Here is a 54,713-nt window from a genome sequence, read left to right as displayed (position 1 = left end):
GGCAGGGGGGGGGGGGGGGGCCCCGGGCGGGGGCCGCGGTGCGGGCGGGGGGGGGGGGGCGGGTCCCGCCGGTGGACCGGGTGTACTGCCCGGACCGGGCGGTCGCCGAGCTCGGCTGGACCCCGGTCTGGGACGTCGACGCCGTCGTCGCGCGGGTGCGTGACGGCGGGCCGCCGCGCAGCCCGCTGGCCGACGCCGTCGGGGCGAAGGGGTACCACGATTCCCCGACCGGGGTGTACACCCGGTGATTTCACCTCGCCGGACCGGGTGACTGTAGGTCGTCAGGGCTAACGCCGTGGGTACGACCGGCGGTAGAGGTGACACAGCACGTGTCGCCGACCGTGACGCCGTACCCCGGAGGTCCTGCCATGACCGGCCCGCAGCACCGACCCAGCCCCGGCCCGCGCGGTGCCGACGCCGACCGCGCACGGCCGTCGCCGCGACCGCGGCACGGGTTCGACGACCACGAGTTCCCCGAGGACTCCTACCAGGGCGGCTACCCGGACCTGCGGTCGTCGCGGCCGGTGGAGCGGGCGACGCCCACCGACCCGGAGGGATTCGGCGAGCTGTACGGCGGGACCGGTCCGCAGCCGACCGTCGGGCGGGCCGGGTACGCCGCACCGATGCGCTACGAGGGCTACGGCGCCCCCGTGCCGGCGGGCGGGTCGCAGCCGGGCGGCGACGACCCCGACGACGGCGGGTACGGCCCGTACGGCCGGGCCGCGCACCGCCAGCCCGAGGAGCCGGTCACCCCGACCCGGGCCGCCTACGGCGAGTACGGCGACCCCGGGTCCCGCGGCGGGACCGCGATCGACGGCGGCCCGCCCTACCCCGGCCCCACCGGCTCCGGGTACGGGCGCGCGCGGACCCCGGAGGAGGACGAGCCGGTCCGCCCGGCCGTCCCGTACGACGACCCGGACCACGTCGCGGACCACGAGGACCTGCCCCGGGACGAGGTCGTCGGGGACGGGCCGCTCGCCGCCGCCACGTCCGGCCGCGACTCCGGCGACGACCGGGCCGGGTACGACCGCGCCGGGCACGGACGGCCCGGGTACGGCGAGAGCGGCGGGACCGCGGTCGTCGAGCGCTCCGCCGTCGGGACCGGCGCCGGGGCGGTGCCCGCGCCGCGTCCGCCGTCGGAGTCCGGCGGCCGTCGCCCGGCGACGGTGGCCGAGGCCGCCGCGGCCCGGTTCGGCGCGACCGGACGGTCCGCCGACACGGCGGCGGCCGCACCGGCCGTCGAGGCGACCGGGCCGGTGACCACGACGCCCCGCGCGGCCGCGGCGGCCCCGGCCGCCCCCGCCACGGCCGCCGCGCCGGTGCGGGTCGCGAAGGACCCGACCGCGCTGACCGTGCTGCGGGTCCTCACCTACGTGCTGGTGTCGCTGTCCTGCCTGGTCTTCCTGGCCGGGGTGGTCTACGGGCTCGTGGTGTACCTGGAGCTCCGGTCGGCGCTGGGCACGTCACCGCTGTTCGGGGGCGGCACGCCGTTCGGGAGCTACTGAGGGCGCCGGGCGTGGCTCACGGCTCCGCGAGCCACGCCCAGGACAGCGGCGGGAGGTGGGCCCGCCCGCCCTCGGTGCGGACCGGCCCGTCGGAGGACAGCACCGTGTCCAGGCCGGTGACCAGGGCGGCGTCGACCGAGGCGGGCCGCTCGGACACGTTGACCAGCCCGACGAAGCGGCCGCCGCGCGGGTGCCGCCGCGTCCACCCGAGCACCGCCGGGTCGTCGAGCACGGGCACCTCCACCGGCGCCGACGCGTGCAGCGCGGGCAGCTCGGCCCGCACCGCGGCGAACCCGGTCAGCGCACCGAACACCCGCCCCTCGACGGTGTCCGGGTCGTAGCGGCGGGCGAACGCGGCCTCGTCCATCGGGGGCCGGTGCATCCACCGGTTGTCCGCGGCGCGCTCGGGGTCGGCGCGGTAGCCGGTGTCGTTGGCCAGGGCCAGCTCGTCGCCCATGTAGAGCAGGGGGATGCCGCCCCAGCCGTAGACGACGGCGTGCGCGAGCAGCAGGCGTCGCACACCCGCGTCGAGGGCGGCGGGGTCGTGGCGGGCGCGGGCGTCGTCGATGCCGCAGAGCGCGGCGGCGCTGCCGGAGATGCGGGCGTCCCCGGTGTCCGGGTCCTCCTGGAACAGGGCGCCGCGGGCGAAGCTGCCCGGGAAGCGTCCGGCGAAGAAGTCGTTGAGGAACCGCCGGTGCGACGGGCCGTCCCAGCCGACGGCGGCGGCGTCGACGTCGGAGACGGCCCAGCCGATGTCGTCGTGGCAGCGGACGTAGGTCGCCCACGCCGTCGTCGACGGGGCGGGGGTCATGCGGCGCAGCGCGTGCGCGGCGAGGCGGGCGTCGCGGGTGGCCAGGCTCGACCACAGCATCACCATGAGCTGGTTGTGGTAAGCCAGCTCGCACTCGGGGCGGTAGCGGTCGTGCGCGCCGAGGTAGCCGACGAGGTCGTCGGGCGCGACGATCGCCTCCGCCTTGAAGACCACCGCCGGGGCCGCGATCCGGGTGAGCGCGTGCAGCGCCTGCAGCACGTCGTGGGCCTCGGGCTGGTTCTGGCAGTTCGTGCCGAGCCGCTTGCCGAGGAACGGCGCCGCGTCCATGCGCAGGACCTCGACCCCGCGTCCGGCCAGGGTGAACACGGTGCCGAGCATCGCGGCGAACACCTCGGGGCAGGTCCAGTCGAGGTCCCACTGGTAGTCCCAGAACGTCGTCCACACCCAGCCGCCGTCGCCGCCGCCCGCCCCGGGCACCCAGCTGAACGATCCGGGCGCGCGGTCGGGGAAGACGTCGGGGATCGTCGCCTCCCAGGCGTCGGGCATCTCCCGGTCCGGGTAGGCGGTGTAGAAGCCGGCGTAGCGCGGGTCGCCGGCGAGCCAGCCGCGCGCCCACGGGTGCTCGGCGGCGGTGTGGTTGAGGACGAGGTCCACGCACAGGCTCATCCCGCGCTCGCGCAGCGCCCCGGCGAGGGACTCCAGGTCGTCCATCGTGCCCAGCCGCGGGTCGACGGCGGTGTAGTCGGCGACGGCGTACCCGCCGTCGTTCTCGCCGTCGCGCGGCTTGAGCAGCGGCATCAGGTGCAGGTACCGCACGCCCAGGTCGGACAGGTGGTCCAGGCGGGTGCGGATGCCGCGCAGGGTGCCCGCGAAGCGGTCGGTGTAGGCGACGTAGCCGACGGTGCGGGGGTCCTGGAACCAGTCGCCGTCGACCTCGCGGCGGCGGTCGAGCTCGCGCAGCGCCTGCGGGCGGGCGGCCGCGGCGGCCAGCGCGGCGCGCACCAGCCGGGCGGTCAGCCCGCCCGGGTCGGCGACGGCGCCGTAGAGGGCGTCCAGCGGCAGGTGCGCGTCGGCGTACCAGCGTTCGGTGCGGGCGAGGAACCCCGCCGCCTCGACCGCGCCCAGCGCGGCGACCGCCTCCCGGGACAGCTGCGGGAGCAGGTCGTGCAGGGCGGCCCGGGCCCGGCGGCGACGCTCGGAGTCGGGCCGGGCGCGGACGGCGTCACCCGCAGCGGTCGTGCTGATCACCGCGCCATCCTGCCACCGCGCGGCCGCTGTCAGGTGCGCGCCAGCACCTCCCGCAGCCGGGCGACGAAACCGGCGGGGTCCTCCAGCCACCCGACGTGCCCGCCGGGGAACGGCTCCGGGTCCCGGCCCAGCTCCGCGGCCAGCGCCCGGGAGGTCCGGTCGCAGATCTGCCCGGCCGAGGCGGACCCGACGCCGACGACGACCCGCCGCCCGCGCAGCCGCTGCGGGTCCGGACGCCACCGGACCGTCTCGCGCATCTCGTGCAGGAAGAAGTGCCGTTCGTCGGCGGCCTGCTGCGCGGTCGCGGCGCCGTCGGTCGCGGGGAGCCCGGCGTCGTCGGCCGCGCTCGCCGCGGCGTCGCCGGGTGCCGCGCCCGCCAGCCCGGCCGACGCCAGGAACAGCGCCCAGGCCGCGGCGGCGCCCTGCTCCCGGTAGGTGCCGATGATCTGCTCGGTCGCCGCGCGGTGCTCCGCCGCGTCGGGCAGCAGCTCCTCCAGCGGCGGTTCGTGCGCGACGACGACCCCCACCAGCTCGGGGCGCGCCTGTGCCAGCGCCAGCGACACCACAGCCCCGCCGCTGGAGCCGAACAGGGTGGCGGGGGCGCCGCCGACGCGCTCGAGGAGCGCGGCGAGGTCGGCCGCCCGCAGCGCGACGGTGGAGTCGGTGTCCGGGTCGTCGGCGGGGCTGCGGCCGGTGCCGCGCGGGTCGAACGTGACGACGGTGTGGTCGTCGGCCATCGCGTCGGCGAGCGGGCCGAAGCCCTCGGCACCCATCGGCGAGCCGACGAGCACCAGCAGCGGGCCGGTGCCGCGGACGTCGAAGGTGATGCGGGCGTCCGGGCGGTCGAGCAGATCCGTGGTCACGACGGTCATGGGTGCCTCCTCGCGGGCGGTGTCGTGGTGTCGACCGTCGGCGGGCACCGGACTCATCGCCGTACCGTGGGAGGCACTCCGACAGAACGGACGAAGCCCCCGTGAAGACCCGCGTCGCCCCGGTGCTGGGCGTGCTCCTCGTGCTGGCCCTGCTCGTCGGCGGTCTGGCCTGGTTCGCCGGAAGCCGCGGGTTCACCCCCGACGACCTGCGCGACCTGGTCGACCCGCCCCCGCCGGAGCAGTGCGACCAGCCGGACCCGACGACGTCGGGCTGCCTCACCCCGTCCGCGCTGCGCCTGCACGACGCCCTCGTCGGGCGGTTCGGCGAGCCGGGCCCGGGGGCGCCGGTGCGGGCGATCACGTGCTGGTCGGAGCACGCGTGGAACCCGTCGAGCGACCACCCCGCGGGCCGGGCGTGCGACGCGTTCCCCGCCCGCTACGGCGAGTTCCCCGCCGGGCAGGACCTGGAGGACGGCTGGGCGGTCGCGAACTGGGCGCGCGACAACGCCTCCGAGCTGCGGGTCCGCTACGTGATCTGGCAGGGCCGGATCTGGTACCGCGGCACCGGGGACTCCGGGGAGGGCCGGGAGAACTGGGGCCGGCCCTACAACGGCGGCGGCGTCTACGACCCCGAGGACGCCACCGGCGGGCACTTCGACCACGTCCACGTCAGCGTCCGCCGGTGAACACCCCGCTCACAGCACGTGCTGGCCGTACATCTCCCCCAGCGGGTCGGCGATGAGCTCGATGCGGGCGCCGTCGGGGTCGCGGAAGTAGACCGAGACACCGGAGTGCACCTCGTGCTCCACCCCGGCCTCGGTGAGCCGCGCGACGAGCTCGTCCCACCGCTGCGGCTCGACGCTGATCGCCATGTGGTGCAGCCCGCCGAGGACCTCGGCGTAGGGGCCGACGTCGAGGCCCGGGAAGTCGAAGAACGCGAGCAGGTTCCCGTTGCCGATGTCGAAGAAGAAGTGCGAGGACCCCGGGTAGTCCCGGTTCTCGATCAGCTCGGTGAGCGGGAAGCCCAGCACGTCCTGGTAGAAGCGCACGGTCCGCTCGACGTCCGAGCTCACCAGGGCGGTGTGGTGCAGGCCGCGGGCGGTCGAGGCCGGCCGCTCCCCCGCCGGCTTCAGGTGGGTGGACCGGATCCGGTCGCGGGCGGCGTCGAGCGCGGCGGTGTCGGTGGGGGTGCCGGTGTCGGTCATGGTGGTCAGCCCTTCAGCAGTGCGGTGAAGTCGGGGACGTCGGCGAACAGGTCGGTGCGGGTGGCCGGCGGCCGGGCGGCGACGGCGTCGGCCAGCTCGCCCGCGGCGCGCCCGACACGGCCCTCCAGTGTGGTGCCCACCTCGGTCGCGCCCCAGTCCTCGGGCGCGGCGAACACCGCGGTCGGGACCGTCGCGGCCCGCAGGTACGCGAACAGCGGGCGCATCGCGTGCTCCAGGGCCAGCGAGTGGCGCGCCGTGCCGCCGGTCGCGGCGAGCAGCACCGGGGTGCCGGTCAGCGCGTCGCGGGCCAGGACGTCGACGAAGGTCTTGAACAGCCCGCTGTAGGACGCCGAGAAGATCGGCGTCACGGCGACGACGGCGTCCGCGGCGGCCACCGACTCCAGCACCGGCGCCAGCGCCGTGTTCGGGAAGCCGGCGACCAGGTGGTCGGCCAGGTCGCGGGCGTGCTCGCGCAGCTCCACGACCTGCACCTCGGCCCGCTCACCGCGCTCGGCCAGCGCGGCCGTGACCGCGGCGGCGAGGCGGTCGGCCAGCAGCCGGGTCGACGACGGCGTCGACAGCCCGGCGCTGAGCACGACGATCCTGCGGGTGGTCATCACGCGACCTCCTTCTCCTGCGTCCCGGTGCTGTCGGCGCTGTCGGTGCTGCCGGTGACCGCGGCGTCGCGGGCGGCGACCAGCGAGGCGTGGGTCGGTGCGTCCGGCACACCCGGCGCGCGCAGCGCGGCGAACTCGCGGCGCAGCACCGGCACGACCTCCTCGCCCAGCAGGTCGAGCTGCTCCAGCACGGTCTTCAGCGGCAGGCCCGCGTGGTCGATGAGGAACAGCTGGCGCTGGTAGTCACCGACGTAGTCGCGGAAGCCGAGCGTCCGCTCGATGACCTGCTGCGGGCTGCCGACGGTCAGCGGGGTCTCGCGGGTGAAGTCCTCCAGCGAGGGCCCGTGCCCGTAGACCGGGGCGTTGTCGAAGTACGGCCGGAACTCGCGCACCGCGTCCTGGCTGTTGCGACGCATGAACACCTGCCCACCGAGGCCGACGATCGCGCGGTCGGCCGGTCCGTGACCGTGGTGCTCCCAGCGCGTGCGGTAGAACTCGACCATCCGCTTCGTGTGCGACGCCGGCCAGAAGATGTGGTTGTGGAAGAAGCCGTCGCCGTAGTAGGCGGCCTGCTCGGCGATCTCGGGGCTGCGGATCGAGCCGTGCCACACGAACGGCGCGACGCCGTCGAGCGGGCGCGGGGTCGAGGTGAAGCCCTGCAGCGGGGTGCGGAAGTGCCCCTCCCAGTCGACGACCTCGGTGTCCCAGAGCTTGCGCAGCAGCGCGTAGTTCTCGACCGCCAGGTTCAGGCCCTGGCGGATGTCCTGGCCGAACCACGGGTAGACCGGGCCGGTGTTGCCGCGGCCGAGCATGAGGTCGACGCGGCCGCCCGCCACGTGCTGCAGCATCGCGAAGTCCTCGGCGATCTTCACCGGGTCGTTCGTGGTGATCAGCGTGGTCGAGGTGGACAGCTGCAGGGTCTCGGTGACGCCGGCGAGGTAGCCGAGCGTGGTGGTCGGCGACGAGGAGAAGAACGGCGGGTTGTGGTGCTCGCCGATCGCGAAGACGTCGAGCCCGACCTGCTCCGCGTGCTTCGCGATGGTCAGGACGTCCTGGATCCGCTGGGCCTCGGTCGGCGTGCGGCCGGTCGTCGGGTCCGGCGTGACGTCGCTGACCGTGAAGACTCCGAACTGCACGGCTTCCTCCTCTGCTCGTCGACGGACCATTGGTTGATCCGTCATCTACATCCTGCAGCAACATAGGTGATGCGTCAACTATTCCGCTACGATGGTGCCGTGACACGGTGGCTGGACGAGCGCGAGCAGGTGGCCTGGCGAGGGCTGCTCCGGATGCAGGCACGCCTGCAGGGCGAGCTGCACCGGCGGCTGCAGGCCGGGTCGGGGCTCTCGCTCACCGACTTCGACGTGCTGGTGGCCCTGACCGACCGGCCCGACGAGCGGTGCCGGGTGCTGGAGCTGGCGACGCTGCTGGAGTGGGAGAAGAGCAGGCTCTCCCACCACCTGGCCCGGATGCAGAAACGCGGCCTCATCGCCCGCGAGGAGTGCGACGACGACGGCCGCGGCAACTACGTCGTGCTCACCGCGGCGGGCCGGGCGGCGATCGAGGCCGCGGCGCCGGGGCACGTGGAGACCGTGCGGGAGCTGGTCTTCGACGCCCTCTCCGACGACGACGTGGCCGCGCTGACCCGGATCACCGCCGCCGTGCAGGCCCGGCTCGACGGCCGCGGCCCCCGCTGACCGCGTTCCGCGGAACGCGCGACGGCCCGCACCGGGCGTCGCCGGTACGGGCCGTCGTGAGCGGGACCGCGATCGGAACAGCAGGTCAGGGCACCAGGATGGCGCGGCCCCTGACCTTCCCGGCGTCGAGGTCGTCGAGCGCGGACTGGAAGTCGTCCAGGGCGTAGGTGCTGGTGTGCAGGGTGACCCGGCCGCGGGCGGCCAGCTCCATCAGGTCGCAGAGGTCGTTGTAGGACCCGACCAGGTTGCCGACCACGTTCACCTCGGCCGAGATCAGGTCGATCGTCGGGACGTCGACGTTCTCCCCGTAGCCGACGACGTGGTAGTCCCCCGCGCGCCGGGTCATCGCCAGGCCCTGCGCGGTGGAGCCGCCCTCGCCGACGAAGTCGATCACGGCCTCGGCGCCGTTCCCGCCGGTGAGCGACAGGACCTCGTCGACCTGCCCGCCGTCGGCGACGATCCCGTCGTCGGCGCCGATCTCCAGCGCCAGCTTCACCGCGTCCGGGTTGCGGTCGAGCACGACCAGCCGGGCCGGGGTCAGCGCCTTCAGCACCTGGATGCCGATGTGGCCGAGCCCGCCCGCCCCGATGACGACGCAGGTGTCGCGCGGTCCCAGCCGGCGGGAGGCCTTGGCCGCGGCGTGGTAGGCGGTGAGGCCGGCGTCGGCGAGGGCGGCGACGTCGGCGGGCTGCAGCGACGGGTCCAGCTTGACGACGCTGCGCGCCGAGGTGCGCAGGTACTCGGCGTAGCCGCCGTGGGTGTCGATGCCCGGGAACGCCGAAGCGGTGCAGTGCACGTCGTCGCCGGAGCGGCAGGCGCGGCACAGGCCGCAGGTGGCGAGCGGGTGCAGGATGACGCCGTCGCCCTCGGCCACGTGCGTCACCGCGGACCCGACGGACTCGACCCAGCCCGCGTTCTCGTGGCCGATCGTGTACGGCAGCGTCACCTGGGACTTCTCCGCCCACTGTCCTTCGAGGACGTGCAGGTCGGTGCGGCACACGCCGGCCCCGCCGATCCGGACGACGACGTCGAACGGGTCGACGACCTCCGGCTTCGGGACCTCGGTCAGCTCCATCGGCCGGTGGTAGCCGACCACCTGTACTGCTCTCACGACACGGATCCCTTCACGGACTCGGGGTAGCGGGTCTTCAGGAGCCCGCGGCAGAAGTGGGCGTTGCCCTCGATGGAGATCCGCACCGAGCGGGCCATCCGCAGCTTCAGCGGGACCTGCTCGGCCGGGTACGGGACGCCGTCGTGGCCGACCAGGACCGGCCGGTCGCCGCCGGTGGGCAGGCCGATCGCCGCGCGGCGGCGCAGCAGGGCGTCGGTGGCCGGACCCGCGGGCAGGTCGGCCAGCGTGACGCCGTGCAGCGACTCGGGCGTCCGGTCCGGGTCGACCCGCAGCAGCCCGGTGAGCGAGCGCTCCATCGCCGCGGTGTGCGCCTTGCGCCGGAAGGTCTCGCGCAGCTCGTCGAGGTCGGACTCGGCCTCGTGCCGGAAGGTGCCCTTGTAGCCGGCGTCGGCGGCCAGCCCGGCGTTGATGAGGTCGGAGTCGTGGTGGTCGTCGAGCTCGACCACCACCTCGCCGGTCCAGTCCAGCGCGGAGAGCACGTCCTTCGCGTCCGAGCACATCAGGTAGGCGAAGTTCGGCGCGCAGAACGCGGTGGGCAGGCGCAGGTGCACGGTGACCCGGTCGCCGTCGACGTCGAGGGAACGGACGAACTCCAGGTCGGTGATCGGCTCGTCCAGCTCGGGGTCGACGACGGCGTCGAGCGCCCGGAACGCCTGGTCGGTGCGCGAGGTGCGGGCGAGGGCGGGGGCGCTCACGACGCCACCGGGACCTCGGTCGGGGTCTCGTCGCGCAGCTGCAGCTCGGCGGGGACCTCGATGTCGTACATCGCCGCGGCGTTGAGACCCAGGATCTTCTTCTTCTGGGCGGTGGTCAGCGGCGCGTACTCGGACAGCTCGTCCGGGATCTCGAAGTCCACGAAGCGCTCGACCAGCCAGCGCGGGGTCCAGATCGCGTAGTCGCTCGAGAACTGGATGCGGTCCTCGCCCAGCCAGTACAGGAGCTCGCCGATGATCTGTCCGAAGTACTTGGGCCGGGTGTGGATGAACGGCATCGCGACGGCCAGGCCGGCATGCACGTTCGGCTCCTGGGTGGCGATCCAGCAGAAGTCCTCGAGACGCGGCAGGCCGCAGTGCTCGACGACGAAGTTCAGATCGGTGAAGTCGGTGGCGACCTTGTCCACGTCGGCGACGTCGAACGCGTCGCGGTCCAGCGGGCGGATGGTGGGGCCCTTGTGGATGTGGATGTTGCGGATGCCCAGCTCCTGGGCCGCCTCGAGGTACTTGTAGGACCAGTGGTCGTCGAGCTTCCAGCCGCGGGACTCGCCGTGCCACTCCGCGGTGTAGAGCTTCGCGCCCTTCAGGCCGAAGCGCTTCGCGTCCTCGCGCAGCTGCCGCAGGCCCTGCTCCCCGTTGCGGGGGTCCCAGTGGTGGTTGTAGGTCAGCTTGTCCGGGTGGGCCTGGGCGAGGGCGAAGGCCTCCTCGGTCTGGCCGAACCCGTTGTCGTAGAACTCGCCCAGGTAGGCGGGCTGGAACACCGCGTGGTCGACGTGACCGTCGGTGAACAGGTCCTTCATCAGCCGCTCGCCGCCCTGGTAGAGGTAGTCCTCGTAGGGCCAGACCTCGGACTCGGGGCTCAGGTTGCGGTGGTAGTCGTAGAAGCAGTCGATGAACTGCTTGCCGTGGATGTTGCGCTGGTTCTCCGGGCGTGCGTCCCAGAGCGCCACGTGGGCGTCCACGATGAAGTAGGACTCACCGTTCTTCGAGTACATCGTCGTCCCTCTCAGGTCGCGGCGAGGTGGTGGGCACCCCGCGACTGCGCGGGCCGGTGGGGGATCCCGCGTCGAGGGCCGAAGGTAGGAACGGCGGCGCCCCGGCGGTCGTGATCACCGTCTCAACCTGAGACGAGACGGCGTCGCGACGGCGTCGCCGATGTGACACGGTCGTGAGCAGCAGGTACGAGGAGGTACGCGCGATGGGGCAGTCACTGGCTCCGGCCCGGATCTCGGCGTCCTGGGCGCGCAGCGAGACCTACGGCGCCCCCACCGAGGCCGTCGACCCGGCGTTCACCGGCGCCGTCGACGACGGCTCGTTGTTCGCCCGGTGCGGCGGCGAGGTGCTCGCCGGGCTGCACGAGGGCCTGCCGGGCGAGCCGATCTCACTGATGCTGACCGACGCCGACGGCATCGTCGTCTCCCGGCTCTGCGACGAGCGCGCCCTGCTCGACGCGCTGGACCGCACCTACCTCGCGCCCGGGTTCGCCTTCGGCGAGCGGGAGGCGGGGACCACCGGGCTCGGCCTGGCCCTGGCCGACCGGGTCCCGTCGCTGGTCCGCGGCGACGAGCACTACTGCACCGGGTTGTGGGGCTACACCTGTGCGGCGGCCCCCGTGCTCGACCCCGTCGACGGGTCGCTGCTCGGCAGCATCAACCTCACCACCTGGTCGCAGCGCTCCGACGGTCTGCTGCTCGCGCTGGCGCGCACCGCCGCCGGGCAGACCTCGGCGCTGATGCTCGCGCACGGACGCGGCGCGAGTCCCCGGCGCGCGCCGCGCGGCGAGGTCTTCCGGGTCGCCCCGCAGCCCGTCGGCGGGACCGCGGCGCTCGGCCCGGCCTGGGCCGCCGCGCTCGACGAGGTCCGCGACGCGCTGCGCGACGGCGCCCGGGTCGGGGTGGTCGGCGAGCCCGGCGCCGGCAAGTCCGCGCTGCTCGCCGCGGCCCTGCGCACCGTCCGCCCGCGGCACCGGGTGCTGCACGCCCGCCCGCCGGCCGCCGAGGACGCGGTGTCCTGGTTGTCGCTGTGGTCCCCGGAGCTGGGCAAGGACGACACCGCGGTCATCGCGGGACGGGTGCACGAGCTGCCCGCGCCCGTCGCGACCCGGCTGGCGGCGCTGGTCCGGTCGCTGCCGCGGGCGTCGCTGAGCGTCACCGCGGGCGGTGTCGACGGGATACCGGACGCGCTGTCACGGCTGCTCGACGTCGTCGTCGAGGTGCCGGCGCTGCGCCACCGTCCCGAGGACGTGCCGGTGCTCGCCGCGCACTTCGCCCGCGACGGCGTCACCTTCACCGACGCCGCCGCCCGCGCGCTGCGCACCTACTCCTGGCCGGGCAACGTCGAGCAGCTGCGCCGCACCGTGCGCGACGCCGCCGCCCGCAGCAGCCTCGTCGACGTGCGGCACCTGCCCCCGGAGCTGCTCGCCACCCGATCCGGATCGCTGACCCGGATCGAGTCGCTGGAGCGCGACGAGCTGGTCCGCTGCCTCACCGAGCACGGCATGAGCGTCACCCGGGCCGCGGAGACGCTCGGCATCAGCCGCGCGACGGCGTACCGGCGGGTGCAGCGCTACGGGATCACGACCTCCCGGTGAGACCGTTGCGGCATCATCGGTGCCGTGCCGCAGACGGTCCTGGTCGCCGACGACGACCGCGCGATCCGTGAGTCCCTCACCCGCGCCCTGGAGCTGGAGGGCTACGAGGTCGTGGGTGCCGCCGACGGCGTCGAGGTCCTCACCCGGGTGCGCCGCGACCCGGTCGACGCCCTCGTCCTGGACGTGATGATGCCCGCCCTCGACGGCATCGGCGTGTGCCGCGTGCTGCGCGCCGACGGCGACCGCACGCCGGTGCTGATGCTGACCGCGCGGGTCGAGACCCCCGACCGGGTCGCGGGCCTCGACGCGGGCGCCGACGACTATCTGCCGAAGCCCTTCGAGCTCGACGAGCTGCTGGCCCGACTCCGCGCGCTGCTGCGCCGGGCCGCTCCGGTCGAGGGCGAGCGCGCCGCGGTGCTGGCGGTGGGCGGGCTGCGCGTCGACCCGGCGGCCCGCCGCGCGTGGTGGGAGTCCACCGAGCTGACGCTGACCAAGACCGAGTTCGACCTGCTGGAGCTGCTGGTCCGCAACGCCGGGATCGTGCTCGACCACTCCGGCGTCTACCAGCGGATCTGGGGCTACGACTTCGGTGCGGACTCCAAGAACCTCGCCGTCTACGTCGGCTACCTGCGCCGCAAGCTCGCCGCCGCCGGCGCCGGGGAGGTCATCCACACCGTGCGCGGGGTGGGCTACACGGTGCGGCGGTCGTGAGCCTCGGGACCCGGCTGGCGCTGGCGTTCGCGCTGGTCGCGGCCGTCGTCGCCGGGACGGTCGGGGTACTGAGCTACCACTCGGCGTCCGAGCGGATCTCCGGCGAGATCGACCGCTCCCTGCAGGCCGCGACGACCGCGCTGGCGGGCGGCCAGACCGCCGTGCTCGGCGCCCCGGTCGCGGCCCTGCCCGACGGCGGAGGGCGCGGCGGCGGCGTCGACCCGGGCCGGACCGTCGGCGCGGAGGGCCCGGCGGTGGGGCAGGGCGGCGGCCGCTGGGACGATCCGCAGCAGCTCACCGCCCAGCGGGTCGCCGCGGACGGCACCGTCACCCGCCTCGGCGGCCGGGACGTGGCACTGCCGGTGACCGGCACCGACCGGGCGCTCGCGGCGCAGGCCCGCGGGGGTGCCTCGGCGGGCGCCGAGACCCGCGTCGGCGACCAGGCCTACCGGGTCCTCACCACCGCGGTGGGCGGGGCGGCGCTCCAGGTCGGCATCGACGTCGACCGGTCCAGCCGGGTGCTCGCCGGGACCGCCGTGGAGATCGCGGTGGCCGCCGTCGTCGTCACGCTGGTCGCGGCCGTCCTGGGCTGGCTGCTGGCCCGCCGGATCACCCGGCGGCTGGTCCGGCTGACCGCGCTGACCGAGGAGGTGGCGGCGTCCGGGCCGGGCGAGCGGACCGTTCCGGTGGAGGGGCGCGACGAGGTCGCCCGGCTGTCGGCGTCGGTGAACACGATGCTGCGCCGCCTCGCCGAGGCCCGCGACTCCCAGGAACGGCTGGTCCAGGACGCCGCGCACGAGCTGCGCACCCCGTTGACCAGCCTGCGCACCAACGCGAGCGTGCTGCGCCGGATCGACCGGCTCTCCCCGGAGTCGCGCGAACGCCTCGTGGCCGACGTCGACGGCGAGACCCGGGAGCTGGCCCGTCTCGTCGAGGAGCTGGTCGAGCTGGCACTGGCCCGCCACACCGACGAGCCCGAGACCGAGGTCGACCTGCTCGCGGTGGCCGGCTCCGCCGCGGAACGCACCCGTCGGCGCACCGGGCGGACGATCACCGTCGACGGCACGCCGAGCCCGGTGCGGGGCCGGGCGAGCGGGCTGGAGCGTGCCGTGGGGAACCTGTTGGAGAACGCGGCCAAGTTCGACGCCGACCCCGCACATGTCGTCGAGGTCGTGGTGCGACGCGGCACCGTGTCGGTCGCTGACCGGGGGCCCGGCGTCCACGACGGCGCCGACGGGTACGAGACCGAGCGGATCTTCGACCGGTTCCACCGCTCCGACGCCGCCCGCGCGCTGCCCGGCTCCGGGCTCGGCCTGTCCATCGTGCGTGACGTGGCGCTCGCCCACGACGGCACCGTCTTCGCCGGGAACCGGCCCGGCGGGGGCGCCGCGATCGGGTTCTCCGTCGGCGCCGGGCGGCTCTTACCGGATTCCGACCACGGTCACGCCGACGCCTCACCGGGCCCCGCGAGCCTCGGAGGTACCTGACCACCTCCGCCCCACGGGGAGCCCATGTCCACCCTCACCCTCCGGCCCGCCCCCGCACCGGCCGGCCCGCCCGCCGTCCCCGCGACCGGTGCGCACGCCCGGCTCGACTCCCGGGTCCGCTTCGGCGCCGGGATCGCGCTCTGGGCCGCGCTGCTGCTCGTCACCGGGTGGTGGGCGTCCGGCGGCGGCGTCCGCGACCTCGGCGGCTGGGAGTCCGGCCTGACCTCGGCCGGGCGGCTCACCGGCCTGCTCGCCTCCGTGCTGCTGCTGGTGCAGGTCCTGCTCATGGCCCGGGTGCCGGTGCTCGAGCGGGCCTTCGGCCAGGACGGGCTGGCCGCGCTGCACCGCACCGTCGGGTTCACCTCGTTCACCGGCATGCTCGCCCACGTCGGGCTGGTCACCTGGGGCTATGCCGCGGGCGAGCTGTCCGCCGCCCCGGGCGAGCTGTGGGACATGACCTGGACCGTGCCCGGGATGCTGCCGGCCGCCGCCGGCACGGCCTGCCTGGTGCTCGTCGTCGTGACCAGCGTGCGCGCGGCCCGGGTACGGCTGCGCTACGAGTCCTGGCACCTGCTGCACCTCTACGCCTACCTCGGCGTCGGGCTCGCCCTGCCGCACCAGCTGTGGACCGGGCAGGAGTTCACCGGGTCGGCGGCGCGGACGGTGTTCTGGTGGGGCCTGTGGACCGCCGCGCTGCTCGCCGTGCTCGTCTGGCGGATCGCGCTGCCGCTGGCCCGCTCGGTGCGCCACCGGCTCGTCGTCACCGCGGTCGTGCCCGAGGGCGACGGCAGCGTGTCGGTGCACCTGGCCGGCCGGCGCCTCGACGCACTCGGTGCGCGCGCCGGACAGTTCCTGACCTGGCGTTTCCTGTCCGGCACCGGCTGGACCCGCGGGCACCCGTACTCGCTGTCGGCGATGCCCGACGGCCGCTCGCTGCGGATCACCGTGAAGGACCTCGGCGACGGCAGCGCCGCCGTCGCCCGGCTGCGGTCCGGCACCCGGGTGCTCGTCGAGGGCCCGTTCGGCCGGCTGACCGCCCGCGCCCGCACCGCCCCGGACGTGCTGCTGATCGGCGCCGGGGTCGGCATCACCCCGCTGCGGGCGCTGGCCGAGGAGTTCTGCGCCGGACCCGGCCGGGTCACCCTGGTGCACCGCTACGGCGGCACCCCGCTGTTCGCCCGGGAGCTGACGGCGCTGGCCCGTACACGCGGCTGCGAGCTGGTCCCCGTCGCGGGGCGTCGCCGCGGCGACGGCTCCTGGCTGGGCCACGGTGTCGGCCCCGTCGACGACCTGACCGCCCTGCGCACCTGGGTCCCCGACCTGGCCCACCGCGACGTCTACGTCTGCGGCCCCGAGGTCTGGACCGGCCTGGTCCTGCGCACCCTCACCGCGGCCGGCGTCCCCGCCGGCCGCGTCCACGTCGAACACTTCGGATGGTGAGCCCCGTGCGTCGCATCGTCGTCGCCGTCATGGCCACGCTCAGCGCGGTCACCCTGGTCCTCGGCTACCGCACCTCGACCTCGGCTCCCGACACCACCACGGCCGCCGCGCCGACCGTGCGGAGCCCGGGCACGACCTCCACCACCGGCGGCACGGTCACCGGCTCCGGCTCCGGCTCCGGCTCCACGACCGTCCCGGGGGACACCGCACAGACCCGCTACGGCCCCGTGCAGGTGCAGGTCTCGGTCTCCGGCGGGCGGATCACCGCCGTCGACGTGCTGCAGTACCCGGACTCCAGCGGCACGGACCGGCGGATCAACTCCCAGGCGATCCCGCAGCTCGTCGACGAGACCCTCGGCGCGCAGAGCTCCCGGATCGACATGGTCAGCGGTGCGACGTACACCAGCGACGGCTACGTCACCTCGCTGCAGAGCGCGCTGGACCGGGCGGGGCTGCCGTCGTGACCGCGCCCGTCCGCCACGTCGACCACGTGATGGGGACGGCGGTGTCGCTGGCCCTGCGCGGCAGGCACGCCGCCGACACCGCCGCCCGCGAGGCGTGGGCCGCCGTCGTCGCCGACCTGCGTCACGCCGACGCCGTGTTCAGCACCTACCGCCCGGACTCCGCCGTCTCCCGGATCGGGCGCGGTGAGCTCACCGTCGCCGACGCCCCCGACGAGATCGCCGAGGTCCTCGCGATCGGCGACGCCGCGGCCCGCGCCTCGGGCGGGGCGTTCACCGTCCGGCCGCACGGGCGGCTCGACCCCTCCGGCGTGGTGAAGGGCTGGGCCGTCGAACGTGCCTGCCGGCACCTGCGTGCCCTCGACGACACCGGCTGGTGCCTCGCCGCGGGCGGGGACCTCCAGGCCCGCGCCGCCGACGACGGGGAACCCTGGCGGATCGGGATCGAGGACCCCGCCGACCCGGGGCGGCTGGTCGCGACCGTCCCCGTCGTCGACGGCGCGGTCGCCACCTCCGGCGCCGCGCACCGCGGCCACCACGTCGTCGACGGCCGCACCGGCCGGGTCCCGCGCGGCGTGGCCCAGGTGACGGTGCTCGACGTGTCGCTGACCCGGGCCGACGTCGACGCGACGACCGCCTACGCGCTCGGTCCGGGAGCCGCCGACTGGCTCTCCCACCGGGTGGGGCGCACCGGGCTCGTCGTCGGCGTGGACGGTGCCGCCGTCGTCGTCGCGGGCCCGCGCCACCCGGACAGGTGACGCGCTCACCGGACCGGTGCTACCGGTGGCCGTGCTCACGGCCGTGGCGGGACTTCCGGACCTGCCGATCCCGGTCGACGGTGGGACGATCGATGTGCCGGGCAACGACGCCCCGGGAGACCCGGCGGCCGGCCCGGCCAGGGACTCGACACCGCCACCCGACGACGCCGTCACACCCGGTGACGAGGACCCCGCGTCGTGCGACGACGACGGGCCGCTCGCCGCCCGGTGCGGCACACAGGGCACCATTCGGTGTAGGACCTGATGGGAGGCGTTCGTGTTCGGACTCGCGGACACCGTGGCCGCACTGCTGGCCGCGATCCCTGCTGCGCCCGTCCGGTCGCTCCTCGTGATCGGGGTCGGCGCGTTCCTCGAGGGTCCGATCGTCACGGTCGCCGCCGCCGCGCTCGCCGGGGCCGGGCAGCTCCCCTGGTGGGGGGTGTGGCTGGCCGCGCTGGTCGCCGACGTCGTCGGGGACACCGCGCTCTACGCGCTGGGCCGCAACGGCGACCGGCCGGCCGTCGCCCGCGTGCTGAACCGGCTGGGCCTGACCGAGGAGCGCCGCGAGGTGCTGACCCGCGAGGTCCACACGCACCTGCCGCGGATCGTCATCGGCGCCAAGCTCGTCGACATCGGCGCGATCCCGGCCTACCTGGCCGCCGGCCTGTCCAAGGTCGGCTACCGCCGCTTCCTGGCCTGGATCGTCCCCACCACCGCGGTGCGCGCCGCGGTGCTCGTCGGGATCGGCTACGCGGCCGGGGACCGGCTCGCCACCGACCTGGAGTCGCGGCCCTGGCTGCTCGTCGTCGGCGGGCTCGCCGTCGGGCTGACCCTGGTCCTCGGGCGCACCGCGATCGTGCGCGCCACCGGCTCGCGACGTCGCGCAGACGCCCGGTCCTGACCGGGTCGATCCCCTCGCGCCGAACGTCCCCGACGTCCCGGGGCACCTCCGGCGTGTCGCCGCCCGCCGGGGCACCCGCGGCGAGCACCGTCCGGGTCGGACGGCCGGACCACGGGAGAGGACCACGCGGTGAGCACGTTGACCTGGGCCGAGGCGATCGTGATCGGGGCGATGCAGGGCGTCGCCGAGCTGTTCCCGGTCTCCAGCCTCGGCCACAGCATCCTGCTGCCCGCCGTCGTCGGCGGGAGCTGGGCCGCCGACCTCGACGTGAGCGCACCGCGGTCGCCGTACCTGGCGTTCGTCGTGGGCCTGCACGTGGCGACGGCACTGGCCCTGATCGTGCACTTCCGCGCCGACTGGGTGCGGATCGTGCGCGGGCTGGTGACCTCGGTGGCCCGCCGCGAGGTCCGCGGCCCCGACCAGCGCCTGGCCTGGCTGCTGGTGCTCGCGACCGTCCCCGTCGGGCTGGCCGGGCTCGCACTCGACCGGGTCTTCCGCACCTACCTGGCACTGCCCGTCCCGACCGCGCTGTTCCTCGTGCTCAACGGCGCCGTCCTGCTGGTCGTCGAGCACCTGCGCCGGCACCCCGCACCCGCGACGACGGGCGGCGGCGCCGAGCCGGGCACCGTGCTGCTCGCCACCGAGGTCGCCTCCGACCACCGCATCGCCCGGCTGCCGGTGCGTGACGTGGTGACCGTCGGCGCGGCCCAGATCGCCGCGCTCGCCCCGGGGATCAGCCGGTCCGGGTCCGCGATGGCGGCCGGGCTGCTCAAGGGCCTCCCGCACGTCGACGCGGCGCGGCTGTCGTTCCTGCTCGCGACGCCGGTCATCCTGGCCGCGGGCGTGCTGAAGCTGGGCGATCTCGCCGGTCCGCTCGGGGACGGCATCCGGCCGCAGATCCTGGTGGGGAGCCTGCTGTCCGGGCTCGGGGCGTACCTGTCGGTGCGGTTCCTGTCCCGCTGGTTCGAGACCCGCTCGCTGCGCCCGTTCGGGATCTACTGCGTGGTCGCCGGGCTCGGCTGCCTGCTGTGGTTCACCGTCCGCTGACGAGGAGCAGGATCGTGGTCATGAGCGACCCGTCGGCCGACCCGCACCGGCACACCCTGGACGCCATCCGCCGCGAGCTCGACCGGCTCGGCGACGGCGGGCGCCGCATCGTGCCCGCCTGGAAGCGGGTCACCCCCGGCGAGCACCGGTGGCCCGCCGCGGCGGCGATCGTCGTCGCGATCGGGCTGCAGCTGCTGCTGCCCGAACAGCTCACCCTGGTGTCGCGGTGGCTGCTGCCGTCGCTGGAGCTGGTGGTGCTGGTCGTGCTCGCGGTGGCCGGCCCGGCCCGGATGGACCGCGAGTCGGCGCTGCTGCGCGGCCTCGGGCTGACCCTGGTCGGGCTGCTGAGCCTCGCGAACGCGGTGTCGGCGGGGCTGCTGGTCACCGCGATCCTCGACGGCTCCTCCGGCGGCTCGGCCGCCCCGCTGCTGGCCAGCGGGGCGGCGATCTGGCTGACCAACATCATCGCGTTCGCGGTCTGGTACTGGCAGCTCGACCGCGGCGGGCCGGCGGCACGGGCGCACGGGCGCCGTCCCACCGCGGACTTCCTGTTCGTGCAGATGCAGAGCACCGACCCGCACGACGCCGACTGGGAGCCCCGCTTCGCCGACTACCTGTACCTGTCGTTCACCAACGCCACCGCGTTCAGCCCCACCGACGTGATGCCGCTGAGCCGGTGGGCGAAGATGCTGATGCTCGTCCAGGCGCTGGTGTCGCTGGTGACGATCGCGCTCGTCGTCTCCCGGGCCGTGAACGTGCTGGGCGGCTGAGTCCCGGGCGGGGCTCAGCCACCCAGGAGGGACCGCAGCACCCCCGGTGCGTCCGACGGGCCGGCGACCGGCGCCCACCGCGCGTTGCTGCGCGCGGCCAGCTCGGCCGCCTGCTCGTGGTCGGACTCCGGGGCCAGGATCAGCAGCTCCGGGACCTGCCGCGCCGCCGGGACCGGGTCGTGGTCGTCGGTGGCCCGGCAGTCCGAGAGCAGCACGACGATCCGCCGCTCCGCGCGCGTCCGTTCCAGCTGCGCGGTGGCCGCCCGCAATGCACCGGACAGCGCGGTCACCCCGTGCCCGCGCAGGCCCAGCACCCGGTCGACGACCGCCGACGGCGGGCGGGTGGACCCGATGTCGCGCAGGACCCGGGTCTCGGCGGCGAACGACAGCACCGCGTGGTCACCGGGTGCCCGGAACGCGCAGGCCGCGGCGGTCAGCGCCGCCGCGGCGAGCCGGTCCCCGCCCATCGACCCGGACGCGTCCACCACCAGGCACAACGCGAGCGCGGGCCGCGCCCAGGTGCGCGCGGTCAGCTCGTCGAGCCCGACCGGGCGCCGCGCCGCGCGGGCCTCGGCGACCGCGCCCAGCGAGGCGTCCAGGTCCAGGTCGCCGCCGCGGTCGGCCGGGACCGCACGCAGCCTGCCGATCCCGCGCCGGGTGACCCGGCCGGACCGGCCGATCTCCAGCACGACCCGGCCGGCGAGCCTGCGGGCCGCCGCCCGCAGCTTCTCGTCGGTGGCCTTGCCCATGTCGACGAGCAGCGTCAGCGTCTCGTCCGGACGCTCGGCGAGCGCGGCGTCGAACGCGTCGGGGTCGAGCACCCCGACCTCGGGCGAGATCTCGGTGAACCCGGGGTGGCCCGCCAGGGAGCTGCGGGCCACCGTGCGGTCCTCCGGGCGCGCACGCGGCCGGGACGGACGGGTGGAGCCGTCCGCGGGCCGGGGACCGCCCGCCGGTGGCGGGCTCAGGCTCCCCCCGACGCATCACCGCCGTCCGGGGCCCCGTCGGCGTCGTCGGCGGGTTCCTGGCCGAACTCGGCCGTGTACAGCTCGCGGACGATGTCCTCGGCGCTGCGGGAGCCGGACTCGGCGAGCCGGATGCGGCCGGACAGCGCGACCAGCGCCGCGTCCAGCCCGGCCCGCCAGTCGGTGGTCTCCCGGCCGCGCCGGGCCGCCAGCGCCGCGGTGATGCGGACGATGTCGATCGCCCCGCGCACCGAGGAGCCCACGTGCACGTCCGGGTGCTCCCGGGTCCGGCGGACCAGGGAGACGACCTTGGCCCGCCACTGCTCGTCGACCTCGGGGCCGCGCAGCGCGACGACCGCGGTCTCGTCCCCGGCGGTCTGGTAGCCCATCGCGATCCGGCAGACCCGGTCGTAGACGGCGGAGGAGATCCGGGCGGTGCCGACGGCGTCGAACGGGTTCATCGCGGCGACCAGCCGGAATCCCTCGTGCGCGGTGATGCGGCCCAGCCGGGGCACGTGCAGCTCGCCCTCGCTCATCACGGTGATGAGGACGTTGAGGGTCTCCTCCGGGATCCGGTTGATCTCCTCGACGTAGAGCAGGGCCCCGGAGCGCAGCGCCTCGGCCAGCGGGCCGTCGACGAAGGTCTCGGGGTTGTAGCCCCGCTCCAGGACCTGGGCCGGGTCGAAGTGCCCGACCAGCCGGGCCGGGGTGAGCTCGGCGTTGCCCTCGACGAACACGAACGGGAGCTCGGCCTCCTCTGCCACCGACCGCAGCAGCGTCGTCTTCCCGGTGCCCGGCGGGCCCTCCAGGACGACGTGGGCGCCGGCCTCCAGCGCCGCGACGAGGAGCTCGACCTCCCGGCCGCGGCCGACGACGGGGGTCCCCGCGGGACCGGCCGCAGCCGGTCCCGCGGGGTTCGTGACAGACCCCATCAGTGCTCGTGGACGAGGACGCCGCGGACGTTCTTGCCCGCGAGCAGGTCGTCGTAGCCCTCGTTGACCTGCTCGAGGGTGTAGGTCCGCGTGATGATCTCGTCGAGCTTCAGGTCCCCGCTCTGGTAGAGGCCGAGGATCTTGGGGATGTCGACGGTCGGGTTGCAGTCGCCGAACAGCGAGCCCTTCACCGTCTTCTTGAACAGCGTCAGGATCGAGCCCGGCAGCGTGACGTTGGTCGTCGAGAGCTTGTTCAGGCCGGTCAGCACGACGGTGCCGCCCTTGCCGGTGTTCTCGAACGCGCCGGTGACGATCTCCTCGGTCACGATGCCCGCGGTGACGATCGTCTTGTCCGCGCCGTTGCCGTTGGTCATGGCGCGGGCCAGGTCACCGGCCTCTGCGGCGGTGGCGACGGCGTGCGTGGCGCCGAGCTCCATCGCCTTCTCGCGCTTGTTGGCCAGCGGGTCGACGGCGATGAGGTTCTTCGCGCCGGCGTAGCGGGCGCCCTGGACGGCGTTGATGCCGATGCCGCCGACGCCGGCGACGATCACCGTGTCGCCCGGCTCGACCTTCGCCGCGTTGACCGCGGAGCCCCACCCGGTGGGCACGCCGCAGCCGACGAGCACGGCCTTGTCCAGCGGGAGGTCGTCGTCGACCTTGACCACCGAGTTCTGGTGGATGGTGGAGTACTGGGAGAACGTGCCCAGCATGCACATCGCGCCGTACTGGCCCTTCGGCCCGGTGAAGGGGAAGCGCTCGCCCGGCAGGTAGCCCTCGAGGATGGTCGCGCCCATGTCGCAGATGGCCTGCTGCCCGGTCGCGCACCAGCGGCAGACCCCGCAGTTGGGGATGAACGAGCAGACGACGTGGTCGCCCGGCTTCACCCGGGTGACGCCCGGGCCGACGTCCTCGATGATCCCGGCGCCCTCGTGCCCGAGGACCATCGGCAGGCGTGCCTCGAGGTCGCCGTGCGCGATGTGGACGTCGGAGTGGCACAGCCCGGCGTGGGTGTAGCGGATGAGGACCTCACCCTGCTGCGGCCCGTCGAGCTCGAGCTCCTCGATCTCGATCGGCTTGCCGGCCTCGTAGACGACTGCTGCCTTGGTCTTCACGGGCACGCTCCTCTGCGCTGGTGACGTCGGTGTCGCCCCGGATCCTGTCCCACCCCCGGGGGTGTGGCGTGTTCCACATGTGGACACGTGCGCACTGCCTCATGCCGGGCGGGCTACGTCTCCGCCACGTCGAGCGCGCGCATCCGGCGGTACAGGGTGGTGCGGCTGATCCCGAGCGCCCGCGCGGCCTCGCGCTTGTTGCCGCCCGCGACCGTCAGGGCGTGCTGGATCGCGACCCGTTCGGCGCGCTCCCGGCCGCCGAGCCGGGTGATCCGCGGGCCGGGCCGCAGGTGCTCCGGCAGGTCCTCGACGTCGATCCGGCGGGTCCCGGGCAGGTGCGCCAGTTCGGTCACCACCCGGGTCAGCTCGGTGAGGTTGCCCGGCCAGGCGTACGCGGACAGCGCCGCGACCGCGGACCGGGTCAGGATCAGCTCCCGGCCCGGCCGGACCCGCGCGGCGATGTCGGCGACCAGTCCGGGCAGCTCGTCGCGGCGTTCGCGCAGCGGCGCGAGCTCGACGCGGCTCGCGCACCGGGCGACCAGCCGCGCCGCCGGGACGGACAGCTCCCCGACCGGGCCGCAGGTGAGTACGAGACGGGTCGGGCCGGCGTCGAGCAGCGGGCGGAGCACGGTGCAGAGCTCCTCGGGCAGGACGTCCACGTCGTCGACGACGACCGCGGGCACCCCCTCCCCGACCAGCGCGGACAGCCGGGCCGCCCAGTCCCGGGACGGTCCGGTGAGGGCGTCGGTGGCCGCCAGCACGACCGGGTCGGCGGTACCGAGCAGCCGGGCCGCCTCGGTGCTGCGCCCGGTCCCGGGCTCACCCGCGACCAGCACCGAGCGCCCGGTGGGAACCGGCCGCGCGGTGCGGCGGACCGGCTCGCGCGGCGCCGCACGGACCGGGACGAGGTGGAACAGCACCCCGTCCGCGGTGTCCGCGACGGTCTCGGCCCGCACCCGGATCCCGGCGCCGTCGGGCGCCTCCAGCACCCGGGTCAGCGGCCCGTTCTCGACGACCTCGGTCCGCAGCGTCGCGAGCAGGTCCATCCCGCCCTCGCCCAGCACGGTGACGGCGCCGCGGTTGGTCAGCACCACGTCCGAACCGAGGACCACGATCGGCGACGAGCGCCGCCGGGTGGCCTCCTGGAAGGCGAGGAACAGCCTGCGGTCGCCGTCGCGGGCGGTCTCGACGATCCGCTCCTCGATGTCCCGGGCGGCACGCGACAGCAGCGGCGCGAACAGCGGGTGGGCGCGCCCGCCGGCGACCGTGATGTCGAGGACGCCCTCGGTACGGCCGCGCAGCGGGTGCCGGATCGGGTGGCCGAAGCAGCTGACGCCCTTGAGCCCGGCCAGGAAGTGCTCCTCGCCGTGGACGGCGATGCCGCGGCCGGTCTCGGCGGCCGTGCCGATCCCGTTGGTCCCCAGCACCTGCTCGTCGGCGGCCGCCCCGACCACCAGGCCGATGTCGTCGAAGGCCGAGTCGAGGGTGCGGTCGTCGCACCAGATGTCGAGGATCCGGCAGTCCCGGTCGGCCAGCTGCAACGAGAACGGCTCACCGGCGAGCTCGGCCGCCAGCGCCTGCAGCACCGGCTCCGCGGCGACCGCGAGCCGGCCGACCCGGTCGACCTCCGCGATCTCCGGCCGGTCGACGCGGTCAGGGTCGATGCCCGCCAGCCGCGCACGCCGCCAGGACGAGGCGATGTGCTCGCGCACGCCCCCCGGGGCGGATCGGCCGACGGCTCCGTCGAAACCCATGGCGCACACCTTCCGTGACCGTGGTGACGGAGGCGACACTACCCGCGCCCGGCCGGGTCCCCGGTCGTGCGCGGGCGGGCGGGGTGCAGGATCGTCCGACATGGACCGACGCGTGCACGCGTTCACCGACGACGCCCTGGGCGACGACGACGCCGTCGCCCTCGCCGAGCGGCTGCGCCGCCGTGAGGTCGCGCCCGCCGAGCTGCGCGCCGCCGTCGCCGCGCGCGCCGCCCGGGTCGAGCCGCACCTGCACGGCCTCGCCCTGGACCGCACCGCCGACCCCGTCACCGGCGACGCCGGCGGCCCGCTGGCCGGGGTGCCGACGCTGGTCAAGGACAACGTCGAGGTGCGGGGCTGGCCCACGGGCCACGGCACCCGGGCGTTCGTCCCCGCCCCGTCGCGCGAGCACGCCGAGGTGACCCGGCAGCTGCTCGCGGCCGGGCTGGACCTGGTGGGCACGACCCGGATGCCGGAGTACGGGCTGAACGCCTCCACCGAGTTCGCCGACGCCGAGCCGACCCGCAACCCGTGGGACCCGCGCTTCTCGGCCGGCGCGTCCTCGGGCGGGGCGGCCGCGCTCGTGGCCGCCGGCGTGGTGCCGCTGGCCCACGCCAACGACGGCGGCGGCTCGATCCGCATCCCGGCCGCGGCCTGCGGGCTGGTCGGGCTCAAGCCGTCGCGCGGGCGGCTCGCGCCGAACGCGACCGGCGCCCGGATGCCGATCGACCTCGTCGCCGACGGCGTGGTGTCCCGCTCGGTCCGCGACACCGCGGTGTTCCTCGGCGCCGCCGACCGCGGGCGCCGCAACCCGGCGCTGCCACCGCTGGGCCTGGTCGAGGGCCCCGCCCGGCGACGCCTGCGGGTCGGGCTGCTGCTGGAGTCCCCCACCGGCGCGGCCGTCGACGCCGACACCCGCGAGACCGTCACCGCCGTCGCCGAGCTGCTCGCCAAGCAGGGCCACGAGGTGTCCGAGGCCGTCAGCGGGGTGGGGACCCGGTTCGTCGACGACTTCCTCGACTACTGGGGGCTGCTCGCGTTCTCCGTGGTCACCGGCGGCCGGCTGCTGCACGGGCGCACCTTCGACCCGCACCGCCTCGACGGCCTGACCCACGGCCTGGCCGACCACTACCGTCGCGCGCTGGCCCGCACCCCGGTGTTCCTGCACCGCCTGCGCCGGGTCGCGGCCACCCACGCCGAGCTGTTCACCCGGCACGACGTGCTGCTCTCCCCGGTGCTCGCGCACACCCCGCCGGAGATCGGGTGGCTCGCGCCGACGGTGCCGATCGAGCAGCTCACCGCCCGGCTGCTCGACTACGTGGCGTTCACCCCGTTGGCCAACGTCGCCGGGGCGCCCGCCGTCGCGCTGCCCGCCGGGGCGACGGCCGGCGGGCTGCCGGTGGGGGTGCACCTGGAGGGCACGGTCGGCGACGAACGGACGCTGCTGGAGCTGGCGTACGCCATCGAGGCCGACCGCCCCTGGCGGCGGATCCGGGACTGACCCGGCCGGACACGCACCGGTCAGACGTTGCCGCGGCGCTCCTGCTCCCGCTCGATCGCCTCGAACAACGCCTTGAAGTTGCCCTTGCCGAAGCCGAGCGAGCCGTGCCGCTCGATGAGCTCGAAGAACACCGTGGGCCGGTCCCCGACCGGCTTGGTGAAGATCTGCAGCAGGTAGCCGTCCTCGTCGCGGTCGACGAGGATCCCGCGGGACGCCAGCTCGGCGATCGGCACCCGCACCGTCCCGATCCGGGCCCGCAGCTCCGGGTCGGAGTAGTAGGCGTCCGGGGTGTCGAGGAACTCCACGCCGCGCGAACGCAGCACGTCGACGGTGGTGAGGATGTCGTTCGTCGCGAGCGCGAGGTGCTGGGCACCGGGGCCGCGGTGGAAGTCCAGGTACTCGTCGATCTGGGACTTCCGACGGCCGGGGCTGGGCTCGTTGAGCGGGAACTTCACCCGGTGGTTGCCCGACGCGACGACCTTGCTCATCAGCGCCGAGTAGTCGGTGGCGATGTCGTCGCCGATGAACTCGGCCATGTTCGTGAAGCCCATGATCCGGTGGTAGAAGTCCACCCAGGAGTCCATGCGGCCGTACTCGACGTTCCCGACGACGTGGTCGAGCGCCTGGAACAGCCGGCGCGGCGCGTCCGCGGGCCGGTCCACCGAGGAGCTGCGGGCGACGTGGCCGGGCAGGTACGGGCCGGTGTAGCGGGACCGGTCGACCAGGGTGTGCCGGGTGTCGCCGTAGGTGGCGATCGCGGCGGAGCGCACGGTGCCGTGCTCGTCGGTCGTGTCGTGCGGCTCGACCAGCACGGTGGCCCCCTGGGCGCGGGCGTGGGCGATGCAGCGGTCGACATCGGGGACCTCGAGGGCGATGTCGACGATGCCGTCGCCGTGCCGGCGGTGGTGGTCGGCGACCGGGCTGTCCGGGTCGACGGCGCCACGCAGCTCGAACCGGACCGCGCCCGAGCGCAGCACGTAGGAGTGGTGGTCGCGGTTGCCGGTCTCCGGCCCGGAGTACGCGACGAGCTCCATGCCGTAGACGACCTGGTAGAGCTGCGCGGCCTGGGTGGCGTTGCCGACCGCCCACACCACGGCGTCCCAGCCGGTGACCGGGAACGGGTCGGCGGAGTCGTCGTGGGAGACGAGGCCGACCAGGCGTCGCAGGGCGGCGGCGTCGAGGTCGGCGAGCTTCTCGGAGTCGGTGAGGATGTCCATCAGTGCTCTCCCGTCAGTGTGCGGGCGGCCAGGTCCTGCGCCGCGGTGACCGTGGTGGTGCCGTGCGTGCGGGCGTCGGCGAAGACGCCGGTCAGGGTGTCGCCGATCGCGCGGGTCCGGCCGGCGACGGCGTCGGCGCCCCAGCCGAGGACCTCGCGGCCGACCAGGTGGATGGCGCCGCCGGCGTTGGCGACGAAGTCCGGGGCGTGGACGATGCCGCGCCGGCGCAGGACCTCGGCCGCGTACGGGTCGGCGAGCAGGTTGTTCGCCGCGCCCGCGACGACCGCGGTGGGGAGGGTCTCGGCGACCTCGGCGGTGATCAGACCGCCGGTGGCGCACGGGACCAGCACGTCGCACTCGCGGGTGGTCACCGCGCCGGTGTCGACCACCTCGGCGCCCAGCTCGTCGGCGACCGCGGCGCAGCGGGCCGGGTCGACGTCGGTGACGATCAGCTTGGCCCCGGCGTCGGCGGCGAGCCGGGCGACGTCGGCGCCGACCGCGCCGAGCCCCTGGACCAGCACCCGCAGCCCGTCGACGCCGTCGAACCCGGCCTCCGCGACTCCCGCGCGGATCGCGGCGAACACCCCGAGGGCGGTCATCGGGCCGGACGAGCCGGGCCCGCCCGCCGCGACCGAGCGGCCGAACACGTGCGGGGTCAGACCGGCGAGCACGTCCATGTCGGCCGAGCAGGTCCCGACGTCCGGGCCGGTGGTGTAGTTCCCGCCGAGCAGCTCCAGGTTGGCCGCGTGGACCTCGAGGATGCGGCGCCAGGTCGCCTCGCCGAGCTCGGCGCGCGGCGCCGGGAGCGCGATCACCGACTTGCCGCCGCCCATCGGCAGGCCCGCGACGGCCATCTTCAGCGTCATCGCCCCGGCGAGGCGGCGGGCGTCGGCGACGGCGTCGCCGGGCGAGGGGTAGACCATCGCGCGGGTCCCGCCCGACGCCGGGCCGAGACGGGTCGAGTGCACCCCGATCACGAACCACGCGCCCGTCCCCCGGTCGTACCGGACCGAGGTCAGTTCGCCGTCCCACTCGGGCAGAGCCATCCCGCGCCTCCATCGCCTCGCTGGTGTGCAGCGAGGACACCGCTGATCCCGCTATCTGCGCAACCGGCCCATCACGAGCTGCACACCGGCGGCAGGTCACCCGGCCGTGGTGCCGGTCCACCTGGACGGATCGCCCAGGAGATCGGCGTCACCCCCGGGGCCCGCCGCCGGCGTCCGTAACCTGGACCGGTGACGACCAGCGACGCCACGACGCCCGCCGACCTGCGCGGCAGGCCCCGACCGCCGGTCCACCCGCGGACCGCGCCGTCGGACCCGGCCGGGCTGGACCCCGAGCGCGCCGCGCTGCACGCCCGCATCGCGACCGGCCCGCGCGGAGCGCAGGCCCGGGTCCCGCTGGTCGACGACGCCGGCCGCCTGCTCGGCCCGTTCGCGACGATGCTGTTCTCCCCGCGCATCGGCGACGCCGTGCAGCAGGTCGGCGCGGCCCTGCGCACCGACGACGACCTCCCGCCCCGGCTGCGCGAGCTGGCCGTTCTCGCCGTCGCCGTGCACCACGGGTCGGCCTTCGAGTGGTCCGCGCACGAGGGCCTCGCCCGCGACACCGGGCTGTCCGGGGCGCAGCTGCAGGCCCTGCTCGACGGCGGCGTCCCCGACGGCCTCGACGAGGCCGAGCGGGTCGCGCTGACCACCGTGCGGGCCCTGCTCACCCGGCACGACCTGGGCGACGGCGCCTACGCCACCGCGCTGCGGGCGCTGGGCCGGGACACCCTCGCGGCGCTGGTGTGGCTGACCGGGTACTACTCGATGCTGGCCACGGCACTCGCCGTGTTCCGGCCGGAGTGAGGCCGGGTAACCCGCGTGGAGAGGGGAGGGACGCGATGAGCACCGCACCGAGCACCGCACCGGACGGGGTGCGCGTGGCCGCGGCCATGCACACCTTCCCCAAAACCTGTGGACCGGCGACGACCGTCGCGCAGGCGTGGGCGGCGTTCGAGCGGCCCAAGGTGCACTCGCTGCTGGTCCTCGACGCGGGGCGGCTGCTCGCCGTGGTCGACCGGGCCGACCTGACCGGGGCCGGACCGGACGAGCCCGCCGCGCCCCTGGGGACGCTCGTCGGGCGGGTGGCCTACGCCGGTGACGACCTGGCATCGGCCTGGGCGGCGATGGCCGACGCCGGGCGGCGGCGGGTCGCCGTCGTCGACGACGCCGGCCGGCTGCGCGGGCTGCTCTGCCTCAAGCGGCACGGTCGCGGGTTCTGCTCCGACGCGGGCATCCAGGCCCGGATCGACGAGCGCGTGGCGGCCCCGGACGGGCCGTGAGGCCGCCCACCGCGGGGAACACCGGCGCCGGGCCGGACGCTGGACGGGGTGACCACCTCCGACGCCGCCGTCGCCACCCGCAGTCGAGAGGACCCTCCCGGTGACCACCCACCCCGACGACACCGTGCTCCTGGACGGCGGCGTCGCCATGCCCCGTCTCGGGTTCGGCGTGTCCGAGTCCCGCGACGCCCGCGCCGCCGTCGCCGAGGCGCTCGCGCAGGGATACCGCAGCATCGACACCGCCGCCGTCTACGAGAACGAGACCGGCGTCGGCGCCGCGCTGGCCGGGTCCGGCCTGCCCCGCTCCGAGCTGTTCGTGACCACCAAGGTCTGGAACGTCGACGGCGACCGCCCCGACGCGCTGGGCGCGGCACGGCGCAGCCTGGACCGGCTGGGGCTCGACCACGTCGACCTGCTGCTCGTGCACTGGCCCAACGACGACCTCGGGCACTGCCTGTCGACCTGGGAGGCGATGGAGCAGCTGCTCGCCGACGGCCGCACCCGCGCGGTCGGGGTGTCGAACTTCCGGCCCTCGCACCTGCGCAGGCTCCGCTCGCTCGGCGGTCGGCTCCCGGCGCTCAACCAGGTCGAGCTGCACCCGCACCACCAGCAGCCGGAGCTGCGCGCGGTGCACGCCTCGCTGGGCATCGTCACCGGCGCCTGGAGCCCGCTGGGCCGCGGCGCGGTCCTCGGCGAGCCGGTCCTGGCCCGGATCGCCGACCGGCACGGCGTCACCCCCGCCCAGGTGGTCCTGCGCTGGCACCTGCAGCAGGGCACCGTCGCCGTCCCGAAGTCCGACGACGCGGGGCGCATCGCCGCCAACCGCGATCTCGCCGGGTTCACCCTCGACGGGGCCGACCTCGCCGCCGTCGCCGCGCTGCACCGGACCGACGGACGGGGCCGGATCGGCCCGGTGCCCGGCCGGGTGGACCGCATCGCCTCCTGAGTGACGTGTGTCACGTCCGCGTGAGGACGGCGGGGCGCGCATCCTCCTACGACCAGTCCATCGAGGAGGCAGTCGTGTCGTTCACCGACAAGGTCAAGAACAAGGCCGAGAACGCCGTGGGCGTCGCCAAGGAGAAGGCCGGCGCGGCCACCGGCGACCGGGAGCTCCAGGCCGAGGGCAAGGCCGAGCAGTCGAAGGCGTCGCTGAAGGACGCCGGCGAGAAGCTGAAGGACGCCGCGGGCAACGTGAAGGACGCGTTCGGCGGCTCGAAGGGCTGAGTCCGGCGACGGAGTGACGGGGGCGACCGGGACGCATGCCGGTCGCCCCCACCGGGAACGCGACGGAGGTACCGAGCCGGGTCCAGCGCCGTACCGGGCTCCTCCCCGCACGTCCACCGGAGGAACCATGAGCACCGTCAAGCTCGCCATCGTCTACTACTCCGCCACCGGCACCGTCGACGCGATGGCCCACCGGGCCGCGCAGGCCGGTGAGAAGGCCGGCGCCGAGGTGCGCCTGCGCCGCGTCGCCCGCGAGGCGACCACCGGCGAGCGCGAGGCCACCGACGCGCAGGCCGCGCACGCCGAGGCCGCCCCGGAGGTCACCGCCGCGACCGCCGACGACATCGTGTGGGCCGACGCGGTCCTGTTCGGCTCGCCCACCCGCTACGGCAACATCGCCGGACAGCTGAAGACCTTCATCGACTCGCTCGGCCCGCAGTGGGGCCAGGGCCTGCTCGCCGACAAGGTCTACGCCGGGTTCACCGCCAGCCAGACCCTGCACGGCGGCCAGGAGTCCACGCTGCTCGCGCTGTACAACACGATCCACCACTTCGGCGGGATCGTCGTCGCGCCCGGGTACACCGACCCGACCAAGTTCGTCGACGGCAACCCCTACGGCGCCTCGCACGTGACCGGGGCGGACAACGACGCCCCGCTCGGTGAGGCCGACAACGCGGCGCTGGACCACCTCGCCACCCGCGTGGTGACCGTCGCCGGGAAGCTCGCGGGCTGAGCCGGATCCGGCGACGCGACACCGTCCACCGCGCCACGCCGCGGGCTAGCCTCGGTGCATGTACTTCCGGATCACCCCCGGCGACGTCGAGCTCGTCGACCCGGATGACGTGCGGGCCTTCCATGTCGTCGCCCCCGCGGACCTGAGCGAGGACACGCTCGCCGACACCGTGCGCAGCACCGGGCTCGGCGAGGTCGCCGACGGCGGCGGGCACGTCCTGGTGCGCGTGGACGCGGTCCGCAGGCTGGCGGCGGGCCGGGTCGGCCCCGGCTGGGAGGACGACCTCGCGGGCATGCTCGGCCACGCCCGCGGCAAGGGCTGGCTCTCCGACGACGGCGGCTCGGTGCGCGCTCACGTCGAGCGCGGCTGAGACCGGGCTACGGCAGCAGCGCCCGGACCCCGTCGGGGTCCGGGCCGCCCGGCCCGATGACCACGACGGCGTCGTCGAAGCCCGCGTCGGCGTAGCGGGCCAGGTCGTCCCGCAGGCGGCCGAGGTCGGCGCCCGCGGGCACCGGGAGGGCGTAGGCGACCGCGCGACCGCCCCCACCCCCGGCCGCCCGGTAGCGGTCGAGGGCGTCCACCATCTCGTCCGGCGTGGTGCGGTAGCCGGAGGCGAGCCAGCCGTCGAAGGACCGGGCGGCCTTCTCGACGTTCGCGCCCCACGACCCGAGCAGCAGCGGCGGCCGGGCGGTGGGGGCGTCCGCGAGCCGGGCGTCGGCGTCGCCGCCGCGTTCCAGCAGCTCACGCAGCCGGACCACGTTCTCGTCGAAGGTCCGGAAACGGGTCCGGTGGTCCCGGTCGAGGGCGGCGTAGTCGTCGCGGGTCGAGCCGGGGCTCACCCCGAGCGCGAGCCGGTCCCCGCAGACCGCCTGCAGCGACAGCATCCGGTGGGCCAGTTCTGCCGGGTGGTGCAGCGGGACCTGCACCGTGCCCGTCGACAGGCCGACGCCGTCGGTGGCCCCGGCCGCGACGGCCAGAGCGACGAACGGGTCGGGCACCAGCCGTCCACGGCCGATGATCTCCGGCGCCCACAGGTGCGCGAAACCGGCACCGGCGAGTCGCCGGGCCCACCCGGCGACCGGGTAGGGCGGCGCGTCGGACAGGTGCACGAGCGTCGCGCCCAGCCGCACCGCTACGCCCGCCGGTCCGCGGCGAACCGGGCGTACCAGCGCAGCGCGTCCGGGTCGTCGACCGAGGCGATGTTCGCGGCCTTCTCCAGCGGACGGCCCGCCATCAGCTTCTTGATCGGCACCTCCAGCCGCTTCCCGCTCAGCGTGTGCGGCACCGCGGGAGCCTCGACGATCTCGTCCGGGACGTGCCGCGGCGTCAGCCGGGACCGCAGGGTGGACACGATCGTGGCCCGCAGGTCGTCGTCGAGGGTGTGACCCTCCGCGGGGACGACGAACAGGCCCAGCCAGTACCCGCCGTCGGGGAGGTCGACGCCGACGACCAGCGCCTCGTCGATCTCCTCCATCGTGTCGAGGACGTCGTAGAAGTCGCCGCTGCCCAGCCGGACGCCCTGCCGGTTGAGCGTGGAGTCCGAGCGGCCGTGGATGGAGACGCTGCCGTCGGCGTGCAGGGTCACCCAGTCCCCGTGCCGCCACACGCCGGGCCAGGTGTCGAAGTAGGAGTCGGTGTAGCGCTCGGCGTCCGGGTCGTTCCACAGGTGCACCGGCATCGACGGCATCGGCTGGAGGACCACCAGGTCGCCGACCTCGTCGACGACCGGCTCGCCGTCGGAGTCCCAGGCGGCGCAGTCCACGCCCGCGAGCCGGCCGCCGATCCGCCCGGCCCGGACCGGGGAGTACTCGTTCGCCCCGACGAACGAGCCGGAGACGTCGGTGCCGCCGCTGGTCGAGTCGATCCGCATGTCCGGGCTGACGTGGGAGTACAGCCAGTCGTAGCCGGCGGGCGGCAGCGCCGAGCCGCTGACCATGACGTGCCGCAGCCGGGACAGGTCGTGCTCGGCGCGCGGGGACACCCCGGTGTTCGCCGTCGCGGTGACGACCGCCGCCCCCATCAGGACGACGTCGGCACCGGTCCGGGCGGCGACCTCCCAGACCGCGCCCGGCGGGTGGCCGGGGCTGCCCTCGTAGAGCACGATGCTCGCGCCCTGGGTGAGCGCCCCGAGCTGCATGTTCCACAGCGCCCAGCCGGTGGAGGTGTAGGTGAACATGCGCTCGCCGGCCCGCAGGCCGCAGTACAGCCCGGACCACTTCAGGCCCTCGAGGGTGATGCCGCCGTGGCCGTGCACGAGGCCCTTCGGCAGGCCGGTGGTGCCGGAGGTGAACAGCACCCACAGCGGGTGCGAGAACTCGACCTGCGTGAACTCCGGCTCGGCGTCGACGGCGAGCAGCTCGTCCCACGGCGTCGTGCCCTCGGGGGCGGGCCGGTCGAACACGTAGGGGACGGCCACGACGTGGCGCACGGTCGGCAGCTCGGCCCGCAGCCGCGCGACGACGTCGGCGCGGTCGACCTCCCGGCCGTTCCAGTGGTAGCCGTCGGCGACGACGAGCACGGTCGGTTCGAGCTGGGCGAGCCGGCCGATGGTGCCCTCGGCGCCGAAGTCCGGTGAGCAGCACGACCAGACCGCGCCGACCGCGGCCGCGGCCAGCAGCCCGATCACGGCGTGCTCGGTGTTGGGCAGGTAGGCGCAGACCCGGTCCCCGGGGCGCACCCCGGCCCGGCGCAGCCAGCCGGCGGCGGCCGCGACCGACCGGCGGAGCGCGCCGCGGGTGATCTCCCGGGCGGGCGCACCGCCCTCCTGCACGCACACCAGGGCGGGGTCGTCGTCGGCGCCGCGGCGCAGCGCGTGCTCGGCCCAGTTCAGCCGGGCCCCGGTGAACCACCGGGTGTGCGGCATGGCGTCCGCGGTGCGGACCTGCTCCCACGGCGTCGAGAACGCGACGTCGTAGTGGTCGACGACCGAACGCCAGAACCGGTCGACGTCGGCGACCGACCACGCGTGCAGGGCGTCGTGGTCCTCGAACGGACGGCCCTCCCGCTCGGCCAGCCAGTCGAGGTAGGCGCGCAGCGCGGACCGCTCGACGCGTTCCGCGGGCGGGGTCCAGAGGACGTCGTCGGCCATGCCGGTCACCTCTCGTGCCGTGCGGCGGCGGGCCCGCCCATCGGGGGTCGGGCCCGCCACCGGCTCGTCCGTGTCAGGAGGCGAGCACCTTCGGCATGATGTCGTTCTTGATCCGCTTGAGGTCGTCGAGCGTCTTGGACACCGGGACGTCGGCGAACGGCGGCCAGATCAGCGGCATGGTCATGCCCGCCTCCTTGTACGCCTTGAGCCGGTCGGTGAGCTGCTTCTCGGTGCCCACCAGCAGGTTCGACGCGACGCCGTTGACGGTCTGGTCGACCTCCTCGTCGGTGATGACCGTCCAGATCATCGAGCAGATCTCGAGGTCCTTGGCCCGCTTCGGGCTGCCGATCTCCTCGAACTGCTCGTCGATGGCGGTGATCCACTTGGCGAGGCCCTCGGGCGAGTCCTGGATGCCGATCCAGCCGTCGAGGTCGTACTTGGTGATCCGGCGCGCCGAGCGCAGCGGGTCCTTGAGGCCGCTCATGAAGATCGGCGGGCGCGGGTCCTGCAGCGGCTTGTGCCCGAAGCCGCACGCCTCGAAGTCGGCGAACTCGCCGTGGAACTCGTAGTGGTCGGCGCTCTTGTCCCAGACCCCCTGCATGATCTCGATCGACTCGCGCACGTGCTTGTGGCGCTTCGGGAAGATGTGCGCGGCGCTCGCCGCGGCGAACTCCTCGGGCATCCAGCCGGAGCCGACGCCGACGTTCAGCCGGCCGCCGGAGAGGTGGTCGATGGTCGCCAGCTCCGCGGCGAGGACGCCGGGCGAGCGGAACGGCGTGTCGATGATGCTCATCCCGATGCGGACCTTGGTGGTCTTGGCGGCGAGCCACGGGATCAGCGGGTAGCCCTGGAACCACTTGCCGCGCGAGGACACCGGCAGGGCGTTCGGCAGACCGTCCATCATGCCGAAGGAGTACTGCAGCTCCTGGCGGTCGGACTTCTCCGGGACGACGATCCGGTCGAGCGTCCAGACCGAGTCGAAGTCCAGGTCCTCGGCGAGCGCGGTGAGGTCCTCCAGCTCCTTGACCGTGACGAGGTCGCGGAAGTTGGGGAGGTACAGAGCGAGCTTCATGTGATGCTGCCTCCTTGCGGCATGACAGTGTCGCTAACGGGAGAGTGTGACCCTGATCTCGTTCTTCAGAACTTTACCCACAGTCGAGCGCGGAAGATCGGCCCAGAGCTCGACCTGCTTGGGGGCCTTCACGGAACCGATGCGCGCCTTGACGAACGCGACCAGTTCCTCGGTGTCGATCTCGGCACCGGGCTGGGGCTGGACCACCGCGGTCACCCGTTCGCCCCACTTCTCGTCGGGCAGGCCGACCACCGCGCAGTCCCGGACGGCGTCGTGCGCCATCAGTGCCTGCTCCACCTCGGCGGAGTACACGTTGAAGCCGCCGGAGATGACCATGTCCTTGGCCCGGTCGACGATGTGCAGGAAGCCGTCGTCGTCGAGCAGGCCGATGTCGCCGGTGTGGTGCCAGCCGTGCGCGGACACCTCCGCGGTGGCCTCGGGGTTGCGGTGGTAGCCGGCCATCACCAGCGAGCCGCGGACGCAGATCTCGCCGCGCTCACCCCGCGGGACCGGGTTCCCCTGCTGGTCCAGGATCGCGACGGTGACCAGCGGCGACGGCCGCCCGGCCGAGGCCAGCCGTTCGGTGGCGACGCTACCGTCGGCGCGACGGTGCTCGGCGGGCGACATCGTCGAGATCATCATGGGGGCCTCGGACTGGCCGAACAGCTGCGCCATCGGCCCGATCCGGTCCAGCGCCTCGGTCAGCCGGGCCACCGACATCGGGGCCGCGCCGTACCAGAAGCACTGCAGCGACGACAGATCCGTCGCGTCGAGCGCCTCGTGGCCGAGCACCATGTAGATCAACGTCGGCGGCAGGAACGTGTGCGTCACCCGGTGCGCCTCGATCAGCTCCAGGAACCGGCCGACGTCGGGCTTCGCCATGATCACGACCTCGCCGCCGCGGGCCATCACCGGGAAGCACAGGACGCCCGCGGCGTGGGTCAGCGGCGCCAGCGCGAGGTAGACCGGCCGCTCGTCGAACGGGTAGCTCATCAGCGTGATCGCCGACATCGTCTCGACGTTGCGGTCGGTCAGCAGCACGCCCTTGGGACGCCCGGTGGTGCCGCCGGTGCCGACCAGCGCCACGATCTCGTCGGGCGGTGCCGCCTCGGCGGAGGGGTCGTCGCGGGCGGCGTCGAGCCAGGCGTCGAAGGCCTCGGCCCGGCCGTCCGGGCCCGGGTCGCCGAGGCGCACCAGGGTGGTCAGCTGCGGGAGGGCCGGGGCGATCTCGGCGACCAGGCCGTCGAAGGAGGGCTGGTAGATCAGCGTGGTGCAGTCGAACAGGTCGAGCAGCTCGGCGGTCTCGCCCGCCGCGTTCCGCGGGTTGATCGGGCACCACACCGCGCCGGCGCGGGCGATGCCGAACACGCAGGAGAACGCGGTCGGGTCGTTCGCCGAGAGGATGCCGACCTTGTCCCCCGGCGCGACGCCGGAGCGTCGCAGCGCCCGCGCGACGGCGTGCGAGAGATCGACGACGTCGCCGTAGGACAGCGACGTGCCGTCGAGGGTCAGGCAGGGGGCCGCGGGATCGAGGGAGGCGCCCTTGTCGAGGTAGAAGGTCAGCGACATCGCGGCTCCCCGGATCTGCACCGTTGCGGACAGCGACGACCGTGGCGGGAATCTGGACAGTTGTCAAGATTTCCTGCCCGACCGGGGCGGGGAACACCGACGGCGGACGGCCCGGGAGGGTGGTCCCGGGCCGTCCGCCGTCGTGGTGCGGGGGAAGGGTGCCTACGCCTGCCCGGTCAGCGCCCCGGCCAGCGGGCCCAGCGGCGGCGCCCACTCGCGGATCTCGGCGCGGGCGACGACGCCGGCCGTGGAGAACGGGTCCGCGTCGACGATCGCCTGCACCGCGGCCCGGTCCTCGACGCGGAAGATCAGCAGGCCGCCCGGGTCCTCACCCGGGGCCCAGGCGCCGGCGACGAGCATCGTCCCGTCCTCGGCGAAGGGGCGCAGGTAGTCACGGTGGGCCGGACGCGTGGCGTCCCGGAGCTCCGTGTCGTCGGTGTAGGTGTAGATCAGTGCGAAGGTCGTGGCCACACCGCGATCCTCGCACGCGACGACGCCGACGGGGCCACCGTCGGCGTCGCCGCCGGTCGTCACTTCGCCGCGAGGCGCTCCAGGCGACGGGTGGTGGGCCAGCGGACGTTCGTCGCCCAGCCCGCCTTCTCGAAACCGCGGATGACCACGGCGGAGATGTCGATCTGTCCCTTCTTCACGCCGTGCCGGGCGCAGGTCGGGTCGGCGTGGTGCAGGTTGTGCCACGACTCGCCGCAGGACAGCAGGGCCAGCCACCAGACGTTGGCGGACCGGTCACGCGCCGCGAACGGGCGCTCGCCCCAGATGTGGCAGATCGAGTTGATCGACCAGGTGACGTGGTGCAGCACCGCGACGCGGACGAAGCCCGCCCAGAACAGCGCGGTCAGCGCACCCCACCAGGACATCGTGATGAGACCGCCGAGCAGTGCCGGGCCGAGCAGGCTCGCGACGACGATCAGCGGGAACGCCTTGTCGACGCGGGCGATGTCGCGGTCGGTGAGAAGGTCCGGGGCGAACCGCTTCATGTTGGTCAGGTCGCGCTGGAACAGCCAGCCCAGGTGGGCGTGCCAGAAGCCCTTGACCAGCGCCGTCGGGCCGGTGCCGTAGAGCCACGGCGAGTGCGGGTCGCCCTCCTTGTCGGAGAACGCGTGGTGCCGGCGGTGGTCACCGACCCAGTCGAGCACGCTGCCCTGCAGCGACAGGCTGCCCGCGATCGCCAGCGCGATCCGCAGCGGGCGCTTCGCCTTGAACGCGCCGTGGGTGAAGTACCGGTGGAACCCGACCGTGACGCCGAGGCAGCTCACGTAGTAGAGGACGAACGCCAGCACGACGTCGGTCCAGCCGAGGAAGCCCACACTCCAGGCGAGCGGGACGGCCGCGAGCAGCGCCAGGGTCGGCAGGACGACGAACAGCCCCACCAGGAACATCTCTCCCGGCGGGCGCTTCCCGTCCAGGACGGGTGGGGGCCCGCTCCTCGTGGGGGCGGGGGCCGCGTCGACTGTTGTCATGGGTCCACTACATCGAGTGACCGGCGTCGGCACAGTCCGGCTGGCCCCCCTGTGTGGGAGGGGGTATCTCCTCGGCTGGGCCGTTCGCTCGATCCCGTACCCCCGTGAGCAGAACCTGCGACGACGACACGACCGTCCGCTCCCGGTCGACAGCTCACCGGGGATCTCGCGATCGGGCGGGCGGCGTGTGCCGCCCGGGGACTGCGGCGTCTCAGGACGTGTGCATCGCCGCGCCGTGGCGGTGGTCGGTCCCGGCTCGCCGGTCCCGGCCCCACGGCCCGCGGGCACGCCTGTCCAACCACCGCCGGACCGCGGTCAGGAGCCGGGTGACCGTCGACGCGCCGTTCTCACCCGCTCGCCGGGAGGCGTACGTCACCGCGATCCTCAGGGTTCGGTGAAGACGTCGTCGATGAGCACGGTGACCTGGACGGGTTCGAGGTCCGTGAGGTGGCGGACCGTGGCGACCACGGCGCGGCGGACGTCGTCGGCGAGCTGGTGCAGCGGGCGCCCGAAGTCCGCGGCGAGGGTGATCTCCAGGGCCGTGCTCGCCCCGGCGACGCCTGCGGTGATCTCCGAGTCCGAGTCGCGGTGGCCGGACAGGTCACGGCTCAGGGCGACGCGGACACCGGGAACACCTTCTGCGGAGTGCCGCGCGGCGGCGACGACCACCCGCGCGGCGACGCGGGTGATCCCGTCGGCGGTACGGACGGTGGCGTAGTCGCTGTCGTCGATCGCGCTGCGGATGCGCGCGAGCGCCTCCTCCATCGGCCCCTCGGGCGCGATCACCTGCTCGGCGGCCAGGTCGCGCAGGGGTGACAGGAGCCTGTCGTACTCCGCGAGGGCCGCCTGGCAGTGCACGCATCCCTGCTGGTGCACGTCACGGTCGGCACCGCGGCCGTCGGCGACCTGGGTGAGCAGCACGTCGACCGAGGTGCCGCAGGGGAGGGTGTCCCGGTCCCGACGGTCGGTGTGGTCGGGCTGGTCGTGCTCGGTCATGCCCACTCCCGCATGGTGTCGGCGAGCCGGCGGCGGGCTCGGTACAGACGGCCGCGCAAGGTCGGTTCGGAGACGCCGAGGATGGCGGCGGCCTCGTCGTAGCCCAGCTGCTCGATGTCCACCAGTACGACGGGGGCCCGCTGCTCGGGTGGCAGGTCGGTGACCGCCGCCAGCATCGCCGAGAGCCTGTTCCGGGCCATCACCTGGACGTCGGCGCCCGGCGAACTGACGATGTCGGGGTCGGTCAGGGGTGTGTCGTCACGGCGACGCCTGATCGTGCCCAGACAACGGTTCACCACGATGCGGTAGAGCCACGTGGTGAACAGGCTCTTGCCCACGAACCCGGCCAGCGCCGTCCACAGCTGGATGACGACCTCCTGGGCCACGTCCTCGGCGTCGTCGGGGTTGCCGAGCATGCGCAGGGCGATCCGGTAGATGCGGTCGCGGTGGCGCCGCACGAGCGCCTCGTAGGCGTCGAGCGAACCCTCCTGGGCCTTGCCGACGAGCCAGTCGTCGGCCTGGTGGTCGAGCCGCTCGGGACGGGCCCCACGCCGCGCCGGGACGGGGCCGGGCCGGCTGTCGTCGTGCGCCACGTGGGTCCGTACCTCCGGCTGGACGGTCGACGTCGACCTGTCGGGCTCGGGAACTCGTTGTTGCGGTGCCGAGAGCGCCGACGCCCCCGAGCCGGCGACAGGGGCGACGGACATGGGGACGATCGTTGCCTACACACGGACATCCCGCCCGGCGGAGCACTGCGCTCAGGCGCGCACCGGGCGGGTCACCGGTAGTCCTCGACGGTCACGGTGATCCCCGCGTCGGGGACGACCCCGCGGACGGCGGCCCTGACCTGGTCGGCGATCTCGGCGATCGGATGGGGGTGGCGACCGACGACGTGGACGTCGACGTGCGTGGAGCGTCGAGCGTCCCCGCCCGTCCGCCCGACGCTCCCCGGGTCGACGCCGAGGCGGACACCCACGACTCGCCGTCCCGGCAGATGGGTGGCCACGGTGCCGAAGGGCCCGCCGTGGAGATCGACGACGCCCGGACAGCTCCGTACCGCGTCGGCGAGCGGGACGCTGAGGTGGTCAGGATGTTCTGGTCGGGGGTCGGTCATGTGCCCTCTCCTCTCTCGTCGTCGCGAGCCGTCCAGGTCGTGTGGGGGGTGGGCGCCCGGTCGGGCGCGTCCGGCTCCGTGCCGGGTGCGATCGCCTGCGTGACGTCGTCGGCGAGATGCAGCACGCGCTCGACGCCGCTGACCACGACGAGACGTTCGAGTGCACGGTTCCCGGACACGACCACGCGCATGTCGATCCCGTGGGCACGAGCGAGCCGGTGGGTGCGCACCAGCAGGTCCACACCATGGGAGTCCAGGTAGTCCACCGCGGTCAGGTCCACGCACAACCGGGTCAGTGCCGGGTCCGGTACGAGCGCGATGACCGTGCGCCGCAGCTCCGGTACGCCTGCGGCGTCGACCTCGCCGACGATCCGCAGCACCACGATGCCCAGGCCCGGCCTGTCCACCAGCACGTCGGCGGCATGATGCCCGCTCATTCGGTCCTCCTCGACCTCGTCGTCGGTGATCGGGTGATGCCGGGTCCGTCGGGTGGGCCGACCGCGGCCGGGCGCATCGCCCGCAGAACCACCACGAGCTCGACACGGACGAGCGATGGCCGGTCGGTGCGGCGCCGCGGAGAGCACCTGCAGCCCTCGATCACGACGACGATCTCGGCCGCCCGTCCGGCGGAGGCAACGGATGCACGGACCAGGGCGGCGATCCCGTCGGGCGCGCAGGCCGCCCGTCCGACGGCCGGGGAAGGTGGCCGTCGACCCCGCCGCAGGGCCCGGGTGCGGGTTCCCTCCGGCTGCGCAGCTCAGCGCCCGGGGCGCGGCCGGAGCGAGGGCCGGCCCGGTGTGGACCTCACGCGATGCGGGCCGCTCCGCCGCCGAGGGCGTACCCGCCGCGGACCTCGCGGGCGGCCGGACCTGCGATCCCGGCGACGACGGCCTCGGCGATCCGGGGGCTGCCCCGGCCGGAGGACAGCGCGCCCGACGCGGCCGGGCTCGGGTTCGTCGCCGTGGGGGTGTTCGGGGTGATCATGTCCGGTCTCCCTTCGTGCTGCGGGCCCGGCCGCCTGGTGTGCCGGGACCTCTGCGGCGGACGGGGCCGCCGTTCCCGGAAGGCCTCGTTCCGCTCCACAGTCGTGGGACACGATCGGGGCAGGATCCTCACGCGGCGGTGCTGTGATGTGGACCATCGCCGAGCGGTCGGTCCTCGGGACCGGGGGAGACCGGTGCCGGGCTCCCGCGGAACGGTCATGCTGACTCGAGGTGCCGTTCACGATGTGTGGCGGGGCAGCCGGCGTGTGGGTACGGGCCGGAGCCGCTGGTCGCGTCCGGTCGCGGCTCCGGCCCGTGGCTCAGAGAGGCGATGTGCGGCCGGCCTGCCGCAACACCTCTCGGGCGTGGGCGAGCACCGGGGCGTCGACCATCCGGCCGTCGAGGGCGAAGACCCCGGCGTGGTGTTGTTCGGCGGCGGCCAGCACCGCGCGGGCGTCGGCGACCGCCGTCGTCGTCGGGGCGAACGCCTCCCGTACGACGGGGACCTGCGCAGGATGGATGCAGGCCTTGGCGGCGTAGCCGTCGGCGACGGCGTCGGCGGTGTCGGCCCGCAACGTGTCGAGGTCGGCGATGTCGACCAGGACGGTGTCGACCGGGATCACCCCGGCGGCACGGGCCGCGTAGAGGACGCGGGTGCGGGCCTCGACCAGCGCGGGCCGGTACCCGCCGCCGGCGGTGCGCGGGCTGCGCCCGCCGAGGTCGGCCCGCAGGTCCTCGCTGCCCCACATGATCCCGACGCAGTTCGGTGCGGTCGCGATCCAGGGCGCGGCGAGCACGCCGGCCGCGGTCTCGCACAGCGCGACGACCGGTCGCGGCGCGAGTGCGACGACGTCCTCGGCACGGGACGTCATCGGCAGCATGACGGCGACGTCGGGCCGCGCGGCGAGCGCAGCGACGTCGGCGTCGAACCACGGGGTGTCCGGTGCGTTGATCCGGACCAGCACCGCCGCCGGCTCCAGTGTGTCCAGCCCGGCGACGACCGCGGCCCGCGCCTCGTCCTTGACATCCGGTCCTACCGCGTCCTCGAGGTCGAGGACGACCGTGTCCGCCGCGGCGGCGGCCGTGGCGTAGCGCTCCGGCCGGTTGCCCGGGCAGAACAGCCACGCCGGGCCGCGCAGCGTTCGGGCCGGGGCGGCGACGTCCGGTCGCTCGGTGTTCGGATCCATGTCCGTCTCGCTCCTCGTCCTGGTGGGTCGGCGGGTCAGTGCCACTGCACCTGCGCGGTCAGTGACGGCTCGACGCCCTCGGCGGCGACCGCGACCGTCGCGGCGTGGCCTTCTCGTCCGCCGGTGGCCACCAGCGGGGAGGGCACGAACGCCGGGCGGGTCAGCCGGTAGGTGACGGCCGCGACCTGCTCCTGCGGGGCGTGGCGTCGCGGCAGCTCCAGGGCGAGCAGCGCCATCAGCGGACCGTGGATCACCAGGTCCGGGTAGCCCTCCACCGAGGTGACGTACGGGACGTCGTGGTGGATACGGTGCCCGTTGTAGGTCAGCGCGCTGAACCGCGAGAGCAGGACCGAGTCGGTGGGCAGCCGCAGGCGCCACTCCCCTGCGGCCTCGGGCAGGCCGCCCTCCGGGCGTGCCATGGTCCGCCGCTCGGTGCCCTCGGGCTCGGAGCGGTAGACGACGTCCTGCTCCTCGACGGCCACCACGTCGGTACCGCCGTCGACGGTGAGCTCGCTGCGCACCGTCACGAAGAGCATCTCCCCGGTCCGTCCCGACCGCGGGACGACGGCGCTCACCGCGGATCGGCTGGTCAGGAGCGACCCGAACGGGATGGGACGGTGCTGGGTGAAGCGGCCGCCGGCGATCATGCGTCGGCGGCCCGGTACCGGTGGCAGGAACGGCCCGTCTGCCGGGTGGCCGTCCTCGCCGATCTCCGAGGTCCGCGGGTGGGCCAGCAGCAGGAACCAGTGCCACAGCGGTGGTAGGGGGGCGCCGTCGTCGAGGGCCGGCGGGGTGGTCTCGACCAGGTCGGCGAAGGCCGCGGCGGGCCACGGGTCGACCCGGCGGGTCAGCTCGACGGTCGGCGGGCGCCAGTCGGCGACCGCCGCGGCGAGCGGGCCATCGGTGGCGAGCTCGGTCATGGGGTTCTCCTTCGGAGGTTCGGACGACGACTCAGATGACGACGAACGCGAACCAGGCGACGAGCGGCGCGAGGATGCAGGCCCCGATGCCCCAGAGGAGCATCGCGCGGTAGGTCTGCTGACGCAGGGCTTCGGGGGCGTTGGCGATCACGAGGGCGCCGTTGGTGGAGAACGGGCTCGCGTCCACGATGGTCGACGCGGCGGCCAGCGCGATGACCACGCCGGCCACCGGGAGGGCGCCGGAGCCCAGGAACGGCACCGACAGCGGGACCAGCGCACCGAGGATGCCGGTCGTCGAGGCGAAGGCCGAGACGACTCCACCGATGTAGCAGATGACCAGCGCGGCGACCAGCGGCGTGCCGATCCCGACGATCATGGTGCCCAGCGAGTCGACGACGCCGACGTCCTCCAGCACGCCGATGTAGGTGACGATGCCGCAGACCAGCAGGATCACCGGCCATGCGATCTGCCCGGTCGCGTCCTTCGCGGTGTCGCGGAACAGCAGGGCTAGCGCGGCGGCGATGGTCAGCGCGGTGAACCCGGTGTCCAGCCCGAAGCCGATCGTGGCCACGACCAGGGCGAGCAGGCCGACGAGCGTGACGAGCTGCTCGGCCCCCAGCCGGGTGGCGGCCGGAGCCGGCGCGGCCAGCGTCGCCGTCGGCCCGCTGCCCCCGGCGGGCGCGCCGCCGGCCGGCGGGGTCGCGCCGGAAGCCGGTTCCTGGTCGGCCACCGGGTGCTCGGCGGCCGCGTCATGGTCGGGGGCCGGGACGGTGCGTCGACGCCCGAAGATCCCCCAGGTCACGATGGCGGCCACGACGTTGATGCCGAAGGTCCCGGCGAACAGCGCGGCGGGATCGACCGCCAGGCCGTTGGCCGCCAGCGTGCCGTGCACGATGCCGCCGAGGATCCCGGTGGGTGAGAAGCTGCCGGCGGCAGCACCGTTGACCGCCATCAGACCGGCGTAGATGGGCGTGATGCCGTGCCGCACCGCGAAGGTGATGCCGATCGGGGCCACGATCGCCACCGCCGCGGGCGAGGCGGCGCCGGCCGCGCACAGCACGGTCGTCAACAGGAACAGCATCCACGGCACCAGCGCGATGCGGTTACCGCTCAGCCGGACCGTGGAGCGCACGAGCCAGTCGACGGTGCCGTTGGTGCGGGCCATCCCGAACAGGAACGTCACGGCGAGCAGCACGACGAACAGGTCGCCGGGGAACGCGCCGAGGACCTCCTTGGGGCGGTTCCCGACCAGGACGCCGCCTACGAGGAACGCCGCGACGAGGGCGAGCACTCCCATGTTGAGGCCCCGCAGGGCCGACAGCACGAAGACGCCGGCGAGTCCGACAACGCCGATGATCTCGATCGTCGTCATGTCCTCACCGCACCCGGGCCGGAACGGGCAGGGCGGCGGGCTCGTCGGTGCCGGTGAGCCAGGACAGCACGCTCTCGGTGTGCTCGCCCAGGGCGGGCACCGGTCGTAGCGTCGGGTCGGTCCCCGGCAGACGGACCGGTGGAACGAGCCCGGTCAGGGGGCCGACCGGGCTGTCGAACTGCGCCCAGCGTTGCCGGTCGCGCAGCTGGGGGTGGTCGGCGAACTCGGCCATGGTGCGCTGGCGGGCGTAGGCGATGGGGGCCGCCTCCAGCCGGGCGACGAGTTCGTCGCCGGTCAGAGTGGCGGCGACCTCCGCGATGAGTGTGTCGAGCTCGGCGCGGCGGGCGACTCGCCGGGCGTTGCCCGCGAAGCGCGGGTCCGCGGCCAGCGCGGGCAGCTGCAGCACGACCCGGCAGAACGCCTCCCACTCGTGCTCGTTCTGCAGCCCGAGGTTCACGACCGTGCCGTCGCCGGCGGTGAACGGGCCGTACGGGGCGATGGTGGCGTGGCTGGCGCCAGCGCGCGGCGGCGGGGCGCCTCCATAGCGGGTGAAGTACTCGGCGTAGCCCATCCACTCACCGAGCGCTTCGAGCATGGACACCTCGAACGAGGTCCCGCATCCGGTCACGCCGCGGTCCAGCAGCGCGGTGAGGATCCCGGAGTAGGCGTACATGCCCGAGGCGATGTCGGCGATCGAGATCCCGACCTTGGCCGGTTCCTCCGGTCCCCCGGTGAGCGAGACGAGACCCGTTTCGCACTGGATCAGCAGGTCGTAAGCCTTGCGAGCGCCGTACTCGCCGCCCGTGCCGTAGCCGGAGATGCCGCAGACCACCAGTCGCGGGTGCCGGGCGGTGAGGACGTCGGGCTCCAGACCCAGCCGGTCGGCCGCGCCCGGCGCGAGGTTCTGCACCAGCACATCGGCCCGGCCGACCAGCTCGTGCAGCGTCCGGTTCCCCTCGGCGGAGCGGACGTCGAGCTCGACGCTCTCCTTGCCGCGGTTGAGCCAGACGAAGTGGCTGGACATCCCGTGCACCGAGGTGTCGTAGTGCCGGGCCAGGTCGCCGCGGCCCGGCCGCTCGATCTTGATGACGCGGGCCCCGAGGTCGGCGAGCTGGCGGGTGGCGAACGGCGCCGCGACGGCCTGCTCGAGGCTCACGACGACCAGGCCGGCGAGCGGTCCCCGGGGACGGCGGGACGACTCGGCGGCGGTGGGGGGTGGGGATGACGTTCTCACGGGCCACTCCATCGTGGACTCGGCAATGAGGAGGTGGGCGATCACCCGGGAGCCAGGATCGCGGCGGCGGGAACACTTGTGAAATGAACGGTTCCGGGGCCGACGATGCGTCGCGCGCATAATCGCAGGATGGAGATCCGGGAACTGGGCTGGTTCACCGTGCTCGCCGAGCGGGAGCACGTCACCGAGGCGGCCGAGCACCTGAACGTGGCACAGTCGACGCTGTCCCGGGCGGTCGCCCGGCTCGAGCGCCGGCTCGGGGTCCTGCTGTTCGACCGGGACCACAATCGGCTGCGGCTCAACGAGTACGGCGAGATCCTCCGCGCGCATGCGCTGCGGGCGCTCACCGAGCTCTCCGCGGCCGAGCAGCGGATCGCCGCGCTGGCCGACCCCGGGCGCGGCACGTTGTCGGTCGGCTTCCTGCACTCCTTCGGCGGCTGGCTGCTGCCCGAGCTGCTCGCCGGCTACCGCGCCGAGGCCCCCGACATCGCGTTCCGGCTCAGCGGCGGCGCCGCCGACACCGTGGTCGACGGCGTACGCGCGGGAAACCTGGACGTGGCCTTCACCAGCCCACGTCCGGCCGGCGACGACCTGCTGTGGACCGAGTTGGGCGACGAGCGGCTCGGGCTGCTGGTGCCGGAGGCCCATCCGCTGGCCCTCCGGGCGTCGGTCGCCGTGGAGGATCTCGCCGAGGAGCAGTTCGTCGCGCTGGAGCCGCTGTACGGCCTACGACAGGTCGCGGACCGGCTCTGCGCAGCGGCCGGCGTGCTGCCCCGGATCGCGATGGAGGCCACCGAGCTCGCCACCGTGCGGTCGCTCGTCGCCGCCGGCCTGGGCGTCGCGATCGTCCCGGCGCCGCGCCCGGGCGACGCCGTCCTGCCCGGGGTCCGCGACGTGGCGATCGCCGACCGGGGAGCCTCGCGGGCTGTCGGGATGATCGTGACCGCACACGGCACCCCCACTCCCGCGGCTCGCCGGTTCCGGGAGTTCGTCCGCTCCCGCCACTCCGCACCGGGCTCCTGAGGCACACCTCCTCACCCCCGGGTCCGCGCTCGGCCACGACAGGGGCCCGGCTCGGGTGTGTCCCGACCACACACGGGATCCGTCCACGGCATCGATGCTCCGCACGCATGGGAGCCCGACCCGGCTCTTCGGACGCTCGGGTTGGATGATCATGCCGCGGTAGCGGCGGTCGTGTCCCGTCTGCTCGACGCCATGGTGCGACCGCACGTCCCGCTCACACCGTGGTCGATGCCACGAAGTCTGTCTCGTCGATCACGAAGACCAGCGGACACACTGGTCGGGCATGGAGCCGGAGGTCGGGATCGAACCGACGACCTACCGCTTACAAGTCCGTCCACGACGGTCACACCGTGCTCTGACCTGCCAATTCGAAGTCGCGTCGAGCCACACCGTGCGCAGCCTGAACCACCATGCGCGCCAGGCGCGGGTCACATGGGGTGTCACGAGAGGCCGTCGCACCTGCTCTCGACAGCCAGAAGGTGGGCACGGGTCGCGACAGCTTCAAGGCGCCAGTGGACTCCATCCGCTCATGCATGTTCAGCATCTCCCAACATCTGAGGACAAGATCCCTGCACGCACTCAGGCAAGGGTCCGGCTCGGCGGCAGCCATCCCGAGGACAACATCCGGCGATCCCCTGATCGCTTTTCTCCGGACCGGCGCCACTCTCGCCAGCGAAAATGAGACTGGGGGTCGAACATCGCTGCCCCACGGTCGAGCATCTGCAAGAATTGTGGTGTGACCCGCGAGATTGACGGTTGGGAAGGTCTGCTGTCTGACCAGCGTGGTCCGACGGATCCTCCTGAGTTGGACATGCTGGTCGACCCCAGCAGCGAAACCGGCTCTCACGCTTTCAAGGCACGATCGACCGACGGCACCCACTGGTATGTCAAGGTCGTTGACTCTCCTCGCTCCCGCGCTCCAGCCACTGACCTCATCGTCAGCTCGGTCGCGCAGCTCATCGGCGCCCCCGTGCCCCTGTGCTCCGTCGTCGAGATTCCGCCCGAACTCGAAGGTGAGGCCTACGCCCCTGGTCGGACGTTGACCCGCGGCCTCGCCTTCGGGTCGCGCGAAGTCGTTGACACGTTCGATGGACGCAAGCCCCTGCAGTACCGCGGCCGCGACGATAATCGGCGACGCCAGGCCGGCATGTTCGCGCTGTACGACTGGTGCTGGGGACAGGACGTCCAGTGGCTGTACAGCGCCGGCGAGGACCTCAGCACCCATAGCATCGATCATGCGTTCTACCTGCCCCGATCACCGGAGTGGTCGGCAAGCGACCTTCGGTCGTGCGTTGACGAGCCCCACGCTGCACCATGGCCCTGTGACGGCCTCAGCCCTGCCGCACTTGAGAACCTTGCGGATACCCTCGAGACCCTGACGAGGGAAGCGCTCAGCGAGACGCTGCGGCAAGTCCCGGCGCAGTGGCCAGTCAGTACCGCAGACCTTGAGACCGTTGGCTGGTTTCTAGATCGGCGACGGCAGCCTGTTGCCGAGAGGTTACGTCGCATAGCGATGATTACGCCTGAAGGAGGAGCGGCTTCATGAAATACTACTACTCGATTGTCCGCTACGTCCCGGACTCCTTCAGAGGTGAGTTCATCAACGTCGCCGTAGTGGTGGGAAGTGACGTTTCGCAAGAGTGGCAGATCCACAGAGTTGGTAATACCTCCCGAGCAACTCAGCTAGGAAATAAGTCGTCCCTCAGTGCAGTCTGGCACTACCTTGACGAAATTGACGAGCTGATCGCGGAGGCCACTGACGAAACATCAGAGGTGCTCACGAGCACTCATACTCTGGATCGCGAGTGGCTGCTAGTGGAGCATCAGAGGCTGCGAAACGTCGTACAGACCACTCGACCGGCGCCAGTGATTGCAGACGACATCAACGAGGCGACCGAAAAGGTCTCTGATCTGCACCTGGTAGATCCCGACCGCCAAAAAAGAAACAGCCGAACTCACGCCATTGCGGCGCTAAGGCAAGTTTACCGTACCAGCCTTAAGGTCGAGTACATTCACGAGCGCTGCGAAGGCACGCTCGGTCACCAGCATGTCGACATTGACTTTGCAATCGGGAACGGGAACCTGGTTCAGCTCGCGCATGCGTGGTCGTTCAAAGCGCAGAACACCAAGCCTACAGTTGAGAAGATTAAAGCTTGGAGCTGGACGCTTCGAGATATCCGTGAGCGCGGCGGGTACATCCATGTTCCAGGCCGTGATCCCTACCAGCTGTCAGACGACATCCCCATTGATGTCGTGTACGACGAGCCTAGGACAGACCGTGGACGACGTGACCTGGATGAATCTTTAGAGGTCTTCGCGAATCTCAAAGTAAGAGCGTTCCAAGAGTCCAACGTCGAAGCGATTGCCGCTGACGCCGCACAGCGCCTTCAGCTGTCAGAGACCCGCCACCTAGGTGGGACCACCGATCAGTTAAGGTTCGCAACTGAGCCACCCAAGCAGATACCTCGCGGTCCCGACGACAATTAGCCGTCGACGGAGAGGTGCATCATCCCTCGGCGCCTACTACCGTATGACACCCCGGCTTTCACCGGTCCTTGCGGCAGAACCTCCCGTTCGTCGCGCTGATTGAGCTGCGTTCCTTCGGCCTGGCTCTGATCGTGAGCGTTATGTGCATGGTGCGCCGGTTGGTACTCGTGCGAGCTTCCCGCGACTCGGTCCGGCCTGACGGTCCTGGAGCCCCTTGGGCTCGCGCTCAGCTACTAGCCGATGCTGCTGGTGGGCGGTGCGGTCGTGGGCTTCGGGGTGCCTTCGTCGGTCGGAATCGGCGTGAGCGTGGTGGGCGGTGCGGTCGTGAAAGGCGGCGTGGTGGGCCTCGGTGCCGTCGGTTCGGGGCTGCCCTCGTCAGTGGGACGCGGCATCGTGGGCGGCGGTGAGTACGGCGGCGGCACAGTAGTCGCAGGTGGCTGCGGCGACGTCGTGCCGGTCTGTGTACAGAGGAATTGCTTCGATGTGCCGAGCTGTGTGCAGGTCAGGACAAGCCCGCCGGCGTTCGGTGGGGTGCCGGGCACGGTCGGTGGGGCGGGCAGGGAGATCGTCGGCAGCGACGGGGGCGTCGGCCGCAGCGACTGGCTCGCCTGCGCCTCCTGGCACGCGGTGAGCAGTGCGATTGCGAGGACCCCGGCGATGCCGACGACTCGGCGAACGCGGGCGAGGAGCTGAAACTGCATGACCATGACGACGTGTGGCGGCCGCTCTGGTTCGCGGCCGATCGGCGCAATCCGGGCGAACGGCGCGGCGACGCCTATCGGGCCGGCCCGGCGATACCGACCAGGCTGGTCGGTCGAACGCGGTCAGGGCTTGTAGGCGACATCGTTATCGAGCAGTGGCCGGTCGCTCGGCCCCTTGATGTACGGGCCGCGGTAGAGGATGCGGTGCTTCTGCTCAGTGGGATACCACTGGCGGACTTTGTGCATGCGCACGACCCAGCGGTGGTGCCACTGGACCGGTGTCGGCGCTGTCGTTCCGGGTTGGTTGTCGCGGGGGCGGATGTCGAGCACGCGGATGTCGGGGTTCACTCGGGCCTGTTGGGCCAGGGTGCGGGCGGAGTGGGTTTCGGGTAGGTCGGTGTCGGTGCTGATGTGTTGGGCGCACAGTCGCCAGAATGCGTAGAGAAGGCGGGTGCCGAATCGGTCGTCGGTGTCGTCGATCTCTTGTCCGGGGGTGTACTCGCCGATCACGACGTCGTCCTCGTGGCCGCCGGCGGCGGCCTGGGTCTCGACCCATTCACGGCCGTGGGTGCGGGCCAGGGCGCTGCGTCCGGCGAGGGCACGCAGGGTCCGGTCGGTGGGTGTGCGGTGCAGGATCTCGTGTTTGACGTTGTCGAGGATCCACGGTGGGAGCGGGGTGCCGCGGCGGTCGGCGTCGGCGGCCATGTTGAGGAAGCTGTCGGGTTTCACGGGGCCGTGGGTGTCGTGGTAGGTCGAGATCCGTATCGCGGGCAGGTACTCGCAGCCCTGCGGGTCTGCGGTGTGGCGGGGTACGACGATGCGGGAGGGGTGGCGCCAGGTGTAGGCGCGGATGTCGGCCAGGGTTCCGGCGACGGTGCGCAGCAGGATCGGCTTCGGCAGGGCGAGCACCCCGGACGGGGTGGGTAGGTCGTGGTCGGGGTCGAGCAGCGCCAGGTCTTCGGGGGTGAGGGTGCGGGCGGCGGCGATGACGACGTCGAGCAGCGCTGGGGACAGGACGAACAGCGGTGCTGCCTCAAGCTGGGTGATCTCGTCGGCGAGCTCGGCGTCGGCCATGTCCCACGGCCCGCCGTAGGGCGGTTCGAGGCCCATGCCGCCCATTAGCAGCGCGATCGCCGAGGGGCGGTGTCCACGGGCCTGGTCGAGCGCGATGTCGAGGGCGTCGAGGAGTTTGCTCAGGCACATCTCGCGGGCTATCGGTGCGTCCCGCAGGAACGACACTGTCGCCGCTCTGGCCTCTCGTCCGGCGCGTGCTGCGCCGGCCGCCGTCCAGTCCCGCTTGCGACCCATCTCCCGGGCCTCCCCTCTCAACCGACGCACCCAGGCGGGAGCCGGTGGAACAGCAGTCTCGCGCTGGACCAGGCGCGCCGTGGGCGTGTGGGGAAATCCGTTCGCCGTTGCGAACTGGTAGGCCTAACGTCGTCGGCCACGCAGGTGCAGGCAGAACCGGTCTCGGGTCTGTGATGGGTTGCTCGCCCAGCTTCTTGTCAGCGATGGTCGAGCCGATATCCCGTCGTCGTGAGCCAACGGATGGCGCGGTCGACGGCGGCCTGGCGGTCTCCCATGCTGGGGCCCAGGGCGCGGCCGACGAAGTGCTCGGACCCGTAGCGGGCTCGTACGTCGGCCATGCGCGCGGCGAAGGAGACTGGGCGCCCGTCGGGGTCGGTAGTCATGTCGAGGTACCAGAGCAGGTCCCGCACCAGCCCCTGCTCGTCGCGGAACTCCGCCAGCGGAGTGGTGACGCCGAACTCGCGTGCTTCGTGGATCGCGGCGGAGTGGTGGGCGACCAGGCCCCAGAGCCGCTCCCCCACCCCGAGCTCGCGGATCGCGACTGCTCCATCGAGCGGGTGGAACCCGGTGGTGGCCAGGGGTGGGGCGTAGCCGATGTCGTGCAGCCATGCCGCGGACACCAGCAACTCCGCATCGACGGGGTTGAGGTGGCCGGCGATGGTGTCGGCCCGATGGGCGACGCCCTGCACGTGGCGCCAGCGGCGCGGCAACGGCCGCGCCAGATACATCCGGGCCAGGTCCCGGTCGGCCAGTGCTCTCATGCGACCTCCAGGTGCTGTGTCGATTAGGGGTCCGCTATCGCTGCTGCCGGGGTCGGCGGCATCATCGCGCTGACGCCGCTAAGGAACTGCCGTGGGCGAGATCGAGTGCGGGCGGTCTGACGGTTCGCAGGGAGGCGGGGGACGGTGGAGCAGGTGCAGGGGCTGCTGCGCCGTTTCGGCGCGGGTGAGCTGGGGTTGCACGACACCGCGCTGGCCCTGACGTCCGCCTACCGCGACGCCCTCGCCGACGACCCCGGACAGCGCTCCGGTTCCGGGGATGAGGCGCCCGCGCTGGCGTGGTCGATGGTGGCCATGGCCCGATGGGACGGTGTGGTCACTGCCGATCAGGCGGCCGATCTCGTCGACGCCGTCATCGCCTGGCACGACAGCCTCGGCGACCTCCCCCGCTGACCTCTGGCGCACCTCACCCTTCGGCCGATGGCTTGCGTCGGTGTCGAGCCGAGGCGACTGGTCAGAGCTTCCAGAGCCAGTCCAGGGCGCCGCAGGGCCACTGCTTCCACGGCGAGTCCACATCGCGCTTGGGTGTCCATCCGCGGAGTCCGTCGGGGGTGTCGACCAGGTAGTAGGCGCCGAACTCGCACAGTACTTCCACCTGCTGGCCTCGCGTCGGTGCTGCGATCGGCGGCGGGTCCTCCCGTGAGCGCTCCTCGGTGCGGCACTGGTCGGTGAAGTGGCACCACCACCCATCCACCGACTCGTCATAGATCGCCGAATCGGCCCGATACCACCCCGGATGGGTACCGAAATCAGGCTCGCCGATCTCCTGCGCCGACGCGCTCCTCGCTGGGATGAGAGCTGCGGCAACGCTGAGCAGTACGACAGCAACAACAGCAGAGATGCGATGCATGGCGGCGAGGATCGTCAGACCGCTGGCCCAGCGGGCCGGAACGGTCGAAGTCGTTCGCGACCGTGAACACCGCTCCCGTGTACTCGATGCCCGCCTGGCGGGTCAGCTGTTGTAGAGCTGTTGGGCCCGTGAGCGGGACAGGCCGAGCTCGGCGGCGATCCGGCCGTAGCTCATCCCCTGCTCGTCCTTCATCGCCTGCACCGACTCCCGGATCAACCCCGCCAGCTCCGAGACGAACCCCGAGTTCTCCGCCAGCACCTCACCGATCAACCGGTGCCGCGCCCCCGGGTCCTCCACACCGCGCACCACCTCGAGGATCCGCTCCGACATCTGTGCATGCAGCTCACACGCCGACTCCACCCACTCACCCATGCCGGTGTGTATAGCCCACCTTGACGACGTACACCCCACCCTATACACAAGTGTGGTGGACAACGACGGCGTGGTGGACAGCGACGGCGAGCCGGAACGGATCTCGTGGTGCCTGGGCCTGGCCGGGTGCGGCGCCTACCGCTTCGCCGGATTCCGCGGCCAACCCCGCCCCTGCACCCACCCACCACGCTGGGCCGGCCTGGTCTTGGTCGAACACCGCCACCCCGTCGAACTGTGGGTCGAGTACGCCTGTGACCTGCACGTCTCCCGCCTGCAGGCGCCGCGGGAGCTGCTCGACCGTGACCGGGCCGCGCTCGACCGGCGCCGCGAGCAGCACGAACTCGGCGCCGCCGGCCAGGTCTACGAACGGCCGGGCCCGATCGCGACCGGCGCGGCCAGCCGGAAACGGCTGCGCCGGGCGCTGGCCCTCGCCGCACCGTATGGGGCGTAGACGGGCTCCGGCACCGTGCCGTCGTCGTGATCGCCCGGCCGA

General features: G+C 73.7%; 58 protein-coding genes and 1 pseudogene. 26 read left to right on the top strand and 33 right to left on the bottom strand.

Features of this window, described 5'->3' with window-relative positions; genetic code table 11:
* A pseudogene (locus ND486_RS28580) lies at positions 1–248 on the top strand (NAD(P)-dependent oxidoreductase); the annotation flags it as partial.
* A gap of 120 nt (positions 249–368) precedes the next feature.
* Positions 369–1,505: a hypothetical protein gene (locus ND486_RS28575; RefSeq protein WP_251787414.1), complete on the top strand. Its 1,137-nt coding sequence runs from the start codon at positions 369–371 to the stop codon at positions 1,503–1,505.
* A gap of 16 nt (positions 1,506–1,521) precedes the next feature.
* On the opposite strand, the gene ND486_RS28570 is transcribed toward ND486_RS28575, so the two are convergent.
* Complete coding sequence (locus ND486_RS28570; protein ID WP_251787413.1) at positions 1,522–3,525, bottom strand: alpha-amylase family protein; 2,004 nt, start codon at positions 3,523–3,525, stop codon at positions 1,522–1,524.
* Positions 3,526–3,554: 29 nt separating this feature from the next.
* A complete protein-coding gene (locus ND486_RS28565) occupies positions 3,555–4,397 on the bottom strand; it encodes an alpha/beta fold hydrolase (RefSeq protein ID WP_251787412.1) in 843 nt (280 codons plus the stop codon).
* A 101-nt stretch (positions 4,398–4,498) separates the two neighbouring features.
* Between ND486_RS28565 and ND486_RS28560 the strand changes: the two genes are divergently transcribed.
* Positions 4,499–5,083 carry a hypothetical protein gene (locus ND486_RS28560; RefSeq protein WP_251787411.1) on the top strand — a complete coding sequence of 195 codons (585 nt, stop codon included), beginning with the start codon at positions 4,499–4,501 and terminating at the stop codon, positions 5,081–5,083.
* 9 nt (positions 5,084–5,092) lie between these two features.
* Here ND486_RS28560 and ND486_RS28555 read toward each other — a convergent pair whose 3' ends face one another.
* The 3 genes from ND486_RS28555 to ND486_RS28545 are packed head-to-tail and all read right to left on the bottom strand — an operon-like array spanning position 5,093 to position 7,355.
* Entirely contained in the window at positions 5,093–5,602 is a 510-nt protein-coding gene (locus ND486_RS28555) for a VOC family protein (protein WP_251787410.1), read from the bottom strand.
* Positions 5,603–5,607: 5 nt separating this feature from the next.
* A complete protein-coding gene (locus ND486_RS28550; RefSeq protein ID WP_251787409.1) occupies positions 5,608–6,219 on the bottom strand; it encodes a CE1759 family FMN reductase in 612 nt (203 codons plus the stop codon).
* Positions 6,219–7,355 (bottom strand): LLM class flavin-dependent oxidoreductase, encoded by a 1,137-nt coding sequence (locus tag ND486_RS28545; RefSeq protein WP_251787408.1) that lies wholly within the window; start codon positions 7,353–7,355, stop codon positions 6,219–6,221. Before ND486_RS28545 ends, ND486_RS28550 begins: the two co-directional genes overlap by 1 nt.
* 99 nt (positions 7,356–7,454) lie before the next feature.
* Here ND486_RS28545 and ND486_RS28540 point away from each other — a divergent pair, with 99 nt between their 5' ends.
* Positions 7,455–7,916 carry a helix-turn-helix domain-containing protein gene (locus tag ND486_RS28540; protein WP_251787407.1) on the top strand — a complete coding sequence of 154 codons (462 nt, stop codon included), beginning with the start codon at positions 7,455–7,457 and terminating at the stop codon, positions 7,914–7,916.
* 85 nt (positions 7,917–8,001) lie between these two features.
* Here the strand turns inward: ND486_RS28540 and ND486_RS28535 are convergent, their stop codons facing one another.
* From ND486_RS28535 to ND486_RS28525, 3 genes are read right to left on the bottom strand one after another with little or no spacing between them, the layout of a single operon-like run.
* The gene (locus ND486_RS28535; protein WP_251787406.1) at positions 8,002–9,027 is read right to left on the bottom strand and encodes an NAD(P)-dependent alcohol dehydrogenase; all 1,026 of its coding nucleotides are present in this window, start codon (positions 9,025–9,027) and stop codon (positions 8,002–8,004) included.
* A complete protein-coding gene (locus ND486_RS28530; protein WP_251787405.1) occupies positions 9,024–9,743 on the bottom strand; it encodes an iron-sulfur cluster assembly protein in 720 nt (239 codons plus the stop codon). Before ND486_RS28530 ends, ND486_RS28535 begins: the two co-directional genes overlap by 4 nt.
* Positions 9,740–10,756 carry an amidohydrolase family protein gene (locus ND486_RS28525; RefSeq protein WP_073576701.1) on the bottom strand — a complete coding sequence of 339 codons (1,017 nt, stop codon included), beginning with the start codon at positions 10,754–10,756 and terminating at the stop codon, positions 9,740–9,742. Before ND486_RS28525 ends, ND486_RS28530 begins: the two co-directional genes overlap by 4 nt.
* A 173-nt stretch (positions 10,757–10,929) precedes the next feature.
* Here ND486_RS28525 and ND486_RS28520 point away from each other — a divergent pair, with 173 nt between their 5' ends.
* From ND486_RS28520 to ND486_RS28480, 9 genes are all read left to right on the top strand, one after another.
* Positions 10,930–12,351 (top strand): helix-turn-helix domain-containing protein, encoded by a 1,422-nt coding sequence (locus tag ND486_RS28520; RefSeq protein WP_251787404.1) that lies wholly within the window; start codon positions 10,930–10,932, stop codon positions 12,349–12,351.
* 24 nt (positions 12,352–12,375) lie between these two features.
* Positions 12,376–13,062 carry a response regulator transcription factor gene (locus ND486_RS28515; RefSeq protein ID WP_251787403.1) on the top strand — a complete coding sequence of 229 codons (687 nt, stop codon included), beginning with the start codon at positions 12,376–12,378 and terminating at the stop codon, positions 13,060–13,062.
* Positions 13,059–14,549: a HAMP domain-containing sensor histidine kinase gene (locus ND486_RS28510; RefSeq protein WP_251787402.1), complete on the top strand. Its 1,491-nt coding sequence runs from the start codon at positions 13,059–13,061 to the stop codon at positions 14,547–14,549. Before ND486_RS28515 ends, ND486_RS28510 begins: the two co-directional genes overlap by 4 nt.
* Positions 14,550–14,573: 24 nt before the next feature.
* Entirely contained in the window at positions 14,574–15,989 is a 1,416-nt protein-coding gene (locus ND486_RS28505; RefSeq protein ID WP_251787401.1) for a ferric reductase-like transmembrane domain-containing protein, read from the top strand.
* Positions 15,983–16,453 carry an FMN-binding protein gene (locus ND486_RS28500; RefSeq protein WP_374231992.1) on the top strand — a complete coding sequence of 157 codons (471 nt, stop codon included), beginning with the start codon at positions 15,983–15,985 and terminating at the stop codon, positions 16,451–16,453. Before ND486_RS28505 ends, ND486_RS28500 begins: the two co-directional genes overlap by 7 nt.
* Positions 16,450–17,208: an FAD:protein FMN transferase gene (locus tag ND486_RS28495; protein ID WP_251787399.1), complete on the top strand. Its 759-nt coding sequence runs from the start codon at positions 16,450–16,452 to the stop codon at positions 17,206–17,208. The genes ND486_RS28500 and ND486_RS28495 overlap by 4 nt, the downstream gene beginning before the upstream one ends.
* A gap of 277 nt (positions 17,209–17,485) precedes the next feature.
* The gene (locus tag ND486_RS28490) at positions 17,486–18,109 is read left to right on the top strand and encodes a DedA family protein (protein ID WP_251787398.1); all 624 of its coding nucleotides are present in this window, start codon (positions 17,486–17,488) and stop codon (positions 18,107–18,109) included.
* 129 nt (positions 18,110–18,238) lie between these two features.
* Entirely contained in the window at positions 18,239–19,156 is a 918-nt protein-coding gene (locus ND486_RS28485; RefSeq protein WP_251787397.1) for an undecaprenyl-diphosphate phosphatase, read from the top strand.
* Positions 19,157–19,176: 20 nt separating this feature from the next.
* Positions 19,177–19,926 (top strand): DUF1345 domain-containing protein, encoded by a 750-nt coding sequence (locus ND486_RS28480; RefSeq protein WP_251787396.1) that lies wholly within the window; start codon positions 19,177–19,179, stop codon positions 19,924–19,926.
* 14 nt (positions 19,927–19,940) lie between these two features.
* Here ND486_RS28480 and ND486_RS28475 read toward each other — a convergent pair whose 3' ends face one another.
* The 4 genes from ND486_RS28475 to ND486_RS28460 form a co-directional block, all read right to left on the bottom strand.
* On the bottom strand, positions 19,941–20,807 hold the full coding sequence (locus ND486_RS28475) for a VWA domain-containing protein (protein WP_251787395.1): 867 nt from the start codon (positions 20,805–20,807) through the stop codon (positions 19,941–19,943).
* Between the two features lie 83 nt (positions 20,808–20,890).
* Positions 20,891–21,823, bottom strand: a complete 933-nt coding sequence (locus ND486_RS28470; protein WP_251787394.1) for a MoxR family ATPase — start codon at positions 21,821–21,823, stop codon at positions 20,891–20,893.
* Positions 21,823–22,935 carry an NDMA-dependent alcohol dehydrogenase gene (locus tag ND486_RS28465; protein WP_251787393.1) on the bottom strand — a complete coding sequence of 371 codons (1,113 nt, stop codon included), beginning with the start codon at positions 22,933–22,935 and terminating at the stop codon, positions 21,823–21,825. The genes ND486_RS28470 and ND486_RS28465 overlap by 1 nt, the downstream gene beginning before the upstream one ends.
* A gap of 113 nt (positions 22,936–23,048) precedes the next feature.
* Positions 23,049–24,689, bottom strand: coding sequence for a sigma-54-dependent Fis family transcriptional regulator (locus ND486_RS28460; protein WP_251787392.1), 1,641 nt, complete (start codon positions 24,687–24,689; stop codon positions 23,049–23,051).
* 100 nt (positions 24,690–24,789) lie between these two features.
* Between ND486_RS28460 and ND486_RS28455 the strand changes: the two genes are divergently transcribed.
* Positions 24,790–26,187 (top strand): amidase, encoded by a 1,398-nt coding sequence (locus ND486_RS28455; RefSeq protein ID WP_251787391.1) that lies wholly within the window; start codon positions 24,790–24,792, stop codon positions 26,185–26,187.
* Between the two features lie 20 nt (positions 26,188–26,207).
* Here the strand turns inward: ND486_RS28455 and hppD are convergent, their stop codons facing one another.
* Both hppD and ND486_RS28445 read right to left on the bottom strand, forming a co-directional pair.
* A complete protein-coding gene (gene hppD, locus ND486_RS28450; RefSeq protein ID WP_251787390.1) occupies positions 26,208–27,404 on the bottom strand; it encodes a 4-hydroxyphenylpyruvate dioxygenase in 1,197 nt (398 codons plus the stop codon).
* Positions 27,404–28,450, bottom strand: a complete 1,047-nt coding sequence (locus ND486_RS28445; protein WP_251787389.1) for a Glu/Leu/Phe/Val dehydrogenase dimerization domain-containing protein — start codon at positions 28,448–28,450, stop codon at positions 27,404–27,406. The genes hppD and ND486_RS28445 overlap by 1 nt, the downstream gene beginning before the upstream one ends.
* A 189-nt stretch (positions 28,451–28,639) precedes the next feature.
* On the opposite strand from ND486_RS28445, the gene ND486_RS28440 reads away from it, so the two are divergent.
* From ND486_RS28440 to ND486_RS28415, 6 genes are all read left to right on the top strand, one after another.
* Entirely contained in the window at positions 28,640–29,254 is a 615-nt protein-coding gene (locus tag ND486_RS28440) for a carboxymuconolactone decarboxylase family protein (protein ID WP_251787388.1), read from the top strand.
* Between the two features lie 35 nt (positions 29,255–29,289).
* Positions 29,290–29,730 carry a CBS domain-containing protein gene (locus ND486_RS28435; RefSeq protein WP_251787387.1) on the top strand — a complete coding sequence of 147 codons (441 nt, stop codon included), beginning with the start codon at positions 29,290–29,292 and terminating at the stop codon, positions 29,728–29,730.
* A 100-nt stretch (positions 29,731–29,830) separates the two neighbouring features.
* Positions 29,831–30,676, top strand: a complete 846-nt coding sequence (locus ND486_RS28430; RefSeq protein WP_251787386.1) for an aldo/keto reductase — start codon at positions 29,831–29,833, stop codon at positions 30,674–30,676.
* A gap of 74 nt (positions 30,677–30,750) precedes the next feature.
* Positions 30,751–30,954, top strand: coding sequence for a CsbD family protein (locus tag ND486_RS28425; RefSeq protein WP_208822960.1), 204 nt, complete (start codon positions 30,751–30,753; stop codon positions 30,952–30,954).
* Between the two features lie 127 nt (positions 30,955–31,081).
* Complete coding sequence (locus ND486_RS28420; protein WP_062398374.1) at positions 31,082–31,687, top strand: NAD(P)H-dependent oxidoreductase; 606 nt, start codon at positions 31,082–31,084, stop codon at positions 31,685–31,687.
* Positions 31,688–31,745: 58 nt separating this feature from the next.
* A complete protein-coding gene (locus ND486_RS28415) occupies positions 31,746–32,057 on the top strand; it encodes a hypothetical protein (protein ID WP_251787385.1) in 312 nt (103 codons plus the stop codon).
* 7 nt (positions 32,058–32,064) lie between these two features.
* On the opposite strand, the gene ND486_RS28410 is transcribed toward ND486_RS28415, so the two are convergent.
* From ND486_RS28410 to ND486_RS28340, 15 genes are all read right to left on the bottom strand, one after another.
* On the bottom strand, positions 32,065–32,817 hold the full coding sequence (locus ND486_RS28410) for an LLM class flavin-dependent oxidoreductase (protein WP_251787384.1): 753 nt from the start codon (positions 32,815–32,817) through the stop codon (positions 32,065–32,067).
* A 2-nt stretch (positions 32,818–32,819) separates the two neighbouring features.
* Positions 32,820–34,775 (bottom strand): acetoacetate--CoA ligase, encoded by a 1,956-nt coding sequence (locus tag ND486_RS28405; RefSeq protein WP_251787383.1) that lies wholly within the window; start codon positions 34,773–34,775, stop codon positions 32,820–32,822.
* A gap of 73 nt (positions 34,776–34,848) precedes the next feature.
* Positions 34,849–35,847, bottom strand: a complete 999-nt coding sequence (locus ND486_RS28400; RefSeq protein ID WP_208822968.1) for an LLM class flavin-dependent oxidoreductase — start codon at positions 35,845–35,847, stop codon at positions 34,849–34,851.
* Positions 35,848–35,880: 33 nt separating this feature from the next.
* Positions 35,881–37,416, bottom strand: coding sequence for a long-chain fatty acid--CoA ligase (locus tag ND486_RS28395; RefSeq protein WP_251787382.1), 1,536 nt, complete (start codon positions 37,414–37,416; stop codon positions 35,881–35,883).
* Positions 37,417–37,578: 162 nt separating this feature from the next.
* On the bottom strand, positions 37,579–37,887 hold the full coding sequence (locus ND486_RS28390; RefSeq protein WP_251787381.1) for a YciI family protein: 309 nt from the start codon (positions 37,885–37,887) through the stop codon (positions 37,579–37,581).
* 59 nt (positions 37,888–37,946) lie between these two features.
* Positions 37,947–38,894: an acyl-CoA desaturase gene (locus ND486_RS28385; RefSeq protein ID WP_251787380.1), complete on the bottom strand. Its 948-nt coding sequence runs from the start codon at positions 38,892–38,894 to the stop codon at positions 37,947–37,949.
* Between the two features lie 384 nt (positions 38,895–39,278).
* A complete protein-coding gene (locus ND486_RS28380; RefSeq protein ID WP_251787379.1) occupies positions 39,279–39,890 on the bottom strand; it encodes an Asp23/Gls24 family envelope stress response protein in 612 nt (203 codons plus the stop codon).
* On the bottom strand, positions 39,887–40,483 hold the full coding sequence (locus tag ND486_RS28375; RefSeq protein WP_251787378.1) for an RNA polymerase sigma factor: 597 nt from the start codon (positions 40,481–40,483) through the stop codon (positions 39,887–39,889). The genes ND486_RS28380 and ND486_RS28375 overlap by 4 nt, the downstream gene beginning before the upstream one ends.
* A 185-nt stretch (positions 40,484–40,668) precedes the next feature.
* The gene (locus ND486_RS28370; RefSeq protein WP_251787377.1) at positions 40,669–40,866 is read right to left on the bottom strand and encodes a hypothetical protein; all 198 of its coding nucleotides are present in this window, start codon (positions 40,864–40,866) and stop codon (positions 40,669–40,671) included.
* A 134-nt stretch (positions 40,867–41,000) separates the two neighbouring features.
* Positions 41,001–41,441, bottom strand: coding sequence for an STAS domain-containing protein (locus tag ND486_RS28365; protein WP_251787376.1), 441 nt, complete (start codon positions 41,439–41,441; stop codon positions 41,001–41,003).
* Between the two features lie 367 nt (positions 41,442–41,808).
* Complete coding sequence (locus tag ND486_RS28360) at positions 41,809–41,988, bottom strand: hypothetical protein (RefSeq protein ID WP_251787375.1); 180 nt, start codon at positions 41,986–41,988, stop codon at positions 41,809–41,811.
* 319 nt (positions 41,989–42,307) lie between these two features.
* A complete protein-coding gene (locus ND486_RS28355) occupies positions 42,308–43,174 on the bottom strand; it encodes a CoA ester lyase (protein WP_251787374.1) in 867 nt (288 codons plus the stop codon).
* Positions 43,175–43,209: 35 nt separating this feature from the next.
* A complete protein-coding gene (locus tag ND486_RS28350) occupies positions 43,210–44,094 on the bottom strand; it encodes a MaoC family dehydratase N-terminal domain-containing protein (protein WP_251787373.1) in 885 nt (294 codons plus the stop codon).
* Between the two features lie 31 nt (positions 44,095–44,125).
* Entirely contained in the window at positions 44,126–45,466 is a 1,341-nt protein-coding gene (locus ND486_RS28345) for an SLC13 family permease (RefSeq protein ID WP_251787372.1), read from the bottom strand.
* Between the two features lie 4 nt (positions 45,467–45,470).
* On the bottom strand, positions 45,471–46,712 hold the full coding sequence (locus ND486_RS28340; protein ID WP_374231982.1) for a CaiB/BaiF CoA transferase family protein: 1,242 nt from the start codon (positions 46,710–46,712) through the stop codon (positions 45,471–45,473).
* Between the two features lie 117 nt (positions 46,713–46,829).
* Here ND486_RS28340 and ND486_RS28335 point away from each other — a divergent pair, with 117 nt between their 5' ends.
* The 4 genes from ND486_RS28335 to ND486_RS28320 all read left to right on the top strand — a co-directional run bounded on the left by ND486_RS28335 (position 46,830) and on the right by ND486_RS28320 (position 50,903).
* On the top strand, positions 46,830–47,723 hold the full coding sequence (locus ND486_RS28335; RefSeq protein ID WP_208822993.1) for a LysR family transcriptional regulator: 894 nt from the start codon (positions 46,830–46,832) through the stop codon (positions 47,721–47,723).
* 736 nt (positions 47,724–48,459) lie between these two features.
* Positions 48,460–49,269: a HipA family kinase gene (locus ND486_RS28330; protein WP_251787370.1), complete on the top strand. Its 810-nt coding sequence runs from the start codon at positions 48,460–48,462 to the stop codon at positions 49,267–49,269.
* Positions 49,266–50,210 (top strand): DUF3037 domain-containing protein, encoded by a 945-nt coding sequence (locus ND486_RS28325; protein WP_251787369.1) that lies wholly within the window; start codon positions 49,266–49,268, stop codon positions 50,208–50,210. The genes ND486_RS28330 and ND486_RS28325 overlap by 4 nt, the downstream gene beginning before the upstream one ends.
* Positions 50,211–50,450: 240 nt before the next feature.
* Entirely contained in the window at positions 50,451–50,903 is a 453-nt protein-coding gene (locus ND486_RS28320; RefSeq protein ID WP_251787368.1) for a hypothetical protein, read from the top strand.
* 131 nt (positions 50,904–51,034) lie between these two features.
* Here ND486_RS28320 and ND486_RS28315 read toward each other — a convergent pair whose 3' ends face one another.
* Positions 51,035–52,219 (bottom strand): hypothetical protein, encoded by a 1,185-nt coding sequence (locus ND486_RS28315; protein WP_251787367.1) that lies wholly within the window; start codon positions 52,217–52,219, stop codon positions 51,035–51,037.
* A gap of 197 nt (positions 52,220–52,416) precedes the next feature.
* Positions 52,417–52,980: an HD domain-containing protein gene (locus ND486_RS28310; protein ID WP_251787366.1), complete on the bottom strand. Its 564-nt coding sequence runs from the start codon at positions 52,978–52,980 to the stop codon at positions 52,417–52,419.
* Between the two features lie 144 nt (positions 52,981–53,124).
* On the opposite strand from ND486_RS28310, the gene ND486_RS28305 reads away from it, so the two are divergent.
* Positions 53,125–53,391 (top strand): hypothetical protein, encoded by a 267-nt coding sequence (locus tag ND486_RS28305; RefSeq protein ID WP_251787365.1) that lies wholly within the window; start codon positions 53,125–53,127, stop codon positions 53,389–53,391.
* A 61-nt stretch (positions 53,392–53,452) separates the two neighbouring features.
* Here ND486_RS28305 and ND486_RS28300 read toward each other — a convergent pair whose 3' ends face one another.
* The gene (locus ND486_RS28300; protein WP_251787364.1) at positions 53,453–53,848 is read right to left on the bottom strand and encodes a hypothetical protein; all 396 of its coding nucleotides are present in this window, start codon (positions 53,846–53,848) and stop codon (positions 53,453–53,455) included.
* Between the two features lie 102 nt (positions 53,849–53,950).
* Entirely contained in the window at positions 53,951–54,220 is a 270-nt protein-coding gene (locus ND486_RS28295; protein ID WP_251787363.1) for a hypothetical protein, read from the bottom strand.
* Between the two features lie 55 nt (positions 54,221–54,275).
* Here ND486_RS28295 and ND486_RS28290 point away from each other — a divergent pair, with 55 nt between their 5' ends.
* A complete protein-coding gene (locus ND486_RS28290) occupies positions 54,276–54,671 on the top strand; it encodes a hypothetical protein (RefSeq protein WP_251787362.1) in 396 nt (131 codons plus the stop codon).
* Positions 54,672–54,713: the final 42 nt, after the last annotated feature.

It is taken from the genome of Pseudonocardia sp. DR1-2 (assembly GCF_023717215.1).
Lineage (GTDB): Bacteria > Actinomycetota > Actinomycetes > Mycobacteriales > Pseudonocardiaceae > Pseudonocardia > Pseudonocardia alni.
This window is presented reverse-complemented; position numbering and strand designations above follow the sequence as displayed.

Bases quoted from the DNA above. Each gene is read 5' to 3' on its own strand.
- ND486_RS28575 (WP_251787414.1), top strand. From the start codon at position 369: ATGACCGGCCCGCAGCACCGACCCAGCCCCGGCCCGCGCGGTGCCGAC.
- ND486_RS28565 (WP_251787412.1), bottom strand. From the start codon at position 4,397: ATGACCGTCGTGACCACGGATCTGCTCGACCGCCCGGACGCCCGCATC.
- ND486_RS28555 (WP_251787410.1), bottom strand. From the start codon at position 5,602: ATGACCGACACCGGCACCCCCACCGACACCGCCGCGCTCGACGCCGCC.
- ND486_RS28550 (WP_251787409.1), bottom strand. From the start codon at position 6,219: ATGACCACCCGCAGGATCGTCGTGCTCAGCGCCGGGCTGTCGACGCCG.
- ND486_RS28525 (WP_073576701.1), bottom strand. From the start codon at position 10,756: ATGTACTCGAAGAACGGTGAGTCCTACTTCATCGTGGACGCCCACGTG.
- ND486_RS28505 (WP_251787401.1), top strand. From the start codon at position 14,574: ATGTCCACCCTCACCCTCCGGCCCGCCCCCGCACCGGCCGGCCCGCCC.
- ND486_RS28500 (WP_374231992.1), top strand. From the start codon at position 15,983: ATGGTGAGCCCCGTGCGTCGCATCGTCGTCGCCGTCATGGCCACGCTC.
- ND486_RS28480 (WP_251787396.1), top strand. From the start codon at position 19,177: ATGAGCGACCCGTCGGCCGACCCGCACCGGCACACCCTGGACGCCATC.
- ND486_RS28470 (WP_251787394.1), bottom strand. From the start codon at position 21,823: ATGGGGTCTGTCACGAACCCCGCGGGACCGGCTGCGGCCGGTCCCGCG.
- ND486_RS28460 (WP_251787392.1), bottom strand. From the start codon at position 24,689: ATGGGTTTCGACGGAGCCGTCGGCCGATCCGCCCCGGGGGGCGTGCGC.
- ND486_RS28455 (WP_251787391.1), top strand. From the start codon at position 24,790: ATGGACCGACGCGTGCACGCGTTCACCGACGACGCCCTGGGCGACGAC.
- hppD (WP_251787390.1), bottom strand. From the start codon at position 27,404: ATGGACATCCTCACCGACTCCGAGAAGCTCGCCGACCTCGACGCCGCC.
- ND486_RS28445 (WP_251787389.1), bottom strand. From the start codon at position 28,450: ATGGCTCTGCCCGAGTGGGACGGCGAACTGACCTCGGTCCGGTACGAC.
- ND486_RS28435 (WP_251787387.1), top strand. From the start codon at position 29,290: ATGAGCACCGCACCGAGCACCGCACCGGACGGGGTGCGCGTGGCCGCG.
- ND486_RS28420 (WP_062398374.1), top strand. From the start codon at position 31,082: ATGAGCACCGTCAAGCTCGCCATCGTCTACTACTCCGCCACCGGCACC.
- ND486_RS28415 (WP_251787385.1), top strand. From the start codon at position 31,746: ATGTACTTCCGGATCACCCCCGGCGACGTCGAGCTCGTCGACCCGGAT.
- ND486_RS28405 (WP_251787383.1), bottom strand. From the start codon at position 34,775: ATGGCCGACGACGTCCTCTGGACCCCGCCCGCGGAACGCGTCGAGCGG.
- ND486_RS28400 (WP_208822968.1), bottom strand. From the start codon at position 35,847: ATGAAGCTCGCTCTGTACCTCCCCAACTTCCGCGACCTCGTCACGGTC.
- ND486_RS28395 (WP_251787382.1), bottom strand. From the start codon at position 37,416: ATGTCGCTGACCTTCTACCTCGACAAGGGCGCCTCCCTCGATCCCGCG.
- ND486_RS28385 (WP_251787380.1), bottom strand. From the start codon at position 38,894: ATGACAACAGTCGACGCGGCCCCCGCCCCCACGAGGAGCGGGCCCCCA.
- ND486_RS28380 (WP_251787379.1), bottom strand. From the start codon at position 39,890: ATGACCGAGCACGACCAGCCCGACCACACCGACCGTCGGGACCGGGAC.
- ND486_RS28365 (WP_251787376.1), bottom strand. From the start codon at position 41,441: ATGAGCGGGCATCATGCCGCCGACGTGCTGGTGGACAGGCCGGGCCTG.
- ND486_RS28360 (WP_251787375.1), bottom strand. From the start codon at position 41,988: ATGATCACCCCGAACACCCCCACGGCGACGAACCCGAGCCCGGCCGCG.
- ND486_RS28355 (WP_251787374.1), bottom strand. From the start codon at position 43,174: ATGGATCCGAACACCGAGCGACCGGACGTCGCCGCCCCGGCCCGAACG.
- ND486_RS28350 (WP_251787373.1), bottom strand. From the start codon at position 44,094: ATGACCGAGCTCGCCACCGATGGCCCGCTCGCCGCGGCGGTCGCCGAC.
- ND486_RS28345 (WP_251787372.1), bottom strand. From the start codon at position 45,466: ATGACGACGATCGAGATCATCGGCGTTGTCGGACTCGCCGGCGTCTTC.
- ND486_RS28340 (WP_374231982.1), bottom strand. From the start codon at position 46,712: ATGGAGTGGCCCGTGAGAACGTCATCCCCACCCCCCACCGCCGCCGAG.
- ND486_RS28335 (WP_208822993.1), top strand. From the start codon at position 46,830: ATGGAGATCCGGGAACTGGGCTGGTTCACCGTGCTCGCCGAGCGGGAG.
- ND486_RS28325 (WP_251787369.1), top strand. From the start codon at position 49,266: ATGAAATACTACTACTCGATTGTCCGCTACGTCCCGGACTCCTTCAGA.
- ND486_RS28320 (WP_251787368.1), top strand. From the start codon at position 50,451: ATGCTGCTGGTGGGCGGTGCGGTCGTGGGCTTCGGGGTGCCTTCGTCG.
- ND486_RS28315 (WP_251787367.1), bottom strand. From the start codon at position 52,219: ATGGGTCGCAAGCGGGACTGGACGGCGGCCGGCGCAGCACGCGCCGGA.
- ND486_RS28310 (WP_251787366.1), bottom strand. From the start codon at position 52,980: ATGAGAGCACTGGCCGACCGGGACCTGGCCCGGATGTATCTGGCGCGG.
- ND486_RS28300 (WP_251787364.1), bottom strand. From the start codon at position 53,848: ATGCATCGCATCTCTGCTGTTGTTGCTGTCGTACTGCTCAGCGTTGCC.
- ND486_RS28295 (WP_251787363.1), bottom strand. From the start codon at position 54,220: ATGGGTGAGTGGGTGGAGTCGGCGTGTGAGCTGCATGCACAGATGTCG.